Origin of the sequence: Ruegeria atlantica, assembly GCF_001458195.1 — a bacterium.
In the GTDB taxonomy this organism is placed as follows: domain Bacteria; phylum Pseudomonadota; class Alphaproteobacteria; order Rhodobacterales; family Rhodobacteraceae; genus Ruegeria; species Ruegeria atlantica.
Genome location: NZ_CYPU01000036.1, coordinates 1 through 49,577, shown reverse-complemented (window position 1 = coordinate 49,577; position 49,577 = coordinate 1). Strand labels below are relative to the sequence as shown.

General features: G+C 54.8%; 45 protein-coding genes and 2 pseudogenes. 26 read left to right on the top strand and 21 right to left on the bottom strand.

Annotated elements, in window-relative coordinates:
* On the top strand, nucleotides 1–843 hold an 843-nt coding region (locus RUA4292_RS09830; RefSeq protein WP_145974933.1), incomplete at its 5' end, for a LysR family transcriptional regulator.
* 661 nt (nucleotides 844–1,504) lie between these two features.
* Here the strand turns inward: RUA4292_RS09830 and RUA4292_RS09825 are convergent.
* Entirely contained in the window at nucleotides 1,505–2,875 is a 1,371-nt protein-coding gene (locus RUA4292_RS09825) for a tetratricopeptide repeat protein (protein ID WP_145974932.1), read from the bottom strand.
* 204 nt (nucleotides 2,876–3,079) lie between these two features.
* Between RUA4292_RS09825 and gntH the strand changes: the two genes are divergently transcribed.
* The 4 genes from gntH to RUA4292_RS09805 are packed head-to-tail and all read left to right on the top strand — an operon-like array spanning nucleotide 3,080 to nucleotide 8,415.
* On the top strand, nucleotides 3,080–4,375 hold the full coding sequence (gntH, locus tag RUA4292_RS09820) for a guanitoxin biosynthesis MBL fold metallo-hydrolase GntH (RefSeq protein WP_145974931.1): 1,296 nt from the start codon (nucleotides 3,080–3,082) through the stop codon (nucleotides 4,373–4,375).
* A gap of 11 nt (nucleotides 4,376–4,386) precedes the next feature.
* Nucleotides 4,387–6,195: a hypothetical protein gene (locus tag RUA4292_RS09815; RefSeq protein WP_145974930.1), complete on the top strand. Its 1,809-nt coding sequence runs from the start codon at nucleotides 4,387–4,389 to the stop codon at nucleotides 6,193–6,195.
* Nucleotides 6,192–7,442, top strand: coding sequence for a HupE/UreJ family protein (locus tag RUA4292_RS09810; RefSeq protein ID WP_058274438.1), 1,251 nt, complete (start codon nucleotides 6,192–6,194; stop codon nucleotides 7,440–7,442). Before RUA4292_RS09815 ends, RUA4292_RS09810 begins: the two co-directional genes overlap by 4 nt.
* A gap of 34 nt (nucleotides 7,443–7,476) precedes the next feature.
* A complete protein-coding gene (locus tag RUA4292_RS09805; RefSeq protein WP_058274439.1) occupies nucleotides 7,477–8,415 on the top strand; it encodes an HlyD family secretion protein in 939 nt (312 codons plus the stop codon).
* A 373-nt stretch (nucleotides 8,416–8,788) separates the two neighbouring features.
* Here the strand turns inward: RUA4292_RS09805 and RUA4292_RS09795 are convergent, their stop codons facing one another.
* Both RUA4292_RS09795 and RUA4292_RS09790 read right to left on the bottom strand, forming a co-directional pair.
* Nucleotides 8,789–10,378, bottom strand: coding sequence for an MFS transporter (locus RUA4292_RS09795; protein WP_058277434.1), 1,590 nt, complete (start codon nucleotides 10,376–10,378; stop codon nucleotides 8,789–8,791).
* A 94-nt stretch (nucleotides 10,379–10,472) separates the two neighbouring features.
* On the bottom strand, nucleotides 10,473–12,014 hold the full coding sequence (locus RUA4292_RS09790) for a phospholipase D family protein (protein WP_058277433.1): 1,542 nt from the start codon (nucleotides 12,012–12,014) through the stop codon (nucleotides 10,473–10,475).
* Between the two features lie 210 nt (nucleotides 12,015–12,224).
* On the opposite strand from RUA4292_RS09790, the gene RUA4292_RS25640 reads away from it, so the two are divergent.
* On the top strand, nucleotides 12,225–12,602 hold the full coding sequence (locus tag RUA4292_RS25640; RefSeq protein WP_082637066.1) for a DUF308 domain-containing protein: 378 nt from the start codon (nucleotides 12,225–12,227) through the stop codon (nucleotides 12,600–12,602).
* Here the strand turns inward: RUA4292_RS25640 and RUA4292_RS09785 are convergent.
* The 4 genes and pseudogenes from RUA4292_RS09785 to RUA4292_RS09770 form a co-directional block, all read right to left on the bottom strand.
* Nucleotides 12,547–13,254 carry an IS6 family transposase gene (locus RUA4292_RS09785; RefSeq protein ID WP_058277432.1) on the bottom strand — a complete coding sequence of 236 codons (708 nt, stop codon included), beginning with the start codon at nucleotides 13,252–13,254 and terminating at the stop codon, nucleotides 12,547–12,549. The two genes, RUA4292_RS25640 and RUA4292_RS09785, sit on opposite strands and share 56 nt — an antisense overlap.
* Before the next feature lie 59 nt (nucleotides 13,255–13,313).
* Nucleotides 13,314–13,466, bottom strand: a pseudogene (locus RUA4292_RS09780) (IS6 family transposase); the annotation flags it as partial.
* Nucleotides 13,467–13,772: 306 nt separating this feature from the next.
* A complete protein-coding gene (locus tag RUA4292_RS09775) occupies nucleotides 13,773–14,579 on the bottom strand; it encodes a phytanoyl-CoA dioxygenase family protein (RefSeq protein ID WP_233493409.1) in 807 nt (268 codons plus the stop codon).
* A 4-nt stretch (nucleotides 14,580–14,583) separates the two neighbouring features.
* Complete coding sequence (locus RUA4292_RS09770; RefSeq protein WP_058277429.1) at nucleotides 14,584–15,642, bottom strand: L-idonate 5-dehydrogenase; 1,059 nt, start codon at nucleotides 15,640–15,642, stop codon at nucleotides 14,584–14,586.
* Nucleotides 15,643–15,711: 69 nt separating this feature from the next.
* Here RUA4292_RS09770 and RUA4292_RS09765 point away from each other — a divergent pair, with 69 nt between their 5' ends.
* Nucleotides 15,712–16,479: an SDR family oxidoreductase gene (locus RUA4292_RS09765; protein WP_058277428.1), complete on the top strand. Its 768-nt coding sequence runs from the start codon at nucleotides 15,712–15,714 to the stop codon at nucleotides 16,477–16,479.
* A gap of 47 nt (nucleotides 16,480–16,526) precedes the next feature.
* On the opposite strand, the gene RUA4292_RS09760 is transcribed toward RUA4292_RS09765, so the two are convergent.
* The 5 genes from RUA4292_RS09760 to RUA4292_RS09740 are packed head-to-tail and all read right to left on the bottom strand — an operon-like array spanning nucleotide 16,527 to nucleotide 21,479.
* Nucleotides 16,527–17,117 (bottom strand): LysE family translocator, encoded by a 591-nt coding sequence (locus RUA4292_RS09760; RefSeq protein WP_058277427.1) that lies wholly within the window; start codon nucleotides 17,115–17,117, stop codon nucleotides 16,527–16,529.
* Nucleotides 17,118–17,133: 16 nt separating this feature from the next.
* Nucleotides 17,134–18,057 carry a 2-hydroxyacid dehydrogenase gene (locus RUA4292_RS09755; RefSeq protein ID WP_058277426.1) on the bottom strand — a complete coding sequence of 308 codons (924 nt, stop codon included), beginning with the start codon at nucleotides 18,055–18,057 and terminating at the stop codon, nucleotides 17,134–17,136.
* The gene (locus tag RUA4292_RS09750; protein ID WP_058277425.1) at nucleotides 18,050–18,898 is read right to left on the bottom strand and encodes a fumarylacetoacetate hydrolase family protein; all 849 of its coding nucleotides are present in this window, start codon (nucleotides 18,896–18,898) and stop codon (nucleotides 18,050–18,052) included. Before RUA4292_RS09750 ends, RUA4292_RS09755 begins: the two co-directional genes overlap by 8 nt.
* A gap of 11 nt (nucleotides 18,899–18,909) precedes the next feature.
* Nucleotides 18,910–20,706: an IlvD/Edd family dehydratase gene (locus RUA4292_RS09745; protein WP_058277424.1), complete on the bottom strand. Its 1,797-nt coding sequence runs from the start codon at nucleotides 20,704–20,706 to the stop codon at nucleotides 18,910–18,912.
* Nucleotides 20,703–21,479, bottom strand: coding sequence for an SDR family oxidoreductase (locus RUA4292_RS09740; protein WP_058277442.1), 777 nt, complete (start codon nucleotides 21,477–21,479; stop codon nucleotides 20,703–20,705). The genes RUA4292_RS09745 and RUA4292_RS09740 overlap by 4 nt, the downstream gene beginning before the upstream one ends.
* A 190-nt stretch (nucleotides 21,480–21,669) precedes the next feature.
* Between RUA4292_RS09740 and RUA4292_RS09735 the strand changes: the two genes are divergently transcribed.
* A complete protein-coding gene (locus RUA4292_RS09735) occupies nucleotides 21,670–22,554 on the top strand; it encodes an NAD(P)-dependent oxidoreductase (RefSeq protein ID WP_058277441.1) in 885 nt (294 codons plus the stop codon).
* Nucleotides 22,551–23,519 carry a D-erythronate dehydrogenase gene (gene denD / locus RUA4292_RS09730; protein WP_058277423.1) on the top strand — a complete coding sequence of 323 codons (969 nt, stop codon included), beginning with the start codon at nucleotides 22,551–22,553 and terminating at the stop codon, nucleotides 23,517–23,519. Before RUA4292_RS09735 ends, denD begins: the two co-directional genes overlap by 4 nt.
* Here denD and RUA4292_RS09725 read toward each other — a convergent pair.
* Complete coding sequence (locus RUA4292_RS09725) at nucleotides 23,516–24,166, bottom strand: GntR family transcriptional regulator (protein WP_058277422.1); 651 nt, start codon at nucleotides 24,164–24,166, stop codon at nucleotides 23,516–23,518. The genes denD and RUA4292_RS09725 overlap by 4 nt on opposite strands.
* Nucleotides 24,167–24,363: 197 nt before the next feature.
* Between RUA4292_RS09725 and RUA4292_RS09720 the strand changes: the two genes are divergently transcribed.
* The 10 genes and pseudogenes from RUA4292_RS09720 to RUA4292_RS09675 all read left to right on the top strand — a co-directional run bounded on the left by RUA4292_RS09720 (nucleotide 24,364) and on the right by RUA4292_RS09675 (nucleotide 35,368).
* On the top strand, nucleotides 24,364–25,377 hold the full coding sequence (locus RUA4292_RS09720; RefSeq protein WP_058277421.1) for a TRAP transporter substrate-binding protein: 1,014 nt from the start codon (nucleotides 24,364–24,366) through the stop codon (nucleotides 25,375–25,377).
* Nucleotides 25,378–25,456: 79 nt separating this feature from the next.
* Nucleotides 25,457–26,626 (top strand): mandelate racemase/muconate lactonizing enzyme family protein, encoded by a 1,170-nt coding sequence (locus tag RUA4292_RS09715; protein WP_058277420.1) that lies wholly within the window; start codon nucleotides 25,457–25,459, stop codon nucleotides 26,624–26,626.
* 16 nt (nucleotides 26,627–26,642) lie between these two features.
* Nucleotides 26,643–27,485: a TRAP transporter small permease subunit gene (locus RUA4292_RS09710; RefSeq protein ID WP_058277419.1), complete on the top strand. Its 843-nt coding sequence runs from the start codon at nucleotides 26,643–26,645 to the stop codon at nucleotides 27,483–27,485.
* The gene (locus tag RUA4292_RS09705) at nucleotides 27,485–29,107 is read left to right on the top strand and encodes a TRAP transporter large permease (RefSeq protein WP_058277418.1); all 1,623 of its coding nucleotides are present in this window, start codon (nucleotides 27,485–27,487) and stop codon (nucleotides 29,105–29,107) included. Before RUA4292_RS09710 ends, RUA4292_RS09705 begins: the two co-directional genes overlap by 1 nt.
* Before the next feature lie 10 nt (nucleotides 29,108–29,117).
* Entirely contained in the window at nucleotides 29,118–30,068 is a 951-nt protein-coding gene (locus RUA4292_RS09700) for a phytanoyl-CoA dioxygenase family protein (RefSeq protein ID WP_058277417.1), read from the top strand.
* Between the two features lie 24 nt (nucleotides 30,069–30,092).
* The gene (locus RUA4292_RS09695) at nucleotides 30,093–31,595 is read left to right on the top strand and encodes a UxaA family hydrolase (RefSeq protein WP_058277416.1); all 1,503 of its coding nucleotides are present in this window, start codon (nucleotides 30,093–30,095) and stop codon (nucleotides 31,593–31,595) included.
* Nucleotides 31,592–32,596, top strand: coding sequence for a Gfo/Idh/MocA family protein (locus RUA4292_RS09690; RefSeq protein WP_058277415.1), 1,005 nt, complete (start codon nucleotides 31,592–31,594; stop codon nucleotides 32,594–32,596). Before RUA4292_RS09695 ends, RUA4292_RS09690 begins: the two co-directional genes overlap by 4 nt.
* A 100-nt stretch (nucleotides 32,597–32,696) precedes the next feature.
* Nucleotides 32,697–33,623, top strand: a pseudogene (locus tag RUA4292_RS09685) (NAD(P)-dependent oxidoreductase); the annotation flags it as partial.
* A 3-nt stretch (nucleotides 33,624–33,626) separates the two neighbouring features.
* On the top strand, nucleotides 33,627–34,508 hold the full coding sequence (locus tag RUA4292_RS09680; protein WP_058277413.1) for a DMT family transporter: 882 nt from the start codon (nucleotides 33,627–33,629) through the stop codon (nucleotides 34,506–34,508).
* Entirely contained in the window at nucleotides 34,505–35,368 is an 864-nt protein-coding gene (locus tag RUA4292_RS09675) for a sugar kinase (protein WP_058277412.1), read from the top strand. Before RUA4292_RS09680 ends, RUA4292_RS09675 begins: the two co-directional genes overlap by 4 nt.
* Here RUA4292_RS09675 and RUA4292_RS09670 read toward each other — a convergent pair.
* Both RUA4292_RS09670 and uxaC read right to left on the bottom strand, forming a co-directional pair.
* Nucleotides 35,355–36,551: a mannitol dehydrogenase family protein gene (locus tag RUA4292_RS09670; protein ID WP_058277411.1), complete on the bottom strand. Its 1,197-nt coding sequence runs from the start codon at nucleotides 36,549–36,551 to the stop codon at nucleotides 35,355–35,357. The two genes, RUA4292_RS09675 and RUA4292_RS09670, sit on opposite strands and share 14 nt — an antisense overlap.
* The gene (gene uxaC, locus RUA4292_RS09665) at nucleotides 36,552–37,895 is read right to left on the bottom strand and encodes a glucuronate isomerase (RefSeq protein ID WP_145974934.1); all 1,344 of its coding nucleotides are present in this window, start codon (nucleotides 37,893–37,895) and stop codon (nucleotides 36,552–36,554) included. It abuts the gene before it with no gap.
* Between the two features lie 123 nt (nucleotides 37,896–38,018).
* Here uxaC and RUA4292_RS09660 point away from each other — a divergent pair, with 123 nt between their 5' ends.
* The 7 genes from RUA4292_RS09660 (at nucleotide 38,019) to RUA4292_RS09630 (ending at nucleotide 44,781) form a co-directional block, all read left to right on the top strand.
* Nucleotides 38,019–39,035: a Gfo/Idh/MocA family protein gene (locus RUA4292_RS09660; protein WP_058277409.1), complete on the top strand. Its 1,017-nt coding sequence runs from the start codon at nucleotides 38,019–38,021 to the stop codon at nucleotides 39,033–39,035.
* Nucleotides 39,032–40,033, top strand: coding sequence for a Gfo/Idh/MocA family protein (locus RUA4292_RS09655; protein ID WP_058277408.1), 1,002 nt, complete (start codon nucleotides 39,032–39,034; stop codon nucleotides 40,031–40,033). Before RUA4292_RS09660 ends, RUA4292_RS09655 begins: the two co-directional genes overlap by 4 nt.
* Nucleotides 40,030–41,082: a Gfo/Idh/MocA family protein gene (locus RUA4292_RS09650; RefSeq protein WP_058277407.1), complete on the top strand. Its 1,053-nt coding sequence runs from the start codon at nucleotides 40,030–40,032 to the stop codon at nucleotides 41,080–41,082. Before RUA4292_RS09655 ends, RUA4292_RS09650 begins: the two co-directional genes overlap by 4 nt.
* Nucleotides 41,079–42,260: a mannonate dehydratase gene (uxuA, locus tag RUA4292_RS09645; protein ID WP_058277440.1), complete on the top strand. Its 1,182-nt coding sequence runs from the start codon at nucleotides 41,079–41,081 to the stop codon at nucleotides 42,258–42,260. The genes RUA4292_RS09650 and uxuA overlap by 4 nt, the downstream gene beginning before the upstream one ends.
* Before the next feature lie 223 nt (nucleotides 42,261–42,483).
* Complete coding sequence (locus tag RUA4292_RS09640) at nucleotides 42,484–43,374, top strand: NAD(P)-dependent oxidoreductase (RefSeq protein WP_058277406.1); 891 nt, start codon at nucleotides 42,484–42,486, stop codon at nucleotides 43,372–43,374.
* A gap of 11 nt (nucleotides 43,375–43,385) precedes the next feature.
* Nucleotides 43,386–44,249: a sugar phosphate isomerase/epimerase family protein gene (locus RUA4292_RS09635; protein WP_058277405.1), complete on the top strand. Its 864-nt coding sequence runs from the start codon at nucleotides 43,386–43,388 to the stop codon at nucleotides 44,247–44,249.
* A 112-nt stretch (nucleotides 44,250–44,361) separates the two neighbouring features.
* Nucleotides 44,362–44,781 carry a secondary thiamine-phosphate synthase enzyme YjbQ gene (locus RUA4292_RS09630; RefSeq protein WP_058277404.1) on the top strand — a complete coding sequence of 140 codons (420 nt, stop codon included), beginning with the start codon at nucleotides 44,362–44,364 and terminating at the stop codon, nucleotides 44,779–44,781.
* A gap of 30 nt (nucleotides 44,782–44,811) precedes the next feature.
* On the opposite strand, the gene RUA4292_RS09625 is transcribed toward RUA4292_RS09630, so the two are convergent.
* The 6 genes from RUA4292_RS09625 to RUA4292_RS09600 all read right to left on the bottom strand — a co-directional run.
* Nucleotides 44,812–45,582: an SDR family oxidoreductase gene (locus RUA4292_RS09625; RefSeq protein ID WP_058277403.1), complete on the bottom strand. Its 771-nt coding sequence runs from the start codon at nucleotides 45,580–45,582 to the stop codon at nucleotides 44,812–44,814.
* Nucleotides 45,579–46,619 carry a zinc-dependent alcohol dehydrogenase gene (locus tag RUA4292_RS09620; protein ID WP_082637064.1) on the bottom strand — a complete coding sequence of 347 codons (1,041 nt, stop codon included), beginning with the start codon at nucleotides 46,617–46,619 and terminating at the stop codon, nucleotides 45,579–45,581. The genes RUA4292_RS09625 and RUA4292_RS09620 overlap by 4 nt, the downstream gene beginning before the upstream one ends.
* Nucleotides 46,619–47,716 carry a mandelate racemase/muconate lactonizing enzyme family protein gene (locus RUA4292_RS09615; RefSeq protein ID WP_058277402.1) on the bottom strand — a complete coding sequence of 366 codons (1,098 nt, stop codon included), beginning with the start codon at nucleotides 47,714–47,716 and terminating at the stop codon, nucleotides 46,619–46,621. The genes RUA4292_RS09620 and RUA4292_RS09615 overlap by 1 nt, the downstream gene beginning before the upstream one ends.
* Nucleotides 47,716–48,711, bottom strand: a complete 996-nt coding sequence (locus RUA4292_RS09610; protein ID WP_058277401.1) for an ABC transporter permease — start codon at nucleotides 48,709–48,711, stop codon at nucleotides 47,716–47,718. The genes RUA4292_RS09615 and RUA4292_RS09610 overlap by 1 nt, the downstream gene beginning before the upstream one ends.
* Nucleotides 48,712–48,714: 3 nt before the next feature.
* Nucleotides 48,715–49,182: an ABC transporter permease gene (locus RUA4292_RS09605; protein WP_058277400.1), complete on the bottom strand. Its 468-nt coding sequence runs from the start codon at nucleotides 49,180–49,182 to the stop codon at nucleotides 48,715–48,717.
* Between the two features lie 82 nt (nucleotides 49,183–49,264).
* On the bottom strand, nucleotides 49,265–49,577 hold a 313-nt coding region (locus RUA4292_RS09600), incomplete at its 5' end, for a DDE-type integrase/transposase/recombinase (RefSeq protein WP_145974929.1).

Here is a 49,577-nt window from a genome sequence, read left to right as displayed (position 1 = left end):
ATCGCGGCCGCCGCGCGTGAAGATGGGACACCCAAGCCTAGCCTTAGCCGCCGAATGGCTAATCTGGAAGCGGCCATTGGAGAGAAGCTGTTTGATCGCGGCGCCAATCGGCTTTCCTTGACACCACGCGGCGATGAGTTGAACGCGCGCCTTCGACCGGCGATGCAGAGTGTGGCGCAGGCCTTGAATGAATTGGATGATTGGCATTCAGACTACGCTGGACACCTGGCCATGCATATCCCACCCAGCTTGCTGCACTTTGGTATACGTCAGACAATCAGCGTCTTTTTGGAGGCGCACCCAAATACGAAATTTGATTTAGCTCTGAACAACCGACCTGTCCAACGTTTGGACACCAATACGCACTTGGCCTTGGTGATAGGTGGACTACCCGACAGTGACTTGATCGCTGCTCGAGTAGGGCATACCCGCCGCATTCTGGTCGCCTCACCGGAATATGTGGGGACGCATTCCGAAATTGCGCATCCTGACCAACTCAGCGACCATATCGTGACCGCACCCGGCCCACACGTGCCACTTATTCTGCGTCATGAAGACGGCAGGAACTGGGCCCAATCGTTTGAACCGCAATTTGCAATTGATGATGTTCGTGACGTTACGAATGAAGCCATATCAGGCCGCGGCGTGGCAATTTCCACGACTATTGCTGCCGCTGGAGACTTGGCGAAAGGCCGTCTGACCCAGTTGCTGCATGATTGGCAAGAGCAACCGATGCCAATTTCCATTCTCTACCGAGACAACCGTTTGCAATCACGCCTCGAAAGAGACTTTATCAAAGTGCTGCGTGCCGAGTTGAACAAGTCTTTAACCGATCACTTGTAGAAGATAGTCAAATTCAAAAGGAGACCAAACCGTAAGTGGAAACAGTAGTCGAGAACCGATAGCTTCTTTCCGTACTGATGTTCCGAATGGCGGTTTTGTCCGCCTAGCTACCCTCTGAACAGAGAATCTGCGGCATGGGGTTCGCAATGACCGCTTTTTATGCGGCAGTGCAGCGGTTGCATGCTGTGTCCCCAGACCGAAAGGCGGGCTTTGCAAAGTACACAAACTGTGTATTTCTGCCATCCGTGGCTGGCGCAGCATTCGACAAAGAGGGCTCTCTACCGTCATTCTCTGCGGTTGTCGCCGACTGGTGGATAGAGCCCTTACCTGCCTTTCCCAAGCTACTTGACCTCTGCGCGTGCATGCGTCCGGTAAGCGGACAAACCCGCCTTTTGCCGACGCGGCTTTCGCTCTTGCAGCAATACCTCGCACCTGCAGCGGGAACTTATAAGCGATGCAGTGAGTTTCACTGAACCGGACATTCACCCGCACTGATCTCGCCAGACTTCAAACCGCGCTTTCGCTGCATCTAGGTTCGACAATTGAGACGCGGACAAGCTTGTAGTTCGCTGCAAGTACTCCAATGACCGCAGTAGTCGTGGAGTCAATCATTTGTCAAAAGCCAATCGATCCCAAAAATAGTATTGGATCAGAACTCGGCTCAATCCCTCGCAGTCGCGTTGCCTTCGTCATTTGCAACTTTGGAAGTCCATCCGAGTTCCCGTAGAGGCGCGAGGATTTCTTCGACGTGTTCGTGGTTTTGATAGATCCCTGCGAACATTATCCCGAGCGGTGCATTAGGCCAGGCGCGGTTAAGTTCCGCCAGTTTACTATTTGCCTCAGTGACTCGCCCCAATCGTTGCAGTGCGGCTGCCTGGTAGGCCAAAGATGGCGCACTCAAAGGGTCTCCGAATGCAGCAGCGGCCTCAAATCCCTCCAGCGTTTTCTCATTATTGCCGAGATGATAATTCGCTGCGCCATATATATTGCGGTTGGCAAATCGTTGATTGCTTCGACCTTTGAGATTGGTGCGATCAGCCGCTTCAATTGCCTCTTCAAACCGTCCGGAAAAGAGTGATATCGCACCGTGAAAATCCAATACGTGACCGTCTTGGGAAGTCATATCCTTCGCTCGGGAAGACAGTCGGTAAGCCGCTTCATAATCACCTTTGGCAACTTCCGCCCATGCGAGCGCAGATTGAACCCATGGTTCAGTTGGGCCGAGCGTAAGCGCCTTCTGCGCCATAGCTCCAGCAAGCGCAGTGATCTCTTCTCTCTCTGATCCCTTTGGTGTGAGGATTGCCTTTGTAGCGAGCGTTTGAGCGGCACCGGCATAGCCCCCAAAATACTCCGGATCAGTGGAAATGATATGTTGGAAGACTCCGGTTAGAAGTTCCTGCCTGGATCGTTCAAAAATTGGAAAAATCAAGCCGCGGGCCTGTTCCGCGAAGTTGGCAGCCTGCAAAGCCGCCGCCGATTTCTCCAGTAGAGCCTGTCGTGTCAGTTGCTCATGTTGTGACGCGGCCTGTGCATCCGGGTTCTGAACTTCTACGGGTTGTTTCAAGGTTGTATTAGCGATTAGGGCACCCAGCCCCCCTCCGATAACAAACACTGACAGCATCGTCAGAGCAGAACGCTTCCGGCTCGGTGTGGGCGTTCGTGTGGGGACATCCACATACTCAAACCTCGGGCAGTATCCGCCACTGTCCAGATGGATATGTACCGGATCCCGCTTTCCTTCGGTCTCATAGTACATGCCCAAATTCTGGCGCAACTGGCGTGCATGTACGCGAACGATGTTCTCGGGATCGCCGCTATCCTGAGGCACGCGTTCATAAACATCCTGCGCTATCGTCTTGCCGCGAATTGCATCACCTCGCCCGGCAAGCGCTTCGTCCACTATGTATTTCAGAAACCCGCTGAGGCGCTCACTCTGAGAGAACATCTCATTCGCAAGGATGCTTTCCAGTGCTGCGCGAACATCAGCATTAGTTATCTGCCTTTGTCCCTCAACTGCCTGAGTCTGTTTCAATATCACTCCTCACGGCGAAGCATCTGATCGCTCGATAAAAACGTGAATCACCCCTGAATCACCGTGAATACATTACAATTTTTGCATTCAATTCCGATCATGAAGCCACTGAATTCATTCGGCAACCCTAAAGCCGAAGGATCAAGGTGACAGTTCGCTTGCGCAAGCGCAGGTTTCACCAAATTCATTGGAGGATCAGCAATTATGAAACGGAGAACTCTACTAAGGTTGTCGACAGTGTTTGTCGCCGGTCTTGCCTTTGGCGCTTGGGTCATAGCTCCAGATGAAACCACGCGGGTCACCGGGGAGGTGGTGGAGCAAATTCTGTTTCCATCTGCTGCCTACGCCGACGAAGCCGCCCCAACTTTCTCACCCGTGAAGGCGCTGGCCGAACGAGACGTCTATTATCCGGGAACGGAGGATATAGCCGAAGACGAAATGCGGGTGACGGCGTGCGGCACCGGGATGCCAAATGCCCGACCTGCCCAAGCGGCGGCTTGTTTTTTGGTTGAACTTGGAAATGGCGACAAATTCATTTTCGACATCGGTACAGGGTCGGCAGAGCGGTTGAGTGGCCTGGCGATCCCCTATGACTACCTCGACAAGGTTTTCATCGGGCACCTGCATGCCGATCACATCGGCGATCTGGATGCCCTCTGGGTCGGTGGGGTCATTGGCAACCGGCAAAGACCGTTGCGTGTCTGGGGACCCAGCGGTGCCGAGCCCGAGCTGGGAACTGCTCATGCGGTCGAGGGTATGAAACAGATGATGACGTGGGATTCTGCATCGCGTTTGGGAAACGTGAACACACTGGGTCTGGAGATCGAGATGAACGAGTTCGACTACAAGCTCGAAAACGAAATCATCTACGACGAGAATGACGTTGTAATCCGCACAATGCCGGCGGTGCATGCGTTGGATGGTTCAGTCAGCTACACGCTGGCATGGAATGATCTACTGTTTGCGTTCACGAGCGATACCTATCCGAACAAATGGTACATCGAGTATACCAAAGGCGCGGATATTTCTATTCACGAGAGCTTTTTGCCCCCGGAGCTTTTGGTGAAAAAGCAGAAATGGCCGGTTGAAGATGCCCTGAATGTCGGAACGCAGGTTCACACCGAACCATCCATGATGGGCAAAGTGATGTCGATGACTGAGCCGCGCATGGCTGTTGCTTACCATTTCTTTAATGACTTCGACACTTCAACAATTGTCGAGCAACAGATCCGCAAGACCTATGATGGCCCGCTGTCGATGGCAACGGATTACATGGTCTGGAACATCACCAAGGATGACATCCGTGTGCGGATGGCTGTGATCAACGAAGATGTCTGGCCGTTGCCCTCTGTGACAGAGAAGTTGCCAGCAGATCCCGCAGAAATGGTCGGTTTCACTGACTTCCTTCTGGAGGGCCGCGAGGTCTTTAGCGATCTGATCGAGGAAATCTACGCCGAAACCAACGATATGTTCGGCACAAACGTGCCTTTGCCGAACTGAGGATGGCTCTGATGAAACGCAATATGGACTGGGCCGCTTGTGCGGCGGCCCCCTCCCGCCTTAAACATTTGGCAGCGGCGATCATTGCTTTGCTGATGTTGGCAAGTGGCGAGCTGCGGGCGGATTATCTCAATACAAACGGCGCAGAGAGTGCCCCAAACTTCGCTGAAGTCCGGGTGCTGGAAGATCGTGTTCGGGTGGCTTTGGAGATTGACCTCAAGGATTACGCTTTCTTTCTTCCTGCGGTCGTTCGACCAGAAGCAAACTCGCTAAATCCGGTTTTACTTTCCAAAAACCCAGCGGCAGCATTCAAGGTCAGCATTGGCGACACGGTTGTGGCCCCAATTGTCAATATTGCCGAACTTCGCCCCCGTGCAGACCGACCGATGCCAATTCGCATTGCGGGCATGCCTGCACCACCAACGCCCGCGCCGCGAACACCAGATGTGATCTATGCTGAGTTTGATTATCCATTCACCGGACAGCCTGAAGAAATAACAGTTGTTCCGCCGACTGACGCGGGTGGAAGACCGACGGTCACAATTGGGTTCCTATCATGGCACAAAGACATTGCCGTCAGCGATTATCGTTACCTCTCAGTCGCTGAAACGATGATATTGGATTGGGATGACCCTTGGTACAGTTCATTTGAAAACAGAATTATTACCCGCCACAACACTGCTCCGATAATGTCCTTTATTTCCATCGAACCGAAGGAAGTTCGCCACGAGATCATTTTTCGACTGCGCGATCTTGCGGCGTGGGGAAATCTGGATTTGAAAGATCAGCCTGTTCTTGATGCCCATGCAGTCGCGAAAGTCAAACAGGATGCCATAGAACTGCTTGCGAAGAGCAATCCAATCGAAATTGATGGAATGCAAAGGCAGCCATCGACCGTCCGCGTTGAGCAGGTTTCCGTGGGGCTCAGGGGACTGAATGTGCTGGAATTTCCTGAATTCACGGATCGCGACACCGCGATGTTTGGCGCGATACTGAGCTACCCTCACGATGATTTGCCCGATCAGCTTAAATTGACATGGGAGTTGTTTTCCGACCGTAGCGTCCCGGTCCCCGTTCGTGTATCAGACCCGGCTGGCGGCGTTCCTGAAACAGCTACAACCACTGACCCATCCGTTGTCTGGAACAACTTTTTGACTTCGTGGTCTGCACCGGAACCCAAGTCTGTTGTCCTGTTGCGTGGTCGAGAGCTCAATGTCCCGATTGTCTCCCTAATACTTCTGGGATTAGCCCTGGTCACCTTATTCGCAGCGATGCGAAGTTCAGCTTGGCGCCGTTACGCATTAAGTGCGCCCGCTACACTTTTATTCGTCCTGTCATTCCTGGCGAGCGGGGCGACGCAAAACCTTCGTCTGCCAATAACCGGAGATCTCCGCCAGAGCGAAGCGTCGCAAGTCCTTGATGGGATTCTGAAAAACGCAAGTATCGCCATGCTGAGCGTCGATGAAGCAGTTTTTCAGGCATCGCTCGATCCCTTCGTGCCAATCGAAAACCAAAAGGGCGTCGGAGCGGAAATGCGACGGGGTTTGTCAGTTTCTTTACCCTCTGGAGCCCTGGCCCGCACCGAGGCAATTGATGGCATCAAAGTTGACGAAGCAGAAAGTTTCGGTGACGGCCAGCAGATTTTAGCCAGTTGGAATGCTTATGTCAGTGGCGGACATTGGGGGCATTTGCACAGACGGGTCATTAAGTACCGCGCTCTTTTTGATGTCTCAGTGAAAAGCGGAGTTTGGTATCTCACGGGCCTGACAGTCCTCGAAGCCCACACCGGCAAACGAGACGAGGCGGGAGGTGAAACATGAGGATCATTGTTGTCTTCCTTGCTCTTTTTGCGTGCGTTGTTGCCACCTCCTCTCAGGCGCACTTTAAGCTGAACCAAAATGTCCGTGTTCATCATATGGTGCGTTCGGACGAAGGCCTTGACGTCCATCTGCGCACGCCGATGTCTTATCTGGTCGCCGAACTTGTTGGCCTCGAAGGCCCGGACGGTTTGCCGGAGCCTGCGCCCTATACGTACAACCGGATCGAAGATGGCGTACTCATGCACTACTTGGATCAGGGTGCCCTGCTCAGCGATCCGGGCGGGTTGGCAAAGATCGCGGCGAGTTCCCTTCAGCTGTCAGTCGATAGAACGACACTTCCCGCATCGGTGGTTGCGCTACGCTTGCATCCCATTGGAACCGAACCCGGCTTTGCAAACCTGTCAGAGGCCAGAGACGCGCTTGCGTCCGGTTCGGTGTTTCCAGCTTCGGCTGGTGAAACTTATGTCGGCGACGTCATAGTCGATATCCATTTACGCTATGTCAGCGGACCAGTTGCGACCTACAGCCTGTCCCATACATCCAATCCCGGACTGCCAGGACAGGAAAACACGGCAAACCTTATTCTGGACTATAACGGTCAAGAAGTCCGAACTTTTCGCGCCACGGGGCTGATGCATGACCCGGTTAACGTATCCGGTTCAGCGACCGCTGCGGCCTCAACCTTCATTGTCGAAGGCATCCGACACATCCTCGAAGGTCCCGACCACGTGCTGTTTGTGCTCTGCATGATCATCGGCGCGCTAAACCTGCGCAGCCTTCTGGCGCGGGTCACAGGCTTTACCCTCGGCCACACTGTCACATTGATCCTCGGGTTCTTCGGCATAGCTCCCAGTGGTGCCTGGTTCATTCCCACGGTCGAACTGGCAATCGCCCTGTCCATCGTTTACGCGGCCGTAATGGCCGTGACGCCATCGACCCAGGAGCACGGCAATCTGAAAGCCTTTGGCATAACCTCGGGCATCGGGTTGCTGCACGGTTTCGGGTTTTCCTTCATGCTGCATCAGATCCTGCGTGTCGACGCCCCAAACGTCTGGCACAGCCTTCTGGCCTTCAATGTCGGGGTCGAGATCGGGCAGCTGATGATTGTTCTGCTTGTTTGGCCGCTGGTGCTGTTCCTACGCAGGCAACCCGGCCGCATCTGGATCGGCTCTCGTGCCGCCGTGGCCGCATGTGCCGCCCTGATAGCAATGGTCTGGGTGGTCGAGCGGGCGGAGTTTTTCCTGTGAACCATGCTAAGCATCCACATGACGGGGGCATAACATGCTGATTATTCTTGCAATCTACTTTGGGATCATCTGGCTTTTATTCTTCCAACTGAAGCTCTTTTCGTGGAGCCGGACTAGCAAGATTATCGTAGCCTTGGTCGGATTAGGCATCTGCTTGTATGTCATTGCACAGCTCAACACCAAGACTCCATCAGGCCGGATCGCCGTAATGGGGGTAGTGGTCGAGATCGCCCCATCAGTGGACGGCGAAGTTATAGAGGTTCCAGCTATTCCCAATCAGGCCGTCAATGCCGGAGATGTCCTGTTCAGGATAGACCCTGAGCCATTTAAGGCCGCCGTCAAAGAGGCAGAGGCCGACGTGGAAATTGCGTCGCTGACACTAAACAGACAGCAAACTGTTTTTGACCGGAACCCAGGTCTGTCGGTGTCCGAGCAGGACATTGATGAAAGCCGTGCAACTCTCGATGCCGCAGAGGCACGTCTGGAGGCGGCACGGTTCGATTTGGAGGAAACGACAATTCGTGCCCCTCAGGACGGGATTGTTACCTCCGTGAACCTGTCCCCCGGCAATCAGGTCAGTTCCTCGGCATCCGTCATGCCATTTATTGAATCCGGCTCATTTCGGATGGTAGGCGTGTTCAGCCAGAACGGGTCAGGTGCTTTGATGGCTGGAACACCAGTGGAACTAATATTCGAAGCCGTACCCGGAACCATATTCACCTCAAGTGTTTTTCAGGTCGTTCCGGGCACAGCAGGTGGGCAAATCCCGGTGAGTTCCAATCTGCTATCAGCGACGTCTGTTGGATCAGACTCGGAAGTTCTTTTGCTTTTGGAGTGGCCTGATGGCCTACCAAAATACGCATCACAACCCGGTATGGTCGGTTCGGCAACAGCCTACGGTCCTGACGCTGGACCCTTCGAAATCCTTGCAAAGGTTCTCGTCAGAATTCGAGCCCTGTTGACCTACCTGTAGTGTCTAGAGACTCTTCACAATTGGGTCCGAAATTAGGGGACGTTTCTTCGTTACGTCACGCAACCGCAAAGTCAGTTTTACACGGTTTAGTGCCAGTTCGTAGCGCGTGCAGCATTTGTTAGATTAGGCTCTCCCATTGAGTTAGCTGCGTTCCGAAGGAATGACAGCAACGTGGGCCGAACGGCGACGTTGGTTGTGGCCAGTGCGATCAATGCCCATAGCAACAACGATTTCCTGGTGTTTGACTCCATAGGTCTCATTGACAGGTATGCGTACAAAGAGAGCAGTGGATTGCGTTTCTCGGACAATCAGTTTTTGTCCAAACGGCTTCTTGGCACTTTTTGTACCAGGAGTGTGTTCGGGCGAAAGCAAATCACACGAGTTTACGGTTTGGTAAACTTCGGGTCACAATCAAGCCTAACAAAGATAGAAATACTAGAAACCACACACCGATCTTAAATGACTGAGTACGCTCTTCTCCGTAGGCCTTGAGAATCACCGCGCTTTGATCGACGCTGGCTCCGGCATCTTGCATTGCTTCTGCCAGTTGGCTGCTGGAAACTAGCTCGACACTATTCTGGAGCGCTTGCGTGATTTCGACTTTTGCTTCGGCCTCGAGATCTGGGTAAGCCATAACGCGATCCTGCAGTCCTGTTGTCAGTGTGCCAAGCATTATCGTACCGACCAAAGCCACACCTATTGAGTTTCCTAACTGTTCAAATGTACCATTCAAGCCAGAAACTTCTGCGGTTTGGTCTGGGGCAACAGAGGAAAGCACCAAATTTAATATCTGAGATGCAATCAAGCCAACCCCAGCTCCAAATACTATTCCGGTCGCCATATCAGAGGGCTCTGCGTCAGGCGAAACCGTAACAGCGATCAAAATAAGTCCTACGATAGCAAGCAAGAACCCTGTTCGAATGATTAGCCGAGCTGAAAATTGAGCTGACAACCTTGCACCGCCGAGAGCTGAAACCAACAGGGCAAGTGAAAACGGAATGAGAGCCAAACCAGTTTCCATTGCGGTGAACTCGAACGAGAGTTGGAGCAACAATGGCATTGTAAATAGGAATGCCGCCATTACAGCCATTTGTATGAACCGAACAGCAATACCCGCCTTCAAACCTGTGGTGCGAAATACTGATGGTCGAAAGATCGCGACGTCGCCTTGTTCATCCCGTCCAGCTGTCCAACTGAAAAGCACAAAGATTAGTGTAACCCCAGTTAGAAACACGAAGGGAACCACTGAGAGACCCAGCGGAGCCAGCTTCATTGAACCGATAACGAAGGGCTGCTTTGCCACCCAGAACCCGTAGCTTTGTCCGAGCAATACCGCCATCACAATAGTCGACCATCCGAAGATCGAAAGCGCAGCACCGACATAGTCGAATTTGGGGCGGGTTCCCTGACGAAGTTCGGTTGATATGTATCGGCAACAAACGAGCACAACGATAACAATTGCGACTTCCAATCGAAAAGCCCACCGCCAGCTGTAGTAAGTTGTAAGGAAGCCTCCGACAATGGGGCCCATAGCAGCCCCAACAGCCCCTACTGCGCTGATTACACCGTAGGCCGTTGCTCGGTCTTTGTCTTCATATGCCTCACGAAGAATGGTTTGGATGTTGGGCATCATCAGGGCTGATCCGATACCTTCTATCACGGACCAACCGATAATCAGCATCATCAACGATGTGCTGATTGACGCCATTGCTGTGCCGACGCCAAAGATTGCTAGCCCAAGCACAAAGGTCCGTTTCTTTCCAATCACATCGGCAAGTTTGCCCCCTATGAGTATGAAAGATGCCATCACAAGTGCATACAAAGAAATTGCAGCTTGGATGCCAGTTACCGAAGTGTTCAGATCAACCACGAGAGCGGAAATCGAGACATTCATAACCGTGGTATCGATAACAATTATGAACATTGACAGAGAAAGTGTTAACAGCACCATCCACTTGCGCATAGTAACCGAACTCCAAAACTCTTTGTAGATTTTTAAAGGCTAGCCGAGTGCTCCATCACAATGCACGGATTTTCTGATACGACCAATAACTTCCCTACAACATCCATTCGATAGGCAACCATCTGGCAAAAATGGTTAGGGTTCTTTGAAGCTTGGTAGTTTCAGGGTCGAATGTGTAGCTTTTCGTTTCCCCAGAATCTGACTCCATTGTCCATTTAAGTGTGCCGTCGTTTGAGAGGGTTACACGATAAGAAATTTCTGGCCGTTGAATTTGTGATCCAAGAGTGGCTGCGATAGACGGGCTTTCGATGAGAAGGCCCATTTCTGTGTTCAGCTGAGCTGATCGTGGATCGAGGTTATATGACCCGATGAAAACCCTTTTTCGATCGAAACCAAAAACCTTTGCGTGTAATCCCGATGCAGATCCAGCCAGTATCTCGGGAAGGCTGCGGTCGCTATGTTCTTCCCTCGAAGCGCGAAGCTCGAACAGTTCAACCCCACTTTTCAACAAATCTTCACGATAACCCATATATGCGGCGTGAACGGGCATTACGTCGGTGGCATCAAGCGAGTTTGTCAAAACGCGAACATCTACACCCGATCGAGCTAGGCTTTCCAAAATCTCTGCTCCGCGTTTTCCAGGTACGAAATAGGCGGACACGAGATCAATAGATGATTTGGATTGCTGAGCTACTTGAATTAGACGCTCCACTAACAAATCTTCAGCACTTGCTTCACCCAGACCTTTTAATGGGCTATCGGAAAAAAGAGTGACGTCGCTCCATTCAAACTTCAATGTCTTTTCGGCAAGTCCCGCGGTCAATGCGTTTTCTTCTATGGCTTTCTGATAGCCAACACCAGCGACGGAATCCCTTGCTGCATCTGCCAAATTTTCCAGCTTCTTCTCCTTTGATGGAGGCAGAATTACTGCTGCATCATATGCTGAACCGCTGTTCCAGTATGAATCAAATGCATCGGAGACTTCTTCAACAATAGGTCCGATGGCGATTACATCTACATCCAAGTAATGAGTGCCAGATCCATAGTCGAAATAGATGTCCCCGATGTTGCGACCACCGACGATTGTAACTACTCCGTCAAATGTAATTGACTTATTGTGCATTCGCCTGTTCAGTCGATTGAAGTCAAAGAAGTAAGACAGCAATTTGGGACGTCTTAGTGTGAACGGATTAAATAGGCGCACGCTTGCCGTCGGCATATCGTCAAGTTCAGCCAGCAGCTCGTCGAGTCCGCTTATCCCGTTATCGTCAACCAGTAGCCGTACGCGAACGCCTCGTTGTGCAGCTGATCTAAGTTCGTCAAGAAGCATTAGACCGGTGATATCATCTTGCCATATGTAGTACTGCGCATCGATTGACGATACCGCGTCCCTAGAAAGAATTGCACGCGCTGCAAACGCAGCACCGCCATTTCGCAATGGGCGGACACCATCTTTTCCAGGATTACGAGACATCGCAGCATTAATTACCTGCCCAAGCGGACCATGCCACGATGGCGGCTCCTTTGAGGTCTGATGCGAAAAATTGGATGTCGGCAAAGGGTAAGCCAATCTCAAAAGTAGCATGCAAAACGCGAAAGCTGCGACAACTACAACGAAAATTTTCACAAGACGCATGCAACATCCCTGAGTCGAAGACGAAAGAAATTTCGCGCAAACTGTGCCATACACAAACCTGAGTGTTCAAGAATGCCATTTTGGCTTTCTCAGAGGTAGACTAGCAAGCCGATCAAATATCAGATTAATCGAGGTTCTCTCTTCGTCTGCGAGAGAATTGCGCATCAATAGACCTCGTACCAGGCAAAGAATTTTGATTTCCGAACAGTGATGTATTGCACCAACATCGCACAGAAAACGCAACGACTATGGTGTGGATTTCCTTGTTCCGTCCGCATTTTAGAAGACAATATGGGGTGCGCAGCGAACAAGGACATGAAAATGAAAAACAAAATCTTATGGATTCTTTTGGCGGCTATTTCGATTCTGGGTGGCATCTATGCTTTGGCGAACCCAGTGCTGGCTAGTGGTTTCGCAACTATTTTGGTTGGCTGGGTGTTCGTAGCACTGGGTGTCGTTCAAGTCGTCACTGGATTTCGGGTGCTGTCAGACGAATTCGAACCAGTCTCAGTTTGCCGTGGAAACCGTGAACCTATCCGGAACAAAGTTGACGCCACTCGGCGAGAGCGGCGGTGCGCGTCAGCTTGAAGGTGTCTCGGCTGGCGAGCGATCTTTCCTGGTTGAAGTGGTTGTAGACGGAGGAGTGGACGGAAGCGAATTTCTGCAAACTTCGCATACGCCTGAACCGTTGCATCGCGCGTTCGCGTCGTCGGAAAGGAAGGTGTGAATTCTCGACCCGGTTGTTGAGCCACCTGCCCGTCTGCTGTTTTTCGGTAGCACCAAGCTCTCTGAGAGCGGCCCGATACGATGCAAAGCGGTCCGTGACGACGTTTTCCGCTTTACCGTGTCGCTTCATCAATTTCTTGAGGAATTTCAGTGCTGCCTTTTTGTTTCGACGTTTGGTGACAAAGGCTTCAAGCACCTCGCCTTCGTGATCGACAGCACGCCAGAGGTAGTGGCGTTTGCCGTTCACTTTCACGAATACTTCGTCTACGTGCCACTTCCATTTTGAAAAGGCTCGGAGTTGCTGAACCCGTTTTCTTCGGATCTCGGATGCAAACATCGGACCGAACCTGTTCCACCAGTATCGGACAGTTTCGTGGCTCACATCGATGCCTCGCTCGTGCAGCAGATCTTCGACATTCCGAAGCGAGAGAGGGAAACGGATGTACAGCATCACCGCAAGGCGGATGATCTCGGGACTGGTTTTAAAGTATTTGAAAGTGGCAGGTCTGGTCATGTGCAAAAGCTACGCAACACCCCTGCCCCGCTCAACCAAAGTTCTTCTGACAGCACCTATCGGACAGTTTCGTGACTCACGTCGATGCCTCGCTCATGCAGCAGATCTTCGACATTCCGAAGCGAGAGTGGAAACCGAATATACAGCATCACCGCCAGGCGGATGATCTCAGGACTGGTTTTGAAGTACTTGAAGGTGGCAGGTTTGGTCATTCCTAAAAGCTATGCACCCGCCCTGCCCCGCTCAAGCAAAGTTAATCTGACAAGACCCCGAAAAGGTCAAAACAAAGGAAGAGGCGCTAAGCGCAACGATCGCAAATTAAAAATTAAACAGAATATTTTTTGAGTTTGTAATGACTATTTTGATTTCGAACCTGCCGTAGACTTCCTCTGCAACTTTTCGCCCAGTGGAAGAAAAGCTTAGCGACTATGTTAACTTTTAATTGTCTACTAGTTTTCGCGATTCAGGGCGGTTTCCCGGTCGATATAGCAATGGGTCTGAGGTCGAGAAGGGAGTCATTACACTCCGGTGAAGAGTATTTGTTTCTTGCGATCTGCATCCCTTTGACACAAAACGAAATCGTTCTCATGCAAAAAGCCCTGAGGAGAGGACGCAACTAAAAAATGCCCAAAATCATCTCGCCCTGCGACTAGCGCAACCAAAGTTTTCACTCCGTTTTGCTGTTTCATTGAGGGCTTTATGAAACGCAACGCCACACCAATGCGTCTATCGTCCGTGTTATTGGGCCCTGATGCGTGAAAGAGATGCCCGTGATGCATGGATGCCTGCCCTGCACGCAATTCGGCAGCAACTGCATCTTTTTCGTTCACATCGACTGCGATTTCCTGCCCACGTGACAAAAGATTGTTTTCGCTGAAGGTGTCCACGTGAGGCACGATCCGGCTTTTATGGCTGCCAGGAACAAACCTCATACACCCGCTTTGCTCAGACGCTTCTGAAATCGCAACCCAACAGGTTACCTCTTCAGCATCATCCAAACCCCAATAGGTCAAGTCTTGGTGCCACGAGACTATCTTCGATGATCGCGCTTCTTTTACGAAAAGTGCACCGCTCCAAACCATGAGGTCCGGCCCCAACACTGTTGAAGCAGCCTCAATCAGCTTCGGATGGCGAAGAAGTGCATCGAATGATGGTATCAGCCTGTCTGGATAAGAATATAGAAGCTTGAGTTTCTCTGGGTCGTCTCTGAGAATGAGCTCTGCTTTCTCAAAATCATCGCGCAGCGTTTGGACCTCGGAAGCTGTCAGGATATCCAGCGGAGCTACGAAACCGTCTCTTTCATAAGTCTTTGCAATATCACGCATTCGCCTATCCATCGTCATTTTCCGGAAACGTTAACTGCACTTTCATTGATTGGCTTCGATCAGACGCGACCTCAAAGGCAGTAACAGCCTCGCCAACTTCGAAGGAATGCGTCACCAACTGGTCGACGTTCATTAGTCCGCTTCGCATCATCTCGACCGCGACTGAGAACTCGGAATGGAAACGGAAAGACCCGCGAAGCACTATCTCTTTTGCAGTCAACGCCTGCATTGGCACAGTCATATCTCCACCCAGACCAAGCTGAACCAATGTTCCACCCGGTCGCAAGCATGCGACGCCAGAAGCCAGAGCCGATTGAGCCCCAGAACACTCCAGTTGGACATCAACCTGGCCCTTGTCGTTTTCAAACTGCTCCAGTTTTTGCGGATCGGCGTAGGTGTTGATGACATCGTCTGCCCCGCATTCACGCGCCAGAGCGAGGGTCTGGTCCGAGATATCCGTCGCCACTACTCTGGCCGCTCCAGAACGGCGTACCGCCAAGATCGTGAGGCAGCCAATCGGGCCGCATCCCGTTAAAAGTACCGTTTTGCCTAAGAGGTTCCCGGCTTGTTTAATCGCGTGCAAACAGACAGCCAGAGGTTCGGCCATAGCGGCCTGCGCAGGGCTCAACCCATCTGCCGGAACACATTGACTGGCTTTCGCCACGAGTTTGCTTTGAAAAGCGCCTTGGATATGCGGGAACGGCATCGCGCTGCCATAGAACTTCATATCAAGACAGTGGTTTTGCTGCCCGTTCAGACAATAAATGCAGGCTTGGCAAGGGCGGGATGGAGAAACTGCAACCAGTTGGCCTAAGTGCAGCCCCTGCACACTTGACCCGACTTTCACGATTTCTCCGGCGACTTCATGTCCTAGCACCATCGGCTGACGCAACTTGATCGCACCGAAACCACCGTGGTTATAATAATGCAGGTCAGAGCCGCAAATCCCACCCGCGCGCATGGCAATCAAGACTTCGTCTGGCCCCACGTCGTGTACGTCCCGGTTTTCCAACCTCAGATCTTTTGCGGCATGGATAACAACAGCAACATTGGCCGAAGACATTGCACAGACTCCCTATACATATTGCCAAAAGATACGGATAGTCGGTGCTGACAACCAAGGGGTTTTTGCATGATGCTTGAAATGTTCAACCTAGAGGGAAAACGCGCACTAGTAACAGGCTCTAGCCAAGGCATTGGATTTGCGTTGGCCCGTGGCTTGGCTGCCGCCGGTTCGCAAGTCGTTTTGAACGGGCGCGACACCGCGAAACTAGCGGCAGCGGCATCCGAGTTGAGCGAAACAGGCGCCTCGGTACGTGAACTTTCGTTCGATGCAACCGATCATGAAGGTGTCCGATCTGCCGTGGACAACTTTGAAGACAATGTCGGCCCCATAGACATCCTGATAAACAACGCCGGAATGCAATACAGGACGGAGCTACAGGATTTCCCCGCTGATGCCTTCGAGCACCTACTACAGACAAATGTAGCGTCCGTCTTTCATGTCGGTCAGGCTGTGGCACGGCACATGATTGAAAGAAAGTCAGGCAAGATCATTAACATTGCGTCGGTTCAATCCGCATTGGCAAGACCGGGTATTGCGCCTTACACGGCGACAAAAGGTGCCGTGACCAACCTTACAAAGGGAATGGCGACTGATTGGGCTAAGTATGGCCTAAACTGCAATGCCATTGCGCCTGGATATTTCGATACACCTTTGAACGCCGCATTGGTTGCTGACCCTGAGTTTAGTGCATGGCTCGAGAAACGCACCCCGGCCGGTCGCTGGGGCAATGTGGAAGAACTTGTCGGCGCCGCCATATTCCTTGCCTCCCCTGCATCCAGTTTCGTCAATGGACATACTCTCTACGTTGATGGCGGAATAACGGCGTCACTTTGATTTGTGTCTTTCAACCGTCTGCTAGGTACGACTGACGCAGGCTTTGTTTAAAGCGCCGACGCCAAAGCAGTCACCACAACAACCATCAATGAAGCCGCCATCGCAAAGTTGATCCTTTGATGTGATCTCTCACTTAAATCAAGGCTGCCTAGCTTTGCGCCAGCACCCAGCCAGATCATGTGCACTGGCACCCAAACCATATTGAATATTACGATTTTTATGACGACCTCCCAAACGGGCGCATCGGGCAAAAAGGCAAACCCTGAAAACAATGCAGTGCCAACCACGTAAGCCTTGGGATTAATGAACTGAAGTGTCAGCCCGTTCGCAAAACCAAGTGGCGAGACCGCGGGGGAAAACCCGACCTTTGAGCCAGCTCTTGCAATACGCCAGGCAATAAATCCCAAATACCCAACAGAGGCAAATAGCAGCAAAGTTCTAAGTACCGGTATAGCCAAAGCTACTGCAGCGACTCCAGAGACAACAAACATCATGTTGATGAACCCGCCCAGCATCAAACCGGCCACAAAAGCGAGCCCAGCTCGAAAACCAAATGCTGATCCAATACCCGCAGTTGTCAAAACACCTGGGCCAGGCGTAATCAGCAGAAAGAAAACCGCAACGGCAAACTCAAACACTATTCAGATTGGCCTTCTACAGATCTCTGCATTCCGGCACAGCTGTGATCACCGATCCGTCCTTAAGGTGTTGCAGGAGATTGTCGACAGTTAGGTCACCCATAGCTGCACGTGTCTCAATAGTCGCGCTACCAGCGTGAGGGAGAAGAACGACATTGGACAACTCGCGCAATGCTTTTGGAACGCGCGGTTCGTCTTCAAAAACATCAAGCCCTGCCCACCCGAGCTCACCGTTTTGCAATGCATTGATTAGGGCAGTTTCGTCGACAACCGAACCTCGACTAACGTTTATAAGAGTGCCCCCTGCCCCCAACGCGCGCAACACCTCAGCGTTGACCAGCCTATTGGTCGACGGGCCGCCGGGCGTGATGCATATGAGGACATCCACATGTTCTGCCATTTCAACCAAACTGTCGAAATATCGGTACGGGACATCCTTTTGATTGCGGGTATTATAAGAGATTTCGGGGGCCCACGGCTCCAACTTATCAACGATCGCCTGACCAATGCGACCAAGACCAAGAATGCCTATTCTTTGATTGTCCGCTGATCGTGTCAAAGGGGCATTACCTTCAACTTCCCACCGTCCGGACCGAACGTAATCGTCGTCACGTACGAGCTCTCGATAACATGACAGCAACAGCAAAACGGCGGTGGTTGCGACTTCTTTGTTCAAAACATTCGGTGTGTGCGTCACGACAATCCCGCGCTCAGCCGCGGCATTTGCGTCGACGGCGTCGTAACCGACTCCATAGACGCTGATCATCTTCAAACTGCTGAGTGATGTCATCAGGTCATGCGGAACGCCATCATGCCCATTTGTAACGATATGTGTTACACTATCCGCGCTGAAATCGTCCAATTGATGAATATTGAACACTGTGGCCAGGCGTTCTCGCATCCGTTCAGTGATCCCTCCGATTTGCAATAAGTCAGTCATCTTGGCCGACCTCTTGCCGCTGAACGCCAAGCCCATCGATACGAAGCTCCATGACGTCGCCTTTTTTCAGGTAAACTGGGTCCGGTTTGATCCCCATTCCAACACCGGGCGGTGTTCCAGTTGAAATGACGTCGCCGGGATGCAGTGTGAAAAGTTGGCTTAGATGTTCAATGATCTCGGCAACGGAAAAGATCATCGTAGCAGTATTCCCGGTTTGCATGCGCTGACCGTTTACATCCAGTGACATACCAAGACTTTGAGGATCCGGCACCTCATCCCGGGTCACTAGCCAAGGGCCAGTAGGGCCAAATGTGTCGCAAGACTTGCCTTTGGTCCATTGACCGGTCAGTTGAGTTTGAAAATGCCTTTCCGACACGTCGTTTACGATGCAATAGCCGGCAACGTATTCGAGCGCGTCGGCCTTGGAAACGTATTTGACTGTTTTGCCTATGACGACGCCCAGTTCGCATTCCCAGTCGGTGTGTGTAGATCCCCGCGGCATGACAACTTCGTCATATGCCCCAATGACCGCTGAGTTAGCCTTGAAAAAAAGTATCGGATGCTCGGGAATATCTGCGCCGGTTTCTGCTGCATGGTCCGAGTAGTTCAAACCGATGCAAAGAAATTTACCGATGTCACCGACACACGGTGCGATACGAGGGTCACCCTCTACAATTGGCAGGTTGTTCGGATCCAATGAGCGCAGGTTATCAAGCGTTCCGTCATCCAACATATCACCCGTAATATCAATGATATGAGCGGACAGATCCCGCAATTGGCCCTCAGCGTCGACCAACGCAGGCTTTTCCGAGCCCTCTACTCCGTAACGAACAAGTTTCATTTCTGTTCCTTTTAGTGATTGTCGCGTGGCATGAATCCTCGCGCGATATCGTGGTAGTTTTCTGCCCCCTTGAGCGTCATACCGCGATCCAACCGATCTACTTTTTCGCGGAAAATTTCCTGCCACGGGGATTGGTTGGGCGGCATTGAATACCCACCCTTTGCCTCCAGATCGCGGGCGCGTTCATGCAGTTCTTCGAGCGAAACCAGCATATCTGCTGTGCCTTTGCCAAGATCGATGCGCAGGCGGTCACCATTTCGCACTAAGGCCAACCCACCACCCTCTGCAGCTTCGGGTGAAGCATTCAGGATAGACGGGCTTCCTGATGTTCCGGATTGCCGTCCATCACCGATGCAAGGAAGGGCTTCGATGCCTTGTTTCAACAAATATGCGGGCGGACGCATGTTCACGACCTCTGCGGCACCTGGGTAACCTTTTGGTCCTGCTCCGCGCATAATCAGAATACAGTTTGCGTCGATGTATTCTTCGGGATCATCGATCCGATGGTGAAAATCCTCAGGCCCATCAAACACAACCGCCCTGCCCTCAAATGCATTAGGATCATCCGGGTTCGACAGGTAGGTCTGTCGAAATGACTGTGAGATCACAGATGTCTTCATAATCGCACTCTCGAACAGGTTACCCGAGAGATTGATGAACCCCGCCTGTTGCTTAACCGGGCTATCAACAGTCTTGATTACTTTGCTATTCTGAGACCGGCGCGCCGAGCAATTATTGCCCATCGTCTTGCCGTTCACCGTTATCGCATCGGGATGCGGCAGCAATCCAGCGTCAAGAAGCTCTCCGACAACGGCGGGTACACCTCCGGCCTGTTGGTAATCTTCGCCCAGATACTCACCCGCAGGCTGCATGTTAACCAACAGTGGAACGTCGTGGCCAAGTTTCTGCCAGTCATCGTTGGTCAACGGAACACCAAGATGCCGGGCGATTGCATTCAGGTGGATCGGCGCGTTCGTCGATCCGCCAATCGCAGAGTTGATAACAATCGCATTCTCAAAAGCCTGACGTGTCATCACATCGCTCGGGCGTAGATCCTCCCAGACCATGTCCACAATGCGTTTACCCGTTTCATAACTGATTTGACCGCGCTCTCTATACGGGGCTGGAATGGCTGCTGATCCGGGCAATTGCATACCCAAGGCCTCAGCAAGCGAATTCATGGTCGTTGCTGTTCCCATCGTATTGCAATAACCCACCGAAGGTGCTGCGGCGGCTGCGATCTCCATGAACTCATCGGTGTCTATTTCGTCAGCCGCAAGGTCTTCGCGCGCTTTCCAAATAACCGTTCCCGATCCGGCGCGCTCACCTTTCCACCAGCCGTTGAGCATGGGACCGACCGACAGGGCAATCGCCGAGATGTTGACGGTCGCAGCGGCCATAAGAAGCGCGGGCGTGGTCTTGTCGCAACCAATGTTCAGAACAACGCCATCAATCGGATACCCGAATAGACTCTCAACCAAGGACAGATAAGCCAGGTTGCGGTCGAGTGACGCCGTTGGCCGTTTACCTGTCTCTTGTATCGGGTGGACCGGTATTTCGATGCACGTTCCCCCGGCGGCGATGATTCCATCGCGAACACGTTTTGACAATTCGATATGATGCCGATTACAGGGGCTCAAATCACTGCCGGTCTGAGCAATGCCAATGATCGGTTTGCCTGATTGCAGTTCCTCACGGGTCAATCCGTAATTCAGGTATCTTTCCAGATACAATGCCGTCATCTCAAGGTTCTCAGAATTCATGAACCACTTGCGAGATCGCAGATCTTTTTTTGATACTTTTGTCATTGGCCTGACCAACCCCCGTCAATTATGTGCGTGTGTCCAGTGGTGAATGCACTTTCATCGCTCGCCAGATAGACGACCAATGCAGCAATCTCTTCTGCTTTCGCTACACGCCCCATAGGCTGTCGCGCCACAAATTGTGCAAGGGCCTCTTCTCTGCTGCCCAGTTGCTCGCCCAACGCATCTACGCGGTCACGCCAACTGGGACTGTCGACTGTTCCCGGACAAATGCAATTGCACCGGATTCCTTTTGTTACGAAGTCCACGGCTACCGATTTCGTCAGCCCAACAACAGCGGCTTTTGTCGTTCCATATACAAAACGATTTGGCGCACCGATTATGGAACCCAGTGCGGAAGACATATTGATTATCGAGCCTCCTCCGCGCTCTAGCATTCCCGGCAATACAGCCTTTGTCGTGCGCACCATTGAGCGCACATTAAGGTCCATGGCGAAATCCCACTCTTCATCGGTTGCATCCAGAATAGTTCCGTGATGCACGAACCCTGCGCAGTTGAACAAAACGTCCGGCTTCGCTCGCGCGACCCCATGATGAATGCTGTCATTATTCGTCACATCCATCTCGAAAATTTCGAGATTTTCGAGATTTTCGAGATTTTCGAGATTCTGACCGCGAATCAAATTTAGTTTTTTGGGGCTAATATCCGTCGCATAGACTTTTGCACCCTCTCTTGCCATTGCAATTGCGCTTGCAAGTCCGATCCCCTGTGCGGCGGCTGTGACCAGGACGCTTTTTCCCTTAAGTCTTTCTGACATATACATATTCCGACCTCAAAAGTGGCGACTGGACAAGTGTTACGTCGTCCCACAGATCAACCGAGAAGCAAAGAAACCTTGGCGGATTTGCAACGACTTCTGGCATGTGGGCACAGAGCCGTTAGCGTATGACAGAGATTTTGGTTTGGCCATAACCATGCGTGGCGCACCTTCGGAAGGACAGTAGATGATGAGCAAGCAGTTCAAAGTGGCTCTGTTGGGAACCGGCCTGATGGGAGCTCCTATGGCGCGGAATATTTTGCGCGCCGAGTTTCCGCTCACTGTATGGAACCGCAGCTTGAAAAAGGCAAACCCGTTGGCAGCAGAAGGCGCGACATTGGTGGAAACTGCCCCGCTGGCGGTTTCGGGTGCAGACGTAATAATAACCATGCTCTCGGATGGATACGCGACCGGCGCGCTACTTGCTGACGAGGCTTTCCGCGAGCAACTCAAACCGGGGATGATCTGGATTGATATGTCGAGCGCCAAACCCGAACACGCAAGAGAGCAATCCGCGCAGCTTTCCTCGATGGGGGTGCTGCATCTGGACGCCCCGGTATCCGGTGGCACCAAAGGTGCCGAAGCTGGCACCCTTGCGATCATGGTCGGTGGCGGTCAGGACGTTATGGAGCGCGTGCGACCGGTTCTGACAGCAATGGGCCGGCCTGTGCATGTTGGCCCAAGTGGTTCTGGTCAATTGTGCAAATTGGCCAATCAAACAATTGTCGCTGTAACAATATCGGCAGTCGCCGAGGCGACTCTACTGGCTCAGCAAGGCGGTGCGGACCCCACCGCGTTGAGGGCCGCACTAAAGGGGGGCTTTGCGGATAGTATTATCTTGCAACAACATGGCGAACGCATGTCTGATGGAAATTTTACACCCGGGGGTTTGTCTAAGTTTCAACTAAAGGATTTGGACAATACGCTAGAGGAAGCGGGAAGCCTTGGCGTTGAGCTACCTAGCACCCGATCTGTGCGCGACCGTTTCGAATACCTGATAGACGAAATGGATGGGGCCGAACTGGATCATTCGGCTTTGTATCTAGAACTCAAAAAACGGAACGGAATGCTGTGACGCGGATCCTGATTATAGGCGGCGGAGGAATGCTGGGCCAGAAACTGGCCCATCGCGTGTCGATCCAAGAAACCTTTGGAGCCGATGCCCAAGTCTCACTGTTCGATCTCTCGTTCCCGCCCGACAGTGCGGCAGGTAATCAAATTGTGGGGAACTTGACTGCGACAGGCATAGCTAAGTCTTTTGCTACGCAGCGGCCAGACGTCATTTTTCATCTTGCAGCTATCGTTTCAGGCCAAGCTGAAACAGACTTTGCGTTGGGTTGGGATGTAAACCTTATGGCAACGTGGGCACTGCTGAACGCACTTAAGGATGAACACGAAGCTTCAGAAAGCGAGTACACACCTCGCCTGGTTTTTGCCTCGTCCATAGCAGTTTTCGGGTCACCATTCCCCGAAAAGATAAGCGATGAATTCCTCTCGGCACCTTTGACAAGTTACGGAGCGCAGAAAGCGGCGGCTGAATTGATGATCACGGATTTCAGCAGGAAAGGATATATCGACGGTATTTCCTTGCGCTTGCCCACTTTGTGTGTGCGCCCGGGCAAAGCCAACGCTGCCGCTTCGTCCTTCTTTTCAGGTATAATCCGAGAGCCATTGAATGGGGATGAGGCTGTCTTGCCAGTTGCCGAAACCGTTCGCCACTGGCACGCCAGCCCCCGCGCCGCTGCGACTTTTTTGACCCACGCAGCAACAATGGACACGCAGCTTTTGAATGACAGACGCGCATTGAACATGCCTGGCGTAAGTTGCACCGTCGCCGAACAAATCGAAGCTCTGCGCAAAGTGGCCGGCCAAGAAGCGGTTGGCCTAATCAGGCAAGAACCCGACGAGACAATCGAACGAATAGTCAAGAATTGGCCGCGAGACTTTCAAACAGATCGCGCTCTGGAGTTGGGGTTCAAGGCGGAATCAAGCTTCGACGAAATCATTCGCGTGTATTTGGAAGACGATTTTCGGCTTTAGTCGCCCATCGTCTTTCCAGTTAGATGGCGTTCCAGATGGTCGTGAATTTTCTCTCGTGTTAATTGCTCATCCCCTGACAATGCTGCTTCAAGTATATCGGCATGGTGTCTTATGTTCTGAGAAATGAATTCAAAGTTCCGGTCTGCCACCATCAACTGTTGTCTGAATTGCGCGTAAACTCGGCTATGCATTTGTTTTAAAGTTTCCGAGCCACAGGCAGAAATAAGTGTTTCGTGAAATTCCTTTTCCGAGGAAAACCATATCTCGATAAGGCCGCTCGGGTCGTCTGTGGCGTGAATGCGTTTTTCGATATGGCTAAGTTTGTGATGTGCGGCCGTCAATCTTGCTTCCCAATCCACCCCGCCATTACGGATCGACATTGCGGTGCCTTCGGCCTCCAACAGAACACGGACGTGCGTCAATTCGATAAGCTTCTGCGGCGAACGCATTGGCACGCGGAAACCTTTTTGTTCCTGAAAGTCCACCAAACCAACAGCGGCCAAACGAAAAAGGACTTCACGAACGGCGCTCGCAGAACAGCCATACACTTTACGAAGTTCTTCAGCCCGCACCTTGGCTCCATGCTCGAATCCATTAGAGATCAGGCGCATCTTAAGATCTTGATAAATATCTATTTCGTCGTTCATTCCAGTATGCACCTTCAAGTTTTGTCCAAGTAGCGTCCTAACCTTATTTTCGAATTATCGCAAGAATCTCGAATTTTTTAAAAATTTCAATTTTTTCTTGTTGCATTCGATTCGTCGGCTTAACGTTTACCTGCGCGACAGCAAAGGAGGCGGCAAGATCTTCCACACCGCGCACGCTCAACGTCTGGGAGGACAATATGAAAATAGTCAAGACAGCGGCCCTGGCGGCCGTAGCCACGACAATGGCAGCCGGTTTCGCGATGGCTGAAACAACGAAGCTTAGAATTCAAACCCATTTTTCGCCCGAAACTCTGTCAGGCCAGATGGCTGCAAAATTCGTTGAAGACATTCAGGAAATGTCGAACGGCGAAATCGAAGTTGAAATGTTCTTTTCCTCTTCGGTGGTCAAATCAGTTGAAACCTTCGATGCCGCAGCTACCGGAATTCTGGATTGCGACATGACGGGCGGCGGCTATCAGACCGGTAAAAACCCGGCCTTCCAGTTTGCGGGCGACCTGCTCGGCGGATATCAGAACCCATATCAGCAAATGGCTTGGCTTCTTCATGGCGGCGGAAGAGAAGCTGTAAATGATTTATACAACGGCTACGACATGGAATTCATCGGATGGTGGATTCCCGGGCCGGAGTCGCTTTCTTCGACCAAGCCGATTGCAAAAGTGGACGACTTCAAAGATTGGAAATTCCGCTCCCCTCCAGGCCTTGCGACCAAAGTGTTCGCAGAACTTGGTGCTTCTCCGATCGTTATGGACTTCAACGAAATCTTCACAGCTTTGGAAACCGGCATCATTGATGGTGCGGATGCTGCGAACCTGACGAACAATGTGGGCCTGGGCCTGTACGAGATCGCAGGTCACACAAACTATCCCGGTTTCCACTCGATGCCCGCGGACCACCTTGCCTGTCGCAAAGACGTTTGGGAAGCAATGCCCGCGCACCATAAGAAGATTATGGAAGTCGCAATGGATAGCCTGGCATTGCACAATGCGACCATCAACGAAGTGCAGAACGCTCAAACTGCAAAAGACCTGAAAGCAAAAGGCGTTCAGTTGTACGAATGGTCGCCTGAAGATCTGGCAGCCTATCGCGCGGCCGTTCAAGTCGGGTGGACTGAGTTCGCAACGACCCCTGAAGCACAGGCGCTGCTGGAAAGCCATATCAACTTCCTGCGTGACCTGGGCGCGATGCAGTAGTCAGGCTGCGACCGACTTACGACACACGGAAAGGCCGCACTAGCGGCCTCTCCGGTTCGGCGCCGGGATCCAGAGCTTCATGAAAATCACCAGAATAATAAGTCACGTACTGCAGTACGACATGCCGGAAGTTCTGGGCTACTCGCAACAGTATTATGACAAGCGTACAACTCATCTGGTCGAGGTTCAGACAGATGAACGGGTAACTGGTTGGGGGGAGTGCTTTGGTCCCGGAAACGTAGCCATTGCCAACAAATCCATCGTGGAAAAGGTCATCCAACCAATGGTTCTTGGCATGGACCCTTTGGACAAAGACGTGATCTGGCACAAGGTGTACAACCTTTTGCGAGACCATGGCCAAAGCGGAATGCCAATACAGGCTTTGTCCGGTGTGGACATCGCACTTTGGGACATCACCGGCAAAATCTCTGGCCTCCCCCTCCATAAGCTTGTCGGCGGCGCACATCGCGCAAGCGTTCCTTGCTACGGCTACGGCATGATGCTCAGGGATGAACCGATTTCCAATCTGGCCAGCCGTTTTGAGGATGAAGCCTCAAAGATCAAGGAGATGGGATTCACCGCCACCAAAATGAAAACGGGCTTTGGCCCGAAGCCTGATGTGAAGCTGTGCGAAGCCGTTCGACGCGGGGTTGGTGACGACTTTCCCTTTATGGTCGATGCAAACCATGCCTATACGACTTCGGACGCATTCTACGTCGGTCGGTCGCTGGAAGAACTGGACGCATATTGGTTCGAAGAACCTGTCGCGCCAGAAGACATTGACGGGTACCGCGAATTGCGCACTTCGCTGAAAGTCAACATCTCGGGCGGGGAGGCAGTTTTCAATCGCTGGGCTTGGCGCAATCTTCTTGAAAATCGCGGCATTGATATAGCGCAGCCAGAAGTATGCGCTTTGGGCGGTGTTTCAGAGTATCTCAGGGTACTGGCCCTATGCCACGCACATTTCACTCCGGTCGTAAATCACGTCTGGGGTAGCGCCATCGCTGTCGCAACTAATCTGCATTTACTGGCGGCCATGCCCCCAATTCCAGGCGGCTTGCATCCATGGGAGCCGATGCTGGAATTCGACACTACGGACAACAAATTTCGGGACGATCTGCTGACCGTACCGCTGGAAATTCAAAATCAGGTCAAGGCCAACAACGGCCGTGTTATGATCCCGACTGGCCCCGGACTGGGGGTCGAGCCGGATCGAGACTTTATCGATCACTACAGGATCGAAGGATAGGGACGAGGGTTACGCGATGCACAAGAATTCAGGCGGACCAATTGAATGGCTCATACCGTTGGCCTTCGTCGCGACTGCCAGTTGGCTTGTTTGGCATCTCCCGGCATTCCTATTGGATTGGCTGCCTTACACCTCTGAATCCCTCAAAAGCCAGGTAACGGAAATATATCTGCGCAGCGACGTCACGCCCGAATTGCCTGGCGTGTTCGGGGGGTATGTCGACATCATCGACGTGGCCGCGCTCGTCCTTCTACCGTTTCTTGCAGTGATTGGCACCAAGACCGTGCGCCCAGCGACGATGGAGTTCCAAGGCTCGACGATTATGGATCGTTTCGCCCTGTTCATAGGCCGAGTTACCATGATGATGATCGCAATCATGACTATCGTCATGCTCTACGAAGTCTTCATGCGCTATATCGTGGAAAAGCCGACCGAGTGGGCCAACGAAATGACACTCTGGTTCGCCAGCTTTGTGTTTTTGATGTCTGGCTACTACGCCATGCAACAACGCAGTCACATTCGAATATTCCTGCTGTACGACGCAGTTCCACGTTGGCTTCAGCATGTTTTTGATACGGTTTCGACAATCCTGATCGTACTGTTTGCCTTCTTTCTGGTCTACGGCAGCTACAAACAGGTGTTCGTCAACAAGCTCTATAAATGGGAGCTTTATGGCTCCGCCTTCAATCCTCCGATCCCGGCGACATTGCAGCCGATGGTGCTGATCGTGATTACGCTCGTCGCAATGCAAGCAATTTTGAACTTGATCGCGGATTGGAACAAAGAACCGGAAATCCACACAGATGAACCGGACGAAGACGAAATTGAAATGATCAAACGAGCGGTGGGACAAGACTGATGGATATTGGAACAATCTCACTCATCCTGATGGTCGCCCTGATCGTGCTTCTGGCGATCGGAATGCCCTTGGGTCTGGCCTCAGCTTCCCTTGCTGTTCTGGTTCTTGTCCTGAAGTTTGAACCGGCACTGCTTTTGAACCCGTTTTCATTCGGCGACGGGGTTCTCACCGGCCGGCCAGGCACTGGGCCGCTCTATATCCTGGCGCAGAAGATATACGGGCTTTTAACGGACTACGTGCTCATATCAGTTCCATTGTTTATCTTCATGGCGTCGCTGCTAGAGCGGTCCGGGATCGCGCGAGACATGTATTCGTCGTTGAATGTCTGGCTGTCCAGAACACGCGGCGGCATCGCAATCGTGACCTCGATCATGGCGGTGATCATGGCGGCAATGTCCGGCATCATCGGCGGTGAGGTTGTCCTGCTGGGCCTTATCGCCCTGCCCCAGATGCTGCGCCTCGGCTACGATCAGAATCTCGCCATCGGCGTCATCTGCGCCTCGGGGTCGCTGGGCACTATGATCCCTCCCTCGATCGTTCTGATCATCTATGGGCTGATCACCGAAACCTCGATCAAGTCGCTGTTCACCGCGTCTTTCATTCCCGGCTTCATGTTGGCCTCGATGATCATCTTGTACATCATCATCCGCACGCAGTTGAATCCTCATCACGCCCCGCTGCCAGAGCCGGACCCGAACGACCCCGAACCGGCTGAAAAACGCAAACTGTTTGGGGCTTTCATGAGCATCGTCGTCGCCGGATTTTCCACCGTTCTGTTTATCCGGGCCGCGTTTTTCGAACTCTCAGGCTCGAACGCTGCCAGCCAGGGCGAGCCCGCGAGGCTGGGAACGGCTGACTACATGCCCTGGTTTGCCGGCATCACGATCGTTGCCCTTCTGCTGATCTTCTTCGTCTTTGGCAGAGAGCGCGCTAAAATCGGGTGGGAAATGGGCAAAGGCCTCGTCGCTCCGCTGGTCGTCATCGGCGTCGTGCTCGGCTCGATCTATGGCGGGATCACAGGCATCACCGAGGCTGCGGGCATGGGCGCCTTCGCCGTTCTGATTATCGCCATCCTGCGGGGCGAAGGATCGTTCGAGCTGGTTTGGGACAGCTTGATGCGAACCCTAAAATCCACAGGCACCATCATCTGGGTTACGATCGGGGCCGCCGCGCTGGCGGGTGCCTACACCATTGCTGGCGGGCCCCAATACGTGGCTGACCTAATCGTCGGCCAGGAGCTGCCAACCATGCTGGTCATTCTGGTGATGATGCTGATCTTGCTGTTCATGGGCGCATTCATGGATTGGGTCGGCATCGTGCTGTTGATTATTCCGGTCTTTCTGCCGATCGTCCTGCGCCTTCCTATCGAAGAAATCGGAGTCTTTGGCCAGTTGGAGCCGAGTCATGTCGCCATCTGGTTCGGCGTCGTGTTCTGTATGAACATGCAGGTCAGCTTCCTCTCGCCCCCATTTGGCCCGGCCGCGTTCTACCTGAAGTCGGTGGCCCCGCCACATATCAGTCTGACGGATATCTTCCGTGGCTTCCTGCCATTCATCGGGATCCAGTTGCTGGCGCTTTCCGTTCTTCTGATTTGGCCGGGCATAATCGCGCTGCTGTTGTGAGGTCGCACCCATGCTGACACAAGATCAGATTGGCAAGTTCCAGACGGACGGATACCTCGTGGTCGAGGATGTTATCCCTGCCGATGTCCTTGATCGGGTACAGACCGAATACTCGGATGTCCTGAGCCGGCTCTATGACGGTTGGTACGAAAAAGGGCTGGTCAAGGACGAACCGTCTGGAATGACCTTCTGGGACAAACTTCTGTCCGCTTATCAGGCCGGTTGCGACTATTTCCAGCCGCTGGACATCTCGTTGCCCGGCGATCGGATCATGGCGGACACACCGTTCCATATCGGGCCTGCAGTGTTCGACTTGCTAACGGCCCGGCCCATGCTTGACATTGTCGAGCAGTTGATCGGGCCAGAGTTGGTGAGCAATCCAATCCAGCACGTTCGGCTGAAGCCCCCCGCTCTCAAGCTGTCCAAGGATGAGGTGCGCGCGCACATCACAGCGACGGACTGGCATCAGGACCGGGCGGTTGCGTTGGAGGATGCGGATCAGACCGACATGGTCACGGTGTGGATTGCCGTCAACGATGCAACGCTCGAAAACGGCTGCCTGCAAGTGCTGCCAAAGGCACAGGACCAATCCATCCTACCGCATTGCGCGCGGACGCAGACTGGTATTGCCGACGGATTCATTGACGAAGGCCGGGCTGTGCCCCTTCCTGTCAAGGCGGGCGGGATCATCCTGTTTCACCCTCTGACGCCACATGCTTCGCTGGTCAATGAAACGGACCGGTTCCGCTGGTCGTTCGACATTCGCTTCAGTGCGGCAGGCCAGCCCACCGGTCGAGACCATTTCCCCAGCTTCATCGCGAGGTCCAGATCGCACCCCGAAACCGAACTGCGAGATTGGCGTGTCTGCAATTCCAATTGGGAAGCGGCGCGAGCAAGGCTGTCCGGACAACCGCACATAGATATTCACCGATGGACATCGGACTCACCGTTCTGCGCCTAGCTGCTGCCGCCAGGAAAGCTGATTATGACTTTTGTACGTTTAGATCGAACGGATAGCGTGGTTGTTGCAACTCGGTCCCTGGAGGCCGGCAGTATGGTGGAGGATGTCATGACCAATACGCGCATCCCCTCGGGACACAAGGTCGCCACGCGGAATCTTGCACCCGGCGATCCTGTCAGAAAATACGCCCAGATTATCGGTTACGCCACCCAACCGATCGAACCTGGCGACCATGTGCACACCCACAATATCGAGTTCCGCAACACTAGTGTGGACTACGAGTTTGCGACGGATCACAGGCCCATGAAACCCGCCACCTCGGTCGATACGTTCATGGGCTACCACCGGGACAGTGGTCGGGTCGGCACGCGCAATTACATCGCGGTTCTGACCACAGTTAATTGTTCGGCGACTGCGGCCCGTATGATCGCCAACCACTTCACGCCGGACAAGTTGGCCGAGTTTCCGAACGTCGACGGCGTGGTGGCCTTTGTCCACGGAACGGGCTGCGGAATGGCCGATTCCGGCGACGGTTTCGAAGCACTTCAACGGGTCATGTGGGGGTTTGCGAAACATCCCAACCACGCTGCCGTTCTAATGGTCGGTCTGGGCTGCGAGATGAACCAGATCGACTGGCTGCTGGACGCATATGGTCTGAAGCAAAGTCCCACCTTCCAGACGATGAACATCCAGAACGTCGCCGGATTGCGCCGGACCGTGGAAGCGGGCATCGGCAAGATTAACAAGATGCTGCCCATTGCGAATGAGGTGAGGCGCAGCGAAGCCCCGGCGTCTGAATTGATAGTTGCGCTGCAATGCGGTGGATCGGACGCTTGGTCAGGCGTGACCGCAAACCCTGCGCTCGGACACGCCTGCGACCTGTTGGTTGCCCAAGGCGGCACCGGTGTCCTTGCGGAAACGCCCGAAATCTACGGAGCCGAACATCTTTTGACGCGCCGCGCCCTTGGTCGCGTAACTGGGCAAAAACTTATCGGACTGATCGATTGGTGGCAGGACTATACCGCTCGCAATCACGGCTCGATGGACAACAACCCAAGCCCCGGCAACAAGCACGGGGGGCTGACGACCATCCTTGAGAAATCGCTGGGGGCAGCGGCGAAGGGTGGAACCACCCCTTTGACCGGTGTATTCAAATACGCTGAACCCATCACCGCCAAAGGCTTCACCTTCATGGACAGCCCCGGATATGACCCGGCCTCGGTGACCGGGCAGATCGCGGCCGGGTGCAACCTAGTGTGCTTCACCACGGGGCGCGGCTCTGCCTTTGGGTCCAAACCAGCGCCCACGCTGAAAATCGCTACCAACTCTGAGTTGGCAGCGCGCATGCCTGAAGACATGGACGTGGATACGGGTGATATTCTGACCAAAGGTGCCAGCGTCGAAGAAAAAGGACAGGAAATATACCGGCGGCTGCTCCAAGTCGCCTCGGGCGCGCGAACCAAGTCCGAGGCGCAGGGCCTGGGTGACTACGAATTCGTTCCTTGGCAAATCGGAGCGGTGATGTGAAACGGATCCTTGTAGCTGGCGGCGGGTTGATCGGCATCCGCCACGTCCGCGCCGTGATTGAGCATCCCGACTGCATGTTGGTCGGGTTGGCCGATCCAGATGGTTCGATCCAGATCGACGCGCCGCGTTTTGCCAGTATGGACGAGGTGCAGAGCCCCGTAGATGGCGTCATCATCGCGACGCCCACCCGCCTGCATGCCGAACATGGCATTCTAGCCGCATCCCGCGGTTGGCACATGCTGATCGAAAAGCCGGTTGCCGCATCGGTCGATGATGCCCTGCGCCTGAGAACGGCCGTTCGCCAGGCCGATGTCCGCAGCCTTGTGGGCCACCATCGGCGGTATCATACAACCTTGCAGCACCTGAAAGAGGTGATCGCGCAAGGTACGATCGGACAAGTCATCAACGTCTCGTTGCTGTGGGCCATGCGTAAACCCGAGAGCTATTTTGAACAGAACTGGCGGACTTCTGATGGCAGCCCAGTCATGATCAATCTGGTGCATGATATCGATGTCCTGCGGTTTGTGATCGGAGAAATCTCGGATGTCGTCGCCCTGCCCGGCGCGTCGATCCGCGGATCGGATCGGATAGAAAGTGGGGCTATCGCGACCGCGTTCGAAAACGGCGCGACGGGCACTATCAGCTTTGCCGACACAGCACCCAGCCCTTGGGGGTTTGAGGCTGGAACCGGCGAGAACCCGAACATCGGCACGACCCACCAGGACATGATGTGGATCACGGGAACCAGTGGTGCTGTGAGTTTTCCCTCCATGACTCTGTGGCGTGGAAAGGATTGGGGGACTGCGGCCCAAAAGGACCAGCTTACACGACCGGAACAGCAACGCGCACCATTGGAGGTGCAACTGGATCATTTCCTTGACGTGATCGACGGCGCCCCTCCACTGATCGACGTCGAGGATGCAGCCCGGACGCTCGAGGTCACATCATGGATAGAAGAGGGGCTAAAGGCGCGAACAACTCGAGCGCGGGCGCCGGCCTGATGGACATGCGGCCCGGCAAAATACCGGACCACTCAAAAATCAATGATATTCCACCGGGCAAAATGAGCAATTAAACTGAAAAGCCGCCCGCACCAGACACAAGAATGGAAACCTTACACATTCACGGAAAGGGAGACCTATGAGCAAACCATCAATCGGGTTTATCGGCTTGGGACTAATGGGCGGCGCCATGGTGAGCCGACTGTTGGACCAAGGATACTCGGTCGCTGTACTGGGAAACCGCGACCGCACGCACCTGGACGCCGCGATTGACCGAGGCGCCCGCGAGATGCAAAACGCCCAAGAACTGGCTGAAGCCAGCGACATCGTGATGCTGTGCATGGGCACCTCCGAACAGGTCGAGGGTCGTATGCGGGGTACAGATGGAGTGATTGCGGGATTGAAACCCGGGGCGGTCGTCATCGACTTTGGCACCTCTCTCCCAGGCAGTACACGCGCCTTGGCCGAAGAGGTTGCCGCAGCCGGTGGAAGCTATCTTGATGCGCCGCTTGGCCGGACGCCGGCGCACGCGCACGAAGGCAAGCTCAACATAATGACTTCCGGCAACAAGGTTGCCTTCGACAAAGCCGAGCCGACACTGAAGGATTTGGGCGAAAACGTCTTTTTCCTTGGCCCCGTTGGGTCCGGGCACACGGTAAAGCTGATCAACAACTTCTTCGGAATGACCGTCGCAAACGCGATGGCCGAAGCCTTCGCCATGGCAGATATCACCGGTGTTGACCGCAAGCAGGTGTATGACGTTATGGCCGCTGGGCCGCTGCATTCCGGAATGATGGATTTCGTCAAAGCCTACGGCGTCGAGAATGACCCAAACCAGCTGGCCTTTGCCATCAAGAACGCGGCGAAAGACCTTGGGTATTATGACCGCATGGCGCGCGAAGCAGGCGTTACCAGCGTGATGTCGCAGGGGGCGCTTTTGGCGCTGAATGACGCGCGCGACCACGGTCAGGCGGATGACATGGTCAGCCAGATGGTTGACTACTACGTCAAGCGTTTCAACACCTGATCGATGGCTGTCACCGCCAACCCCAATGCGGACCTGCCGCGCCTTGGCATCGTGCTGATGCTGACGGCGTGGCTATTCTTTTCGTTGGTTGACCTCGGGGCCAAGTGGTTGGCGTTGGCCGGCGTGCCGGCATTTCAGTTGGCGTTCATGCGCTACGCGGGGCACTTTGTGATCTCTGTGGGTGTGATCGCCAAAGGCGGGATTGAGGCCAGCCGATTCAAGACCGACCATCCATGGCAGGTCATTAGCCGGGCCTTACTGCTGATCTCGGCGACCGTTTTCAACTTTTATGCCTTGCGGTTTTTGCCTCTGACCGTCGTGTCGGCAATCATGTTCTCAAGCCCGGTCATCGTGTGCTTCCTGTCCGTTTTCGTGCTGAAGGAGAGAGTAGGACCATGGCGTTGGGCGGCTATCATCCTGGGCTTTCTGGGGGTGTTGGTTGTCGTGCGGCCGTTTGGTTTGGCCTTTCATCCGACCATGCTGCTGATCGTCTATAACGCCACTGCGCTGGCCTTGTATTCGATCATGACGCGCAGGCTGTCCGGGGTTGTTGCGGTGGATACCATGCAATTCTACCTCGGGCTTACCGGGACGGTGGTCCTGCTGCCCTTCGCCATCTGGTTTTGGGTCCAGCCGGAAAACACCTGGAGTCTGATAGTCCTGATTAGCCTTGGCGTCTTTGGCTGGTGCGGGCATCAACTGCTGACTAACGCGCATCGGTTCGGAACGGCGAACCAGTTGATGCCATTCACCTATTCGTTCCTGATCTACGTTGCGATCTGGGGCTATCTGTTCTTTGACACTGTACCGGACGCATTCACGTTGGCAGGGGCTGCGCTGATCATGGTTGCCGGGCTCATCATCTGGAAAAGAGAAAAGAAATGACGCGAATTGCCTGCATCGGCGAAGCAATGATCGAATTGTCCATGCTGGAGACCGGCGCGAAGTTGGGCGTCGCCGGGGATACGCTGAACACAGCCATCTACATGCACCGCGCGGCTCCTGATCTGCAGGTGGAGTATGTGACATGTCTGGGCGACGACCCGTTCTCAGGGCGCATCGCGGACTTTGTCGCCAGCCATGGCATCGGGACATCCGGCATCCGCATCATTCCCAACGCTTCTCCGGGACTATACGCGATCACGACCTCTGCGGACGGTGAACGCAGCTTTACCTATTGGCGCAGCGAGGCGGCCGCCCGCCAGCTTTTTGCCGATCATGACTTCAGCTCGCTGAAAGGTTACGACGTGCTGTACTTGTCAGGGATTTCCGTGGCCATTCTTCCGCATTCAGTAAGGCTTGCGCTTCTGGACTGGCTCGAAGGCTCTTCTGTCCGGTTGGTCTATGACAGCAATTTTCGTCCGCGTCTTTGGGACAGCGCCGAACACGCCCGGCAGATCAACCAACGGCTTTGGCAGCGTGCAGATATTGCCCTACCATCCATCGACGACGAGATGGCACTGTTCGGGGAAAGCGCGGATCAAGTGGCGGCACGCTTTACCGATCATCACGGTGTCGGTGCATTGAAACGCGGAGAGGATGGCCCTCTGCCCATTGGTCAGAACATTGACCAAACCTATGAGCCTGCCAAAAACGTGCTGGATACCACAGCGGCGGGCGACAGTTTCAACGGTGGGTACCTCGCAGCCTTGCTGACAGGAAAATCGCAGGCCAAGGCCCTGATGGCCGGACACAATCTGGCGTCCACCGTTGTTCAGTTCCGCGGCGCGATCATTCCCGGATAAGTGACGCGAGATCCTCAGCGCCAACAAGGTCCAAAAGTGGCACTACCGGATCTGGCTGTTTGACAGCCGAGGCGATTTCCAACGCGCAAGGATCGTTCAGCGTCCTGCCCTTGGCGGTCTCGGACATGCAAAAGGAGATCCAGGCCCGCATCCCTGCAATCACCGCCTGAGAGCCGGTCTCACGGAGTGTGGGAACAAACCGATACGGCAGCTTTTGGCTGCCATCCATCGCGATTTGGTCCAGACGGTGCGCCAGCTCGAGGTTTTCAAAGCGGCGCAACAAAGCCTCGGCATAGTCCGGAACCTGTATTTGCAGTGCTGCGGGCAGCGTTGCGCCCGCATCCTTCATCAACTCGGAAACCAGCGGGCGCAAAACCGGGTCTTGAACCGCTTCGTGAACGTAGGTCAGGCCTCGCTCCAAGCCGCCATAAGCCAACAGGGAATGGGCACCGTTCAACATGCGCAGCTTTCGCATCTCGTGCGGGGCTACGTCATCGACCAGTTGCACGCCCGGCCAATCCGGATGTGGCCCGACGAAATTGTCCTCGACCACCCACTCCGAGAACGCCTCGGTTGGAACAGCCATAGGATCGCCGCTGATTGCGCGAACGGCGTCCGTGGTAGCCGGGGTGATCCGGTCGACCATCGTGTTAGGAAAGCGAACTGCGTCCCAATTCACGTCCAGACCGGCTGCATTTGCAAAATCGGCAACTGCCGTTTCAAGCGTTTTGCCGTTTTCCATGCGATTGTCGCAGCTTAGCACCGTCACTGGCTTGCGCCGTTCCGCGAGGCCAAAAGCGAGAAACCCGATCAGCGTTGCGGGCCCCTGCCCCGCCAGATCGGCAGCAATCGCCGGGTCCTGAAGGTTCAGATTGCCCGCTGCGTCCAAGTGATAACCTTTTTCGGTGACGGTCGCCGAGATGATCTCGGCATCCGCCATCACATTGAGAATCTCGGCGCGATCCTCGGGCGCGACCAGAACGTCCCGCAGAGCTTTTATGCGCCGGACGCCCTGCCCCTGTACGCACAAATCGTACTCGAAACCCTGGCCGGCCAATCCATCCCGAACCGAGGATGAACGCAGGCTAACGCCGACAACGTCCCATCCGCCCGCTTGATCGGTGTAGTCCAGCAAATGCGCCCGGGCGAAGTTTCCAAGACCGAAGTGAAGAATGGTACCCATCTAGCTTTGCAACCCGTAAACCTGTTTCGCCAGATCGACCGCCAGCAATCGCGCCAGATGCTCGGCACTGTCCCGGCCGAAATAGCCGCGCGCAACCTGCTCGGCCAAATGAATAGAAACACCTCGTCGCCACAGGTCGTGACGAGCTGGAATGGACAGAAAAGCCCGCGTGTCGTCATTGAATCCGGCCAGATTGTAGTATCCGGCCGTTTCAACGACCTGATCGAAGTACCGCGCAATCCCGGCTGGGCTGTCGTGGAACCACCAAGGCGGCCCGATCCGAAGGCACGGCCAATGCCCCGCCATTGGCGCCAGTTCACGGGCATAGGTGCTTTCGTCCAATGTGAAGAGAATGATCCGCAGTTCCGGCGAGTTTCCGACCCGGTTCAACAGCGCCTCAAGGCCCGTGACCCAATCCATCGCGATTGGAATGTCAGCCCCCTTGTCCCGTCCGAAGTCCCGCATTACCGCGTCGTTCGTGTTGCGCTTGCTGCCCGCATGTATCTGCATGATTAGACCATCATCGACAGACATCTGCGCCATTTCGATCAGCATATGCCCGTAGAAACGGCGAGCATCCTGTTCGGCCCCTTCCCGCCGTCTCAGCCGTTGGTACAGCGCATCCGGGTCTTCCAGCCACTCGGTCTGCACACGTTCGATACCGTGGTCGGTAGCCGTACAGCCCAGCCGGATGAAATAAGCCCGCCGCATTCGCAGCGCATTGAGGTAGCCATCATAGCTACCCAGATCGCAGCCTGTCAGCTCGGCCAACTTGTTCAGGTTCTGTACGAACTCCGGGTCTGCCCCATCCAAAACCCCGTCTGGGCGGAACGTTGGAATAACTCGCCCGCCCCAACCGCTTGCACGGATATCCCGATGCTCCGCGAGGCCGTCGAGAGCGGAATCCGTGGTGGCCAGAACCTCGATCCCAAACTTGTCGAACAAAGCCCTCGGGCGAAATTCGGGTCGCGCCAGCTTTTCGGCGATCTTATCATAGATCAGGTCTGCTGTGCGTGAAGACAACTCCTCAGACACGCCCAGCGTTTCATGCAGCACGTAGTTCACCCAGATCCGGGATGGCGTTCCCAGAAACAGATGCCAGTGCTCGGCAAAGGTGCGAAACACGTCGCGAGGATCATTCTTTCGCCCCTCTTCCCCAACGCCAAGTTCGGACAAGGGAACACCCTGCGAATAGAGCATTCGGAACACGTAATGGTCGGGAACCACCAGCAGCTCTGCCGGATTGGGAAACGGCGCATCGGTTGCGAACCACCCCGGATCGCAGTGACCATGCGGAGACACGATCGGGAGGTCCTTGATGCCCAGGTACAGGCCTTCTGCCATCCCATTCAAATTACCAGTCAATTCTGCCTCCGATACTGCTGCCCGCAATTGTTAACACAGTTTTTAATGGTTGCATCTTTCCCGTTCGAACCCGCAGACTGACCGGGTGATCCGGGGGAATGAATGAATATTGCGCTGATTGGTTTGGGGATGGTTTCGGGAACGCATGTTGCTGCCATTCAGGCATCGGAGCGAGGTCTCAATCTTGCTGGCGTCCTAGGGCGCAATCCTGAAAAAGCAGCTGAGTTCGCGCAGCGAAACGACACCCGCGCGTTCAGCTCGGTTGAGGAAATCGCAAACGACTCAAACGTCGACTTTGCGATCATCGCTACCCCGCCTGATCAGCGCACAGAGTTGGTGCGGGTTCTTTCGACCGCTTCGAAACCGATCCTAATGGAAAAGCCTATCGAAAGAACGCTGGGCGCCGCGACAGCCATAGTCGAGCAGTGCGAGGTGTCTGGCGTGCTGCTGGGCATCGTTTTTCAGCACCGCGCTCGCACCGCCTCGCAGGCGCTGAAATCAGCCATTGTACAGGGTGAGTTGGGCGCGATCGCCACGGTGGAAATCCATGTCCCCTGGTGGCGCAATCAGAGCTACTATGACGAGCCAGGTCGCGGCACTTATGCACGCGACGGAGGCGGTGTCATGATTTCGCAGGCAATCCACACGCTTGACCTCGCGATGTGGCTGCTGGGGCCGATCTCGGACATTCAAACCATGATGAGAAAAACTCCGTTGCACGATCTCGAGGCCGAGGATTGGGCAGGTGCAATCTTTGAAATGGATAACGGCGCGGTGGGAACGTTGATGGCAACCACCGCCGTATATCCCGGGGCCGCTGAATCTATCACGATCCAGGGCACGCACGCCAAAGCGCATCTGGAATCAGGTGTTCTGACCTTGACCACTTTCGACGGTCAGAAATCCACGGTTGGCGAAACGTCCGCCACAGGCGGCGGGGCCGATCCCATGGCGTTCACCCATGAATGGCACCAGGCGGTCATAGAGGATTTTGCCAACGCACTCGCCGGTGGAACGCGACCCATGGCCACCGGACGCAGTGCCCTTTTGACCCACGCCGTCATAGACGCGATGCAGATCGCCAATCGAACCGGCCAGAAAACACGAGTCATCTCATGAGCCTAACCTGCGTCGCCCTTGGCCTGGACCACCGCCATATCTATGGCATGACGGAAAACATGCGCAAAATCGGCGTGGACTGCGTTGGCTATTGGACACAAGGCGAACCCGAAACGCTGGCGGGCTACGTCAAAAGGTTTCCCGATATTCCACGATTGGCCCGACTGGAAGACGCTTTAGCCTGCGGGGCGGATTTGGCGCTGATTTCCGCAATTCCGGCAGATAGGGCCGCGTTGACGATCCGTGCCATGCAGAACGGTATGGATGTCATGAGCGACAAGCCGGGCTGCACGTCGTTCGAGCAACTCGACCAGATCAAACGGGCGGTTGCGGACACCAGTCGAATCTGGTCGGTGGATTTTTCCGAAAGGTTTGAAACGCCGGTCAGCACCCGGGCGACCGAGTTGATCGAGGCCGGTGCCATCGGGCGCGTGATCCAGACGGTCGGACTTGGCCCGCACCGATTGAACCGGGCAACCCGGCCGGAATGGTTTTTTCAGCGTGACCGCTATGGCGGCATTCTGACCGATATAGCCTCGCATCAGATCGATCAGTTCTTGCACTACACAGGTTCGAAAACCGCAGAAATCACAAACGCCTATGTAGCGAACTACGCAAACCCCAATGATCCCGGATTGCAGGATTTCGGAGAGCTCAATCTTCGAAGCGAGAATGGCACCGGGTACATCCGGGTTGACTGGTTCACTCCGGATGCCTTGCCAAACTGGGGGGATGGTCGCCTGACGATCCTAGGCACCGAAGGCTATATCGAGTTGCGGAAATACGTCGATGTGGGTGGTGCCTCGGGAACAGACCATCTGATCCTCGTCAATGGTGAAACCTGCCAAAAGATCGACGCAACCAACGCCGACCTTCCCTACTTTTCGCGCCTCGCCGATGACGTCCGTAACCGGACCGAAACCGCAATGGCGCAGACCCACTGCTTTACGGTCATGGAACTGGCGCTGCGTGCACAGGAAATGGCGGAACGAAAATGATCAACGTTGCGATCCTTGGCGCAGGTATCGGTGCGCAACATCTGAGCGCACTGGAACGGCTTGACCGCACCTTCCGCGTAGCCGCCGTCGTCGACCAGAATACGGACCGGATCGAGCAGATTCGACAAAACTCGGATTTTCAAGCACTGACCAACATTCAAGACGCTCTGGATGATCCGGCGATTGATGTCATCGACATCTGCCTGCCACCCCATCTGCATGTACCGACCACCCTTGCGGCACTGGCCGCAGGAAAACACGTTGTATGCGAAAAGCCCCTTGCGACCTCTATGCAGGATGTAGATCGGATCACGGAAACCGCCCGCAGCACGGGCAAGCATGTGTTTCCGGTCTTTCAATACCGGTGGGGCCCGTCACTGGCCCAATTGCGCCAGTTGCAACGTTCAGGCCTCACCGGAGCGGTCCAAACTGCCGCGCTTGAAACTCATTGGTCCCGGGGGGCAGACTATTACGCGGTGCCGTGGCGGGGAACATGGGCCGGTGAACGCGGCGGCGCAGTGCTGGGCCATGCCATCCACAACCATGATCTGCTGACTCATATTGCGGGTGATATCGCCTGGGTGTCCGCAATGGCCACAACGCGAGTTAACCCGATCGAGACGGAAGACTGCGCTGCGATCTGCTTTGGCATGACTTCTGGAGCTTTGTGCACAAGCAACATCACACTAGGCGCCGCTAAGGACGAAACCCGCCTGCGGTTCGTCTTTGAAAAAGTGACCGCCACCTCTGGCACGGAACCCTATGCCCCGGGTCAAATGCCTTGGACATTCGTCGCGCGGGACCCGTTGAATCAAGCCACTATCGACGACGCTCTTGCCGCCTCCGCTATGGAGCCAACAGGTTTCGAAGGGTTCTTTACCCAAGTCGGCAAGGCGCTACGGTCCGAGGCAAATTCAGTCGTTACACTGCAGGACGGTGCTGCGTCCATCGGCCTTGTGACGGCGATTTATCACGCGGCGCGCACCGGGCAGCGTGTTGCCCTTCCCATCGAGCCCGATCACCCTCTGTATGAAGGATGGCTGCCATGAAACAATGCTGGCGTTGGTTCGGACCCGAAGATCCGATCGCCCTGGTCGATCTCCATCAAGTCGGGGTTCAGGGCATTGTCACCGCGCTGCATCACATCCCACCGGGACAGCCCTGGGACGAACAGAGCATCGCCGACCGGCAGGCCGTTCTGACCGCTGACGGGTACAGTTGGGACGTTGTCGAAAGCCTGCCCGTCTCCGAGGCGATCAAGACGCAATCCACAGACATGGCCGAACATCTCCAGGCTTACAAGTCCAGCCTCAGAGCCCTGTCCGCCCGTGGAGTCAAAGTCGTTTGCTACAACTTCATGCCAATCCTGGATTGGACACGCACCGCCCTTCGCGCCCCGCAGCCGCATGGCGGAACGGCCATGCTGTTCGACCTGACCGATTTTGCTGCATTCGACATATATATTCTCGAACGTCCAGGTGCGTCGGAAGACTATTCCAGCGACGTCCAGCAAACGGCCAAGGATCGTTTCTTGCGCATGTCGGATGAATCCAAAGCCCAGTTGCAGCACAATGTCACTGCGGGGCTGCCCGGCGCCAACGATCAGTGGAGCGTGCAGGACGTACGCTCTTTGTTGCGGACATATGCGCACATAGGCCGTGACCAGCTTCGCGCAAACCTCATAGACTTCCTTTCCGAGGTCGCCCCAGAGGCCCAAGAACTAGATCTACGCTTGTGCTGTCATCCGGATGATCCGCCGTTCTCGTTGCTCGGTCTGCCGCGGGTCATGTCCAGCACCGATGACTACGGCGCCGTTCTGAATGCGGTTGATTTGCAGGCGAACGGCGCAACGTTGTGTACCGGCTCGCTGGGAGTGTCCCCCGAATTCGATGGGCCGGACTTCGTGCGTAGACATGGCGGCCGGATTCACTTTGTTCACTTGCGGAACACCAGACGCATCGCGGGGTCATACAGCCAGAAGCCAGACTTCTTTGAGGCCCCGCATCTGGAGGGCGACACCGACATGGTCGGCACCATTCGCGAGTTGATGAACGAACAGCGCCGCCGCAAATCCCAAGGGCGTGGCGACTGGCAAATTCCGATGCGGCCTGACCACGGACAAGAACTGCTGAGCGATCTGGGCGGACACAGTACTCCCGGTTATCCGCTGATCGGACGAATGCGCGGGCTGGCGGAACTGCGCGGCATCATGGCGGCGTTTTCCTAACGCGTCGGATCAGACAGTTTCTTTCCACCCGCAACACTTCTTTGCTTGCCTGCGCGCCGCATTCTTCGTTTACTTACATTACGTATACGGGCAGCGGGGTGTCTTCCGGACTCGCCCGACGTCTGTTCAAGACGCGTGAAACTCCCGCGAAAACCGATGCGATTGGGCATCATTTTTCGAAACGTCTGCCATACGGAAATGGCGGAAAACGGGAGGATTATTTATGAAAACTGCAGGCGTAATCGGTCTTGGCGACATGGGCAGCGGCCTTGCCAAGAACCTGATCAAGAATGGCTTTGAAACATCAGGTTTCGACCTGAGCGAGACGCGCATGAAGGCATTTACCGACATGGGCGGCTTGGCCAAGGACAGCGTGGGACAGGTCGGCCGTCACGCCGCCGCTGTGTTTGTCATGGTGATGAACGGAGATCAGGCCCGCGATGTCATTCTGGGTGAAAATGGCTTGGTTGCGAACATGGCCAAAGGCGGAACTGTCATCCTGTCGGCGACCATTACCCCGGCCGAAGCAAGCGCTATCGGGCAAGACATGGAGGGCGCAGGCATCCACCTGATCGACACTCCGGTCTCGGGTGGATTTCCCGGCGCGCAGACCGGCACATTGACGATGATGGCTGCCGGCGCTGCGGATGTGCTGGACCAAAATGCCGAAGTCATGCAGGCAGTGTCGGCAACCATTCATCGGGTTGGAGAAAACGCCGGCGACGGGCAAACCGTGAAAGCCTGCCTGCAATCCCTTATCGGATCGATCTTTTCCGCCACATTCGAGGCTGCGGCCCTGGCGGCCAAAGCCGGTGTCAGCGGTCAGGCATTGCTTGATGTGTTCTCCTCATCCAGCGCGGGGTGCGGCGTCGTGAATACCGCCCTTGAAAACATCATTGATCGCAAGTTCGAAGCCACCGGTAGTCATATCGCAACCATGCATAAGGACCTGACGATCTCTCTAGCACTGGCCGGTGCATTGGGCGTTCCCATGCACACAGCGTCATCCGCAATGCAGATCTTTCACGCCGGAAAAACCAAGTACCCGAATGGCGACAACTGGGTGTGTACTCGCGTCATCGAAGAGATCGTTGGCGCAGAATTGCATCGCTGAGGGGACCGGACATGAAATTAGGTGTAATTTGCGACGGCATTTCCCGCGATCTGCGGCATGCCGTGGACGTAATGGACGAATTCGGTCTGGACTATGCAGAGCTTCAATTCGTTGGCGATTCAGAGGTCGGAGACCATTCCCCGCAGGAAATTGCCGAGATCGACGCGCTTTTGCGCGACCGGGGCAAGCCTGTGTCGTGTCTGTCGCGCCATATCTTTGCGGGGATGACAGCTGCCAACAAGCCCGGCGACGACCTGCACACTCGGCATATGGACGCCTTGAAACGCGTGATCGACATGGCGCATGTTGTTGCGTCTCCACTGGTTCGGATCATGACGCAACGAAAAGAGCAGATACTCTGGGGAAAAAACGGCGCCGAGAAGTGGAACGTGGCGCATGGGGTATGGGACTCGATGCCGCCGCTGATCGCGCCGGCGGTTGAACTGGCAAGAGCTGAGGGCGTGACGCTTGTCGTGGAAACCGGAAACGGCACGCTGGTCAATTCCAACTATACAGCCCGCAAGCTGATTGACGAGTTAGACGCAAAAGACTCTTTGAAAGTGCTGTGGGACCCCGGAAACAACTGCTGGTGCCATGAACTGGCATACCCAGACGGTTATGAAGAACTGCGCGGCGGCTACCTGGGTCACATTCACATCAAGGACGTAAAGGTCGACACGCCGCGGGCAACGCTGGAAGTGCGCCGCATGGGGGAAGGTCAGCTTGCGCCTTTGTTCCAACCCATCGCGGACGCGCTCAGATCCGATGGCTATGATGGCGTCATTTCTTTCGAAAGCGTTTATCAACCCGGCAACGGGAACTTCGAAGATGGTTTTCGTCTGTGTGTGGACCAGTTTAAAAGCCTGTTTGCATGAAAATGCAGTCAATATGCGTTCAAAATCAAAAGTTTGACCCCCATTGCTGAATGCCAAGTGAGATGTAGAAAGCTGGGCGCGTTCGCGTGAAATCAAGGAAAGGGCCTGCTGGATGAAACAACAGTTTTTTGACCTGTCCATTGAAACGCCGGGCAAATCCCTCATCGACATCAGCGGGATCGTTCAGCGTGCGGTGTTCGAACACGAATTTGTCTCGGGCTTGCTGACCCTTTGGTGCGCCCACACCGGTGCCGCGCTGTTGGTGCAGGCCAATGCCGATCCCGAAGTGCTCAAGGATATCGAGACGTTCTTCGAGAAACTCGTACCCAAGTCACCAGGCAAGTATCACCACCGCCCGACCGAGGACGACAACGCTCCATCGCATCTGCGGGCGCTGTTGACGCAAACTCAGGTATCGATCCCGGTCGAACAGGGGCAGCTTCCGCTGGGTCGCGTACAAAGCCTGTACCTGTTCGAACATCGGGAAGCACCCAATGCACGCCGATTGAAGGTGCACTACATCGGGACGTGATGCCTTGGATGACATGGAGCGTTGTCAGTGCTAACGCCCCATCCAGCCCCCGTCGACTACAAGGATTTCACCGTTGACGAAGTCCGACGCAGCAGAGGCCAGAAAGACCACCGGTCCGGCAAAATCAACGGGCGTACCCCAACGGCCTTGGGGTGTTCGTTCCAGGATCGACTTCGACCGGACCGGATCATCCCGCAGGGCTTGGGTGTTGTCAGTCGCGATGTAGCCAGGCGCGATCGCATTCACGTTTACGCCCTGCCCGGCCCATTCGTTGGCCAAGGCTTTGGTCAGCTGTCCAATCCCGCCTTTCGAGGCCGCATAGCCAGGAACGGTGATGCCGCCCTGAAATGTCAGCAGCGATGCAGTGAAGATGATCTTCCCCGAGCCGCGCGCCAGCATGTCCTTGCCGATCTCGCGTGACAGAACGAACTGCGAGGACAGGTTCACCTCCATCACTTCGTCCCACCAGTCGTCCGGGTGTTCGGCGGCAGGTTTGCGTTTGATCGTGCCGGCATTGTTGACAAGTATATCAGGGATTTGTCCGTCGGCCCTCAACTGATCAATGAACCCATGCAGCGCGGCGCGATCCGAGAAGTCGCATTGGTAGGCCCGGAAATTGCGTCCCATCGCCGTCACGGCTTTTTCGACATCCGAGCCAGACAGCTCGAGCGAGGCGGACACTCCGATGATATTGGCTCCGGCCGATGCCAATGCTTCGGCCATACCGCGCCCGATACCGCGTTTGCACCCGGTCACAAGGGCCGTCTTTCCCGTCAGGTCGAAACTTTGCAAAACACTCATGAACGCGGTCCTACTTCGATCAGGCTTTTCATCGCGGTTGGGCTGCGATCCAGTGCTTCGAACGCGGCCTGGATGTCTGCCAGTGGGCTGACGTCCGTGATCACAACATCCGCGTCCACTCCGCCCGAGGCGACAACTGCAATGGCTTTCTCGTAATCCTCTGGCTCATAGACCCGAGCACCGATCAGTTGCAGCTCTCGCCAGAAGAACTGGAACAGGTCTATCTGAGGTTTTTGAGCATGAATCGCGACCATTACGATCCGGGCCCGAGTCGCGGCAACGGCGGTCATTGCATCGACACCGGGCTGCGTTCCTGACACCTCGAAAACCACATCTGCCCCTTTGTCGCCCGTGCGCGCATTGATTGTGGACACTAGGTCGGTTTCGGTTGGGTTGATCGTGTCAAAGCCAAGTTTTTCAGCTATCGCAAGACGGTTCGGATTCACTTCGGAAATTACGACATTTCCACCCGCGTCCCGCGCAACCATGGCAACCAGGATGCCAATCGGGCCGCCGCCGATAACGACAACGTCCTCTCTAGGTTGCAGGTCAGACAGCCGCACATCGTGGCAGGCAACGGCAACCGGCTCGATCAGCGCCGCGTGATCCATGCGCAAGTCATCCGGCAGAACGTGCAACGTGTGGGCCGGAACAGTCCAGATCTCTTGCATCGCGCCATCGGTGTCGAGGCCGAGAAACTTGAGATTCTGACAGATATGCTGATGCCCCCGCTTGCAAGCTGGGCATTCTCCGCAGTGATCAAGCGGTCGGACAACGACCTTCTGGCCGGGTTCGACCGTATCGACGCCCTCGCCCACCGCTTCGACGACACCTGACATCTCATGCCCAATCACCCGGTTCAGGCCGACGCGGGCATCCATGTTGCCGTGGTAGACGTGCATATCCGTCCCGCAAATCCCGCAATAGGCAACGCGAACGGCAACCTCGCCTGGGCCCGGAGCAGTCGCTTGGGCTTGCTCTACAGCAAAGCTCTTATCGCCCCTGTAGTATGCCGCAGAGATCGTCTGGGTCGTCATTATTGCATCTCCTTGTGTTCCGCATTCAATTTTTCCCAGTCGAACTCCACTCCGGTTCCCGGGGTATCCGGGGCTACGGCCAGACAGTCTTCCACAACCAGCGGACGGGTCGTGTACTGGTCTATCGGAAATGAGTGTACTTCCAGCCACCCTGCGTTGGGTTGCGCAGAAACAAGGCTGACGTGCAGTTCCTGCATCCCATGACTGCAAACCGGAATGCCGTGTTGTGCGCTTAGCGCGGCCACGCGCAGCCAGCCGGTGATTCCACCGCAGTTTGAGGCATCGGGCTGGATAAAACTCAGTTTCGCGTCATCAAAGGCGTATTCAAATTCGTGTATGGTGTGCAAGTTTTCACCCATGGCAAGGGGAACGCCCGTCGCTTCGACAATTCGGCCATAACCTTTGTAGTCGTCTGGAATTGTCGGTTCCTCGAACCACAGGATATCGCAGTCGGCGAACCCTCTGGCAGCGACGATGGCCTGTTCGACACTCATAGAGTAATTCGCATCGACCATGAAGAACCGGTCCGGCCCCAGCATCTCGCGAACCGCCCGGGCACGTGCAAGATCGTCGGCCAGGTCTGGTTGACCGACCTTGATCTTGACTGCGTTGAACCCACGCGCAAGGTACCCTTCGGTCTGACGCAGCAGTTTCTCCAACGAGAAATTCAGGTCGATCCCGCCGGCATAGGCCTTGCACCTTTTCGACGCTCCACCGGCCATCTGCCACAATGGCGCATTCTGCGTTCTGCCGCGAATATCCCACAGTGCAATATCCACGGCCGAGATGGCAAACGAGGCGATCCCGCCCCGTGCGACGTAGTGCACGTGCCACTGCATGGCATCGTACAGGCTTTCGATCTGTTCGGCGTCTTGTCCAACAAGGAACGGTGACAGGTCATGCTTGATCATCGCCAGAATGGCGTGACCACCCTTGCCCCCGGTATAGGTATACCCGACCCCCTCGACCCCATCCGAGGTTTGAATGGTGACCGTGATCAATTGAAAAAACGTGTGATCCCCATGTTTGGCGTCGACCAGGACCTCTGCGAGCGGAACGTTGAACAGCCGCGCTGATACACTTTCTATGCGATTCATTAACCCAAGACCTTCTGCTGCCTGGCAATAACCCGAGACTGTAAAAGGATGACCGCAAATAGAAAGCCTCCACGTATGACCATTTGCCAATAGGCACTGAAACTGATGGTGCCCTGACCGTTTTCAAAGTTTAGAACGTTGAAAACCAGCCCCAGCAACAACGCGCCGGCAACCGTCGCAGGGATCGATCCCATCCCACCCGTCAACAAAGTGCCGCCTACAACCACGGAAGCGATAGCTGACAATTCCCATCCGATGCCTTCAAGGGGTTGCCCAGCTCCAAAACCCGAGGCCAGAAAGACTCCGGCCAGCCCCGCACAGCCACCCGACAGCAGGTAGACAAAAGCCTTGGCGCGATTGACCTTCAGGCCCATGAGGTTCGAGGCATCCTCGCTGCCACCGATCGCCAAGACGGTCCGCCCGATGGTGGTTCTTTCCAGCACCAGCCAAAGTGCCAGAGTCAGTCCGGCCACGATGACGATTGCCCATGGAAACAGGCCAAACGCCTGCCCCATGCCAAGCTTGGTGAAGTTCGACCCCCAATCGACCGAAATTGTCTGGGCGCCCGAAATCACCAATGCGCCGCCTTTTGCGGCCAGCATGGTGGCCAGCGTGGCGATGAAGGGCGGGATCCGAAGGATGATTATGCAAAAGGCGTTGATCGCCCCGAAACCAACCCCGGCAAGAACGGCCCCCGGCAACGCAACCTGAATCCCATACGGGCTGAGATAGGCCGCAACAACCGAGGTAAAGGCCGCCACTGATCCGACCGACAGATCAATCCCGCCGGTCATGATCACAAAACACATGCCCAGCGCAATCGCGATGAACATCGCGTTGTAATTCAGGAAAGACGAGAAATTGTAGGCGCTGCCAAAGTTGTCATAGCGCATCAGCCCGAACAGAATCAAAGCCAGCAGTGCGATCCAAACCGTCACCGAGGCCGAATTACGCCGAAGGTATTTTCGCAAGTCAAAATCCGTTTCATCCAACATCGATTAAGCCCTCCGAAACTGCTGGACCCAAACGGCCAGGATAATGATGACGGCCTTGGCGATCAGTGCAACTTCGTCCTCTACCCCGTTGGCCAACAATGTATATTTGACCAACTGGATGATGACGACACCCAGTATGGCACCAAAGATCGGCGCTCGCCCGCCTTGCAAAAGAGCCCCGCCAACAACCGCGGCCGCGATGGCATCAAGCTCCATCAGATTGCCGTTGCGCGCGGCGTCCGAGGCCGAGTTGATTGCAACCACGATCAAACCGGCTAGGCCCGCAAGCACCGCGCAGATGACATAGGCCCCGATCTTGACCCGTCGGACGGGACCACCCGACAGATAGGCCGCGCGTTCATTGCCCCCTATGGCCAGCAAGTAACGGCCCCATGTGGTTCTGGTGATCACCCAAAACAGCACACAGGCAATGGCCAGCGCCAGCCAGCCCTGGAACGGCAATCCAAGCACTTTACCAGTTCCAAGATAACTGAATGAAGGGTGCTGTCAGACGAATTCGAACCAGTCTCAGTTTGCCGCGGAAACCGTGAACCTATCCGGAACAAAGTTGACGCCACTCGCTAAGAGCGGCGGTGCGTGTCAGCTTGAAGGTGTCCCGGCTGGTGAGCGATCTTTCCTGGTTGAAGTGGTTGTAGACCGAGGAATGGACGGAGGCGAATTTCTGCAAACTTCGCATGCGCCTGAAACGCTGCATCGCGCGCTCACGTCGTCGAAACGGCAGGGGCGAGTTCTCGACTCGGTTGTTGAGCCACCTGCCCGTTTGCTGTTTTTCGAATGCACCCAGTTCTCTGAGCGCGGCTCTGTATGAGGCGAAGCGATCCGTGACGACGGTTTCCGCTTTGCCG

Coding starts and splice junctions, on each gene's coding strand:
- RUA4292_RS09660 (WP_058277409.1), top strand. CDS start 38,019: ATGAATATTGCGCTGATTGGTTTGGGGATGGTTTCGGGAACGCATGTT.
- RUA4292_RS09735 (WP_058277441.1), top strand. CDS start 21,670: ATGAGCAAGCAGTTCAAAGTGGCTCTGTTGGGAACCGGCCTGATGGGA.
- RUA4292_RS09770 (WP_058277429.1), bottom strand. CDS start 15,642: ATGTCTTCGGCCAATGTTGCTGTTGTTATCCATGCCGCAAAAGATCTG.
- RUA4292_RS09775 (WP_233493409.1), bottom strand. CDS start 14,579: ATGCGTGATATTGCAAAGACTTATGAAAGAGACGGTTTCGTAGCTCCG.
- RUA4292_RS09650 (WP_058277407.1), top strand. CDS start 40,030: ATGATCAACGTTGCGATCCTTGGCGCAGGTATCGGTGCGCAACATCTG.
- RUA4292_RS09640 (WP_058277406.1), top strand. CDS start 42,484: ATGAAAACTGCAGGCGTAATCGGTCTTGGCGACATGGGCAGCGGCCTT.
- RUA4292_RS09695 (WP_058277416.1), top strand. CDS start 30,093: ATGACTTTTGTACGTTTAGATCGAACGGATAGCGTGGTTGTTGCAACT.
- RUA4292_RS09615 (WP_058277402.1), bottom strand. CDS start 47,716: ATGAATCGCATAGAAAGTGTATCAGCGCGGCTGTTCAACGTTCCGCTC.
- RUA4292_RS09675 (WP_058277412.1), top strand. CDS start 34,505: ATGACGCGAATTGCCTGCATCGGCGAAGCAATGATCGAATTGTCCATG.
- RUA4292_RS09655 (WP_058277408.1), top strand. CDS start 39,032: ATGAGCCTAACCTGCGTCGCCCTTGGCCTGGACCACCGCCATATCTAT.
- RUA4292_RS09765 (WP_058277428.1), top strand. CDS start 15,712: ATGATGCTTGAAATGTTCAACCTAGAGGGAAAACGCGCACTAGTAACA.
- uxuA (WP_058277440.1), top strand. CDS start 41,079: ATGAAACAATGCTGGCGTTGGTTCGGACCCGAAGATCCGATCGCCCTG.
- RUA4292_RS09795 (WP_058277434.1), bottom strand. CDS start 10,378: ATGCGCAAGTGGATGGTGCTGTTAACACTTTCTCTGTCAATGTTCATA.
- RUA4292_RS09630 (WP_058277404.1), top strand. CDS start 44,362: ATGAAACAACAGTTTTTTGACCTGTCCATTGAAACGCCGGGCAAATCC.
- RUA4292_RS09610 (WP_058277401.1), bottom strand. CDS start 48,711: ATGTTGGATGAAACGGATTTTGACTTGCGAAAATACCTTCGGCGTAAT.
- RUA4292_RS09710 (WP_058277419.1), top strand. CDS start 26,643: ATGCACAAGAATTCAGGCGGACCAATTGAATGGCTCATACCGTTGGCC.
- RUA4292_RS09805 (WP_058274439.1), top strand. CDS start 7,477: ATGCTGATTATTCTTGCAATCTACTTTGGGATCATCTGGCTTTTATTC.
- RUA4292_RS09720 (WP_058277421.1), top strand. CDS start 24,364: ATGAAAATAGTCAAGACAGCGGCCCTGGCGGCCGTAGCCACGACAATG.
- RUA4292_RS09715 (WP_058277420.1), top strand. CDS start 25,457: ATGAAAATCACCAGAATAATAAGTCACGTACTGCAGTACGACATGCCG.
- RUA4292_RS09740 (WP_058277442.1), bottom strand. CDS start 21,479: ATGTCAGAAAGACTTAAGGGAAAAAGCGTCCTGGTCACAGCCGCCGCA.
- RUA4292_RS09785 (WP_058277432.1), bottom strand. CDS start 13,254: ATGACCAGACCTGCCACTTTCAAATACTTTAAAACCAGTCCCGAGATC.
- RUA4292_RS09680 (WP_058277413.1), top strand. CDS start 33,627: ATGGCTGTCACCGCCAACCCCAATGCGGACCTGCCGCGCCTTGGCATC.
- RUA4292_RS09810 (WP_058274438.1), top strand. CDS start 6,192: ATGAGGATCATTGTTGTCTTCCTTGCTCTTTTTGCGTGCGTTGTTGCC.
- RUA4292_RS09790 (WP_058277433.1), bottom strand. CDS start 12,014: ATGCGTCTTGTGAAAATTTTCGTTGTAGTTGTCGCAGCTTTCGCGTTT.
- RUA4292_RS09620 (WP_082637064.1), bottom strand. CDS start 46,619: ATGACGACCCAGACGATCTCTGCGGCATACTACAGGGGCGATAAGAGC.
- RUA4292_RS09750 (WP_058277425.1), bottom strand. CDS start 18,898: ATGAAACTTGTTCGTTACGGAGTAGAGGGCTCGGAAAAGCCTGCGTTG.
- gntH (WP_145974931.1), top strand. CDS start 3,080: ATGAAACGGAGAACTCTACTAAGGTTGTCGACAGTGTTTGTCGCCGGT.
- RUA4292_RS09670 (WP_058277411.1), bottom strand. CDS start 36,551: ATGGGTACCATTCTTCACTTCGGTCTTGGAAACTTCGCCCGGGCGCAT.
- RUA4292_RS09635 (WP_058277405.1), top strand. CDS start 43,386: ATGAAATTAGGTGTAATTTGCGACGGCATTTCCCGCGATCTGCGGCAT.
- RUA4292_RS09725 (WP_058277422.1), bottom strand. CDS start 24,166: ATGAACGACGAAATAGATATTTATCAAGATCTTAAGATGCGCCTGATC.
- RUA4292_RS25640 (WP_082637066.1), top strand. CDS start 12,225: ATGTATTGCACCAACATCGCACAGAAAACGCAACGACTATGGTGTGGA.
- RUA4292_RS09745 (WP_058277424.1), bottom strand. CDS start 20,706: ATGACAAAAGTATCAAAAAAAGATCTGCGATCTCGCAAGTGGTTCATG.
- RUA4292_RS09700 (WP_058277417.1), top strand. CDS start 29,118: ATGCTGACACAAGATCAGATTGGCAAGTTCCAGACGGACGGATACCTC.
- uxaC (WP_145974934.1), bottom strand. CDS start 37,895: ATGGCAGAAGGCCTGTACCTGGGCATCAAGGACCTCCCGATCGTGTCT.
- RUA4292_RS09705 (WP_058277418.1), top strand. CDS start 27,485: ATGGATATTGGAACAATCTCACTCATCCTGATGGTCGCCCTGATCGTG.
- RUA4292_RS09815 (WP_145974930.1), top strand. CDS start 4,387: ATGAAACGCAATATGGACTGGGCCGCTTGTGCGGCGGCCCCCTCCCGC.
- RUA4292_RS09625 (WP_058277403.1), bottom strand. CDS start 45,582: ATGAGTGTTTTGCAAAGTTTCGACCTGACGGGAAAGACGGCCCTTGTG.
- RUA4292_RS09755 (WP_058277426.1), bottom strand. CDS start 18,057: ATGACTGACTTATTGCAAATCGGAGGGATCACTGAACGGATGCGAGAA.